Source organism: Nitrospirota bacterium, from assembly GCA_016212185.1.
Classification (GTDB): Bacteria; Nitrospirota; Thermodesulfovibrionia; order UBA6902; family DSMQ01; genus JACRGX01.
The window spans coordinates 1-49,437 of the sequence record JACRGX010000039.1; the positions used below are offsets into that span (position 1 = coordinate 1).

The following is a 49,437-nucleotide window of genomic DNA, read 5'->3' on the forward strand; positions in this document are numbered from 1 at the left end:
CTCGCCTCCGCTGGCATCAGTGCAGGCAGCATGGGTATGAATTTCATTAACAAACACGCCTGCAATATGCGTCCATATATTGTCAGCAACCGCAGCTCCGGTGTTTACCAAACCGGCGGCTGTGCCCCCATCCGCGGTTAGACAGTCTGGGGCACTATTAGTATCATTGCTAATCTGAAAACTTGGGACATCACCTATTAAACCTAAAGTAATACCGGCGCCGGTCTGACAACCAAAGCGCGTAAAGATACTGCCTGACAGAGATATAGGGGCTCCTGTTGATGGGTCAATCATTGGAATCTTCTTCACCCATGCTTCTATTGTAAATTCTCTGTTAACCATACTGGATACACTGTTAGCAAGGCTTATATAATATCGTTTAGCATAATCAAGAGACCCATCAGCGCCCGGATCATGATCTGTTCCAGCGTCTGCACCATCAGGCCCAAAATCATCCTGCAGCACCGGGCTGAAATTAATGGCATAAGCACCTGCATTCGGCAGGGTCACCTTAGTCTGCGGGCCTGCGCCGCAGCTTATCAGCAAAAACCCTGCAATTGCCAAAGTAAAAATACCTGCAGTAAGAAGTAATAATTTTGTCCTATAATTAAACAACCTCTTCATAATTATACCTTCCCCCTTGATTAGTTATATAAAACTCAAAAAGTATAAGACATTGCCTTTTGAGATGTCAAGCATTAAAAATTTATGCTTTTATGGCTCTCTAATGAGCGGCTGAATCACCTCTGAAGATTGACCGCCTCACACATTTTATTAGGTTTCCGTCTATATCTATGATGATTATTTATTCCTCTGGTGCTTAGTCTTTTTGAGGAGTTTTTTATGTTTATGTTTGCTCATCTTTTTCTTCCGCCACTTTACAACGCTGCCCATTACATCGCCTCCTTTTTTAATGAACCTCCCCGCCGCAGAGACGGCGGGGTATCCTAAAGTCTCCCCTCTCTTGACGGGAGGGGATGAAGGGGAGGGTGAAAAAAGCATCTTAATCACCCCCACCCTCACCCTCCCCCGTCAAGGGGGAGGGAAGTATAAGGATACCCCAAAGCAAAGACTATGGGGTATTGAAAATTTAATACAGAATGATACATAATACAAAATTCGGGATGCAAGATGCAAGACAAAGGCATAGATACCTGAAAAACTCTATTTGCAACTCCAGTAGTGTCAGGGGATGACAACCAATCAAATATTTAATCATTATTCAAGATTCAGAATTTATCTTGCTGTATTCCTTTGTCTGATGCATGAACGCCTCAAGCTGAATTGCGGTAGTTATTGATTCTGTCCCGTCGTAAGGTACACTTATGGACGGAATATTATAATCTTTACTAATTGCTCTTAGAAGAGCGGTCACAATTGTCCCCGGCATGCAGCCGAAAGGCATCGCATTTACGATTCCCGATGCTCCCTTCTCAATCAAGTCAATAGCCTTGCCTATGCTTAAAATCGTTTCTCCTTCAAATGAATCATGAATGTACGGGTTGGCTTTTTTTAGAATCTGCCTTGTTGAAGGCTCGCGATTAGTCTTCAGACAATCTTTGAATATGCCGCCGTATCTGTGCTCTGTTTTATTTTGGAAACGATTCTTTAAAAATAATCTTACAATTGACGGGAAATCATTTTTTATCACTGCGTGTTTTAACCCGATATAATTGACGTAATAGATCCATTCTTCCGGCGGAGATAGCCATACTTCTCCGCCAAGGGCCTCTATTTTGTCAATTAGACTTTCATTAGTGAACTTATTGGACCTTACGAATATCTCGCCGATTATGCCTATGAGCGGTTTTTTCCCGTGTAATCGCGGAATAGAATCAAAATCTTTCCTCATATCATTAAGCATCACTTCTACATTGCCGTTTCTGGTTCTCAATGCATTGTATAATCTTTTCAGGTTCTTATCATAGATATAATCGCTTATTCCCTTTTCCTTCTCATAGGGTCTTGTCTCATGAAGACATTTCGTAAGCAGTTCTATGCATACGATACCCTCCCATGCCCTTTTGACAAAATCCTCTCCGGTTATTCCAAGGTCCTTGTAAAAAGTCCTGTCCTGAACCGGGGAATAAACCTGCACGTTATCAAGACCGAGACGTTCCAGTACTAACCTTTGGAATATATTGTACTGTCCGAACCTGCAGGGTCCGGTGCCGCCAGGCATGAAAAAACTTAATCTGTCTGAAGTTGAACCACTTGAATATGCCTTTTTCAACATCTCGCCTATGGTCAGCACGCAAGGATAACATTGTTTCCCGGAGATATGCCTCCTTCCAATTTCCGCAGTCTCTCTGTCAGGCGCCGGCAATACTTCGGCAGATATGCCCGAGTGCTCAAATGCGGCGGCCAATCCATAGGCATGATCGGACATCATGGGAATATAGATAGTTCTCGCTCTGCGAAGCGTAACGCTTGATGTATAACGCGCGACATGAGAAGAAATTAACGGCGCACCGAGAGATGTATTCAATGATAAATTACTATTGACTATTGACTGTTTTTTTGACTGACGGCCGCCGATGCTGTCTAAAAACGCCTCACACCTGGTGATCGCGCCTGCATCGGCGCTGTGCTCGTCTATCTCCAAAAAGAGAAACGGTTTTTTGCCAATCTCCTCCTTGAAATATTCAAAAATAAATGAATCGGGCCCGCAGTTGAAATTACTGATATAAATAGGATACAGCATCGGATTGTCTCTCACAATTCTTGCGGACTGGATAATCCGCTTGCCGCTTTTCCAATACATCTGGGGCCATCTATCTGATATATCCATCGAGTCAAGGGGTAGAAAATCCATTGGAATAGCCAGAACATTAAGGGATGCAAGCTTCTGCGGGATCTGCAGGTTTACTCCGCTGTCAAAAGAATTATATGCCCTTCCTATAATAACAATGGTTCTCTCTCTTAAAGACGAGAGTATGCTTCTCCCTTTTTCCTGAATCTCTCTTTGGAATTCACTTTGTTTTTCCTTTGCCTTGTTCAAGGCTTTTTTAACCTTTCCGGAAGACAAGTTAAATTGTTTTAAACCTTTCTTAATCTCACGGACAATAAAATCATCGCCGCGTCTAAAATCAATTATGGGACTCAATATATTTACATCGCTGAATGCGGCTTTCGCTAAATATGGGATTGTCTGCGTGTACGGACACGGAGACTCTTTATCAAAATATCTGTTATTGTCTTTCAGGCTCACGAAAGACGGCAAGAGAATATTTACGACATCATTTTCCATAAGATACTTTATATGACCATGAGCCACTTTGACTGGAAAGCAGGTCTCTGAAAGAACCGTTTCTGCGCCGAGGTTTACAATCTGCCTGTTTGTCTTCGGGGAAATAGTAATATCAAAACCAAGTTCATAAAGAAGCGCCGTCCAGAAAGGCAGGTAGTCCTGAAAAAAAAATATATAAGGGATTCCGATTTTTTTAGTATTTTCAGAATTTGATTCCGATTTCTTTGTATATTCCTTCCAGAGCAATTCTTCCCTGAATGCAAAAAGATCTTCTATGCTTGCCTTCCCTTTCTTTCTTATATCATATTTCTCACATCTGCCGCCGTAAAATAAAAGCCCTTTTTCACTTTCCACACTGACTTTATTTATATCACAAACATTTGAACAGCCCTTACATTTAAATGATGACGTAGAATAAGAACGGTTTGACAGCCCAAATCCTTTAAAAGATGTTTTATAAGATGTCTTTGAATTGATGTCATCTCTTACAATAAGCGCCATACCTATTGCGCCGGTGACGTCATGATTCGGCGGAACAGTAATCCTTTGCCCGGTAAATTTTTCAAATGCTGCAACCACCGATTTATTGAACGCCGTACCTCCCTGAAAAAATATGTTTTTGCCTATTTTTTTGCCGGAGACCACCCTGTTTATATAGTTTTCTACAATTGAATATGCCAAGCCTGCAAGCAAGTCGTCTTTCTTAACACCCTGCTGAAGATTCGCCAGAAGGGAATTTTCCATAAAGACGGTACATCTTTCACCGAGGTTGCACGGATGTTGTGATGAAAATGCACTGTTCGTAAATTCCTCTTTAATGGATATATTAAGCTTTTCCGCCTGCTCTTCAAGAAATGAACCTGTGCCGGCGGCACATGCCTTATTCATTTCAAAGTCAACCACAACGCCGTTTTCTATAGAAATATATTTGGAATCCTGCCCCCCGATTTCAAAAACAGTATCCACGTCCTTGTCAATAAAAATGGCTGCTCGTGCCTGTGCAGTAATTTCGTTCTTTACAACATCCGCACCGACAAAATCTGCAATCATATATCTCCCCGAGCCTGTCGTGCCAACTCCCAGAATTTCCACTTTATCTCCAATTTCTTCCCCGACCTCTCTCAATCCCTGCATAACTGCATCAATCGGCCTTCCGGCGGTCATAAGGTATCTTTTAGAAAGAAGTCCTCCCTGTTCATTTATAACAGCTAAATTCGTGCTGATTGAACCGATGTCTATGCCGAGATATGCATTAATGGTTTCGGATTTTAAATTTTGGATTCCAGATTTAATTCCGTAATCAGCATTTTGTAAATGTCTCCTAAAAAAATCATCTCCTTTAATAATCAAGGGAGCCCTGCCGTTACCCGATATCCTTATTGAATTTATTTGATCTTCAAGATTCTTTATGTCAAAAGCATTTCTTGTGTTGCTTTTGATGTCTTTTAATGCCGCTCCGATTGCGCCCATAAAAGCGAAATATTGGGGAATGATAATCTCATCAATATTAAATATTTCCCTAAATGCTCTGACTATCCCTGAATTAGCAGCCACACCGCCTTGAAACGATACCTGAGGGAAGACCTTTCTTCCTTTGACTATAGAACCCTTGAAATTCCGCACTACAGCAAAACACAGACCTGCAACAATGTCCTCCACCGGTGTGGCAATCTGCTGGAGATGTATCATGTCAGACTTTGCAAAGACGCTGCACCTGCCGGCTATTCTCGGCGGAGATTTTGATTTTGCTGCAAGATCGCTAAATTCCTCGAGGCTCAATCTTAATCTCTCGGCCTGTTGCTCAAGAAAAGAACCCGTCCCTGCGGCGCAGACTGAATTTATTGAAAAATCTTCTATCCCCATGTCGTTCAGTATTATAAGTTTGGAGTCCTCGCCCCCCATTTCAAATATTGTCTTTACTGAAGGAAGAAATTGCTTGACAGATAATGACTGAGCAACTATTTCATTAATATGTTTAACGCCGAGGATATCAGCTAGGAGTTTACCTGCTGAACCGGTTATGGATATTGAAGGAGATGAAGCATTTCCGTTGTTGCCTAAAAAATTTTTTAATACTTGGAGAGCAACTGTGAGGGGATGACCTTTATGACGTTCATAAACGGTGTGGAATATTTTAGCTTCGGCATCCAGAACAACTAATTTTACGCTTACTGAGCCGGCATCAAGACCGGCAAAAAAAATACCATCCTTGCTCATTGCTGCAACTCCGCTTTAAATGCAATGAAATTATTAATAAAAATCTCCCGGATTATTTCTTTAATGTTTTCCCCAGTCTCCGCTCATTCGTCAACTATTTTTAATACCTTTGCAAGCCGACCGCCTATACTGCTGCCTGAGCCTACCGGCACTATGCTGAATTCAACAAGCATAACCCCGCCTCCTTTTTAAAAAGCCTGTTTAACACAAAACAGACTTTAAAAGAAAGTCATTAGTCCGCAGTTTGCCGTTATTACTCACAGACACCTACACTAATCACTGACACCTACTTCGCGTGCTTTTCCTTTTCCTTTTCGTAAGCCTCCTTGCCTGCTTCGATAGCAGTGGCAATCAAGGACTTCTTTTCCTCAACAAATCCTTTGCCGTGTTCAACGGCAGATGAAACCTTCTCTTTTATATGAGTTGCATAATCCGCTGCTTTTTCTTTGGCGTCTGAGGCCAGGTCTTTAATCTTCTGCCGCGTTTCCCTGCCTGATTGCGGAGCCATAAGCAGTGCAACGCCTGCTCCGACAACACCTCCAAGCACAAAGGCTAAAAGCACATTGCCTGTCGTACAGCTTCTCTCTTCACTCATTTCCCCTGCCTCCTTTTCTTAAGTAAATGTGTAATCAGGCGACCGGCCTGTTACGCATTACCCGTTACGGTTTTATGCATCACGTTTTTTAATAAGCCCTTTGGCTAAAACACCGAGGGCGGTTTTTATGCCTATGCCAAGACTTGCGGTTTTAACGGTAACGGATAAGCCGGTGCGCTTGATTAAATTATTTACCTCGTCAACCATTGCGCCCGTCTCTCCTACTGCTGACGTAAGACGCTGCACATTTTTTACAGATTCCTCAATTCTCTCTACAGTCTTGTTTATATGTTCTGCGCCCTCTCTAATCTCTGAAAGAAGAGGATTCAGATTTTCCTGCGTGGTCTTAAGAAAATCCTCAACCGCCTTTGCCGTCTTCCTGATTTGCAGAATTGCAGGTATCCAGAACACTATCATAATAACCGATATCAGCGCCAATGCTATTGTTGAAATTATCTCTGTCAAATTATTCCCCCTTATTCTTTTTTGGTCTCCGCCCTTTCGGCAATAATCTTCTGCGTAAGGTGGGACGGGACTTCTTCATAATGGGAAAACTCTACCGTGTACAGGCCGCGGCCGCTGGTCAGGGAATTAAGCTGGTTTGCATATGTCAGCATCTCCGCCATCGGGACCAGCGCTGAAATTCTTTGGTTGCCGCCTGCCTGAGGCTCAACGCCCTGAACCTTTCCACGCCTGCCGTTAAGATCCCCTATTACACCGCCGAGTCCTTCGTCAGGAGTAATAATCTCAGCCTTAAGAATAGGCTCCAGAAGAACCGGCCTTGCGCTCTGGGCGGCTTTTTTTATTGCCATTGAACCGGCAATTTTAAATGCCATTTCAGAGGAATCAACAGTGTGATATGAGCCGTCATAGACTGTGGCCCTGAGGTCCACTACCTGAAATCCCGCCAGTATGCCTTCGTGCATGGCTTCAATAATGCCCTTTTCAACAGCCGGAATATACTGCCTTGGAATTACACCCCCGACTATTTTATCCACAAATTCAAACCCCGAACCCTTAGGCAAAGGCTCTATCCCAATCCAGCAGTCTCCGTACTGCCCCCTTCCACCGGACTGCTTTTTATATCTCCCCTGCGCCTTTGCAGATACTTTGATAGTTTCCTTGTAGGGAATTTTGGGAGTTTTCATCAAAACTTCAACGCCGAATTTCCTCTTTAATCTTTCAAGGGTAATCTCAAGATGCATCTGCCCCATGCCTGAAAGGATCATTTCCTTTGTTTCAGGGTCGCGGAAAAATTTAAGCGTCGGGTCTTCCTCAAGCATCCTGTGGAGTCCTGTGCCGACTTTATCTTCGTCACCCCTGCTTTTGGGGGCAATTGCATAGGAAATCATCGGGTCTGAAAACTTTATCGGCTCAAACAGCACCGGCTTATCAGGATCGCTCAGGGTATCGCCGGTCAAAGTGTCCTTGAGTTTGGCAACTGCGGCAATTTCTCCGGGTCCGACTTTCTGTGCAGGCACCTGTTTTTTGCCTGACAGGTAAAATAAGTGCCCTACCCTTTCCTTGCTTTCGCGCGTTGAATTATAAACAGTTGAGTCTGCCTTAAGCACCCCTGAGAAAACCCTGAACAAAGTAAGTTTGCCGGCAAAAGGGTCTGCAATGGTCTTAAAAACCTGCGCTGAAAACGGCTCAGTATCCAGAGGCTTTCTCATAACCCCATCGCTGTTTTTAGCGTTTTTGCCTTTTATCGGGGTAATATTTGCCTTTTCCGCAGGCGAAGGAAGGCAGAGCGGAATCATATCAAGGAGTTTATGCACGCCGATATTTTTTGTTGCGGAGCCGCAGACCACAGGGATGAACTGCCTTGTTATGGAGCTTTCCCGTATTCCTTTAATTATCTCATCTGTTGACAACACTGCGCCTTCAAGATATTTTTCAAGCATGGCATCGTTGGACTCAACGATTTTTTCCACAAGCTTTTTACGGTACTCCTCTGCCTCGTCTTTTAATTCAGCCGGGATGTCAGAAACTGAAGATTGTCCGTTTTGAAACCTGACAGCCTTCATTTCAATCAGGTCAATAACCCCTTCAAACCCTTCTGCTGAACCGATCGGGATATTCAGAGGAATCGGCGCAGAGCCGAAGGATTTTTCAAGCTCGCCTAATGCCATGCTGAAATTAGCGTTTTCCCGGTCCATTTTATTGATAAATACCAGCCGCGGCACCTCATATTTACAGGCGTACTGCCAAATTTTTTCGGTCTCAGCCTTAACGCCGGACAACGCGCTTACAATAACCACGGCGCCGTCAACAGCGCTGAGGCACGACTTTGTGTCTTCCAGAAAATTTATATAACCAGGCGTATCAATCATATTAATCCTGTGACCCTTCCAGTCGCAGAATGCGGTGGCTGATGAAATTGTGATTTTCCTGTGAATTTCCTCCGGCTCATAATCAGTAATTGTTGTGCCGTCCTCAATAGTTCCTATCCTGTCAGTTGCCTTTGCATCAAAAAGCGCCGCCTCCACTAAAGATGTTTTGCCTGCACCTGCGTGAGCAATGACTGCAACATTCCTGATTTTCTCAATGTCAAAATTTACCATTAACTCCCTCCGTATGTTTATTAGTACTTAATATTGGGCGATTCTTTTTTTGTCATTCCGGCTTGCCCGGAATCTTTCCCTGCAGTAAGAAGGATTCCCGACAAGCGGGAATGACACTTGTTAGGTGATTACATTTTATTAAAATGCTCTATGTCTTCATTAAAAAAATCGCTCAATTTAGGTTTTATTTTACTGTTCACTGATCACTGCCGTTATCTCCGGCTTATACTCCGGTTTTGTTTCTGTCCTGACGCTCCAGAATCTTATAATTATAAAAGTTATGAGCAAAGAAATAAAACCAAAAATTGCAGCCGAGGCGTCAGAATTTATTACATTAAGATATGCTTCGCCTATGTTTTTCCCTAAAATAGCGCCTGCGATAAAGGCAGCTAAAGGTATTCCATAAACAATTATTGACCCCCTGAGATATGCCTGCGGTTTCATTGAAATCTTAACTGTCTGACCGGCAGCTGCATGCACAGGATTCAGCGCCTCTATTTCCATGCCTGACTCAGACGGCTCGCATACACCGCGCACAGCACAACCCTCGCAGGTCCCTTTTTTCTGAATGCTGACCTTAGCCATCATGCCGTCTGTATAAATGACAATGCCGGTTTCTTCAATCATGAAATTAATGTAGTGTCATTCCTGCGAAAGCAGGAATCCAGATATTGTCCACAGAGGCTCTGGATTCCGCATCAAGTGCGGAATGACATAAATAAAAAATACCAACTATTTATGTTTGTCATCCTCTCAGAAGTTTATATTCAATGCTGTCCACAAGCGCCTGATAAGAGGCTTCAATGATATTTTCCGATACGCCGACTGTGCCCCATTTGTGCTTGTCATCACCGGACTCAATAAGAACCCTGACTTTTGCCGTTGTGCCGGCGCCTGCTGTTAAGACCCTGACCTTGTAATCAATAAGCCTGACCTGCTTAAGCTGCGGATAAAATTTCTCAAGCGCCTTTCTGAGCGCATTATCAAGCGCATTGACAGGTCCGTTGCCGGTGGCTGCAGTATGCTCTAATTTCCCTCCCGCCTTCAGCATTATAGTAGCTTCACTCAAGGGATCTTCGCCCTCTTTTCTTTTCTCCACAATAAGCCTGAAGCCGGCAAGGACAAAAAATTTCCTGTGAAGTCCGAATGTCTTTTTTATTAAAAGCTCAAGCGAAGCCTCGGCCCCTTCAAACTGAAAACCCTGGCTTTCAAGCTCTTTCATTTCCTTGACTATCTGTGCCACTTTGGGGGAATCAGGGTCAACCTTTAGATTGAATTCCTTGATTTTTTTAATTATATTGCTCCTGCCGCCGAGGTCTGAAACAAGGACCCTTTCATAATTACCGACAAGTTCAGGCCGTACATGTTCATATGTCTCAGGGTGCCGAAGAACAGCGCTGACATGAACCCCGCCCTTGTGGGCAAAGGCGCTGTCCCCGACAAACGGCTGACGCTTGAAATGCCTGATATTTGCTATCTCTGTTACAAAACGTGAAACTTCCTTTAATTTCTTTAATTGGCTGTTGGTTATGACATCATACTTAAGTTTTAACTTTAAGTTTGGGATAACAGATACAAGGTTTGCATTTCCACACCTTTCACCCAAACCATTAATCGTTCCCTGAACCTGAGAAGCCCCAAGCTCAACAGCGGCAATTGAATTGGCAACCGCACAGTCGGCATCGTTATGGGCATGAATGCCAAACTTAAGATTTGTCCCGAATAAATCGGGATGAGATTTAAGATTTGAGATAATTCTTTCAACTTCATGGGTGAGTGCGCCGCCGTTTGTATCACAGAGCACAAGGCAGTCTGCCCCTGCATCCCGAGCAGCTCTTAGAACCTTAATGGCATATTCAGGATTTGCCTTGTAGCCGTCAAAAAAATGCTCTGCGTCAAAAAATACCTTCGGTATTCTTTTTTTGAGATATGCGACTGAATTGTGGATTAAGTCAAGATTCTGGGACAGGGAAATCCTCAAAGCCTCTTTAACATGAAAGTCCCATGTCTTGCCGAATATGGTAACAATCGGAGTCCCGGCATTCAGCAGTGATTTTATATTCTGGTCCTTCTGCACCCTGTTCGCTGCATGATGCGTGGAGCCGAAGGCGACGAGCTTTGACGCCCTGAGCTTTAATTTATGAACCTTGCTGAAAAATTCCGCATCCCTCGGATTGGCGCCGGGAAAACCGCCCTCAATATAATGAACCCCGAGTTCATCAAGCTTTCCAGCAATCCTTAATTTATCCTCAACAGAGAACGAGATGTCCTCGGACTGCGCCCCGTCCCTCAAAGTCGTGTCATATATTTCAATATGTTTCATAATCCGGTATTTAATTTAGCACATTGCTTATTGAAAATCCCTCTTTATTTCTTCCCCAGCCCGAAGGCCTCATGCAGAACCCTTACCGCAAGCTCGGTGTATTTTAAGTCAATCAGGCATGAGACCTTTATCTCAGAGGTGCTGATAGCCATTATATTGACGCCGTGTTTTGCAAGGGTCTCAAACATCTCTGCCGCAACACCAGAATGAGTCCTCATGCCGACGCCGACAACAGATATTTTTGCAATGTCATCCCTCAGGCTCACGCCCTTTGCGTCAAGTTCCTTTGCTATATCTTTAGTTAGTTTAAATGCCTTTTTGCTGTCAGTCTTAGGCACTGTAAATGATATGTCGGTAGCCTTTCCATCGCTGCTTATGTTCTGGACAATCATGTCAACAACTATGCTGTTATCCGCTATTCCCTTAAAAAGCCTTGCGGCAATGCCGGGCCTGTCAGGCACGCTCATGATGGTGATTTTATCCTGATTTTTATCATAAGCAATTCCTGTTACAACTACCTTCTCCATATCTTTATCCTCCTTGGTAACGAGTGTTCCGGGATTATCGTTAAAGCTGGACCTCACAACCACAGGCACTTCATATTTCATGGCAAATTCCACAGACCTTGTCTGAAGCACTTTAGCGCCTAAACTTGCAAGTTCAAGCATTTCTTCAAAGGAAATTTTATCAAGTTTTTTTGCGTCAGGAACAATATTCGGGTCTGTTGTATAGACTCCGTCAACATCGGTATAAATTTCACACAGGTCGGCATTCAGCGCAGAGGCAATTGCAACTGCCGAAAGGTCCGAGCCTCCCCTTCCGAACGTGGTTACATCATCATTTTCAGTTATGCCCTGAAACCCCGCAACAACAACGATATAGCCTTCATCAAGCGCCTTTTTGGCTTTTTCCGCTGTAATTTTTTCTATCTTAGCCTTTGTGTGAACCGTGTCGGTTACAATTCCCATCTGCCTGCCGGTCAGCGCAATAGCTTTGTGTCCGAGTTCCTCAATTGCCATTGCAGTAAGGGCGCTGGTGATTCTTTCGCCGGAAGACAGGAGCAGGTCCATTTCCCTTTCGCTGGGGCTTGATGCCGTCTGATGCGCAAGGTTTATCAGTTTGTCGGTTTCGCCTGCCATTGCCGAGACGACCACTGCCACTTTGTGGCCTTCTTTTGCAGTCTTTACAACACGCCCTGCGACTGCCTTAATCCTGTCAATATTCGCAACCGATGTGCCTCCGTATTTCTGAACAATAAGCATAAGTATTACAATCCCCTCTCTGAACAGACACTCATACTACTTTTTATCTTCACTTTCTTCTCTTATCTTTTTCAAGATATAGTTTAACCGCATTTTAATAATTATCGTATAAAAATTTTGTTTCCTCGGGGTCTCTTATTCTTTTAGATATTATAGAGATTGCAGCTTAACAGGTCAACAAAACTATTTTACAAAACTATTTTATAAAATCTAATGAGGCCTAAATAAGTTAAAACAAAAAAAGCATTGGGATGAAACTTATCTTTTACCACCTTAACTTCTCATATACCTCTTCAAATTGAGATGCTGTTTCCTTGAATGCCTTAAGTACCTGCGGGTCAAAATGGTGGGGCATTGTCCTTTCATCACCTTCTGTAATTATTCTATATGTTGTTTCATGGTTAAAAGCAAGTTTATATATCCGCTGATTTCTCAGGGCATCATACTGGTCTGCGATGCTTGCTATTCTGCCTTCAACAGGTATCTGTTCACCCCTTATGCCATAAGGATAACCGCCTCCAAACCATCTCTCATGATGAGAAAGTGCTATATTTTTCGCCATGGTAAGTCTCACATGGTCTCCGAGTATCTTTGCACCGTAAATTGTATGGTCCGTCATCTTAAGAAATTCTTCAGGCATAAGTTTGCCCGGCTTTCTCAAAATCTCCGGCGGGATATGAATCTTGCCTACGTCATGCATTTGTGCCTGGAGTTTTATTATATTCACAAATTTTTCAGACATGCCGAAGTGTTTTGCAAGCAGGGCACAATACTCGCCAATCCTAACGATGTGATTACCGGTATCCTCATCATTTACTTCTGCTGCCCTGGCAAGTGTCTGGACAGTATATGCAAAGGCGTCATCTGTTTCTTTGACCTGAGTGGATAAAGACTTTAGAAACAAACTCTGCATAACAAGGCTGTTTAAAACCGATGCGTCATATTCGGTAACATTTCTGCCATAATTAAGGGCAAAAATACAAAACTCATTACTCATATAACTAACGATATTTGAAACTGATATGTTAATGGATTTAAGCTTTTCAATAAAAGAATTAAATTCTGAATTAACAAGTTTGGTTTCATTATGAAAAACTATTTTTGAACTGCTCCTTTCAGGCAGACATTGACCACAGTCAAAATCAAATTCAAGCAAGGTCCTGTTTAATTTTTGAGAGAGGGACTCATACTTATACCAGTGACAACTTTTATTGGAAATATAGACTATAACTACCTGCGGCTTTTCTATCATTTCATCTGCATGTCGTATAATCCGATGAATAATACTGTCAATGCAGGATATAAAATCAAAGTCTAATGGGTTAAAAGACTTTATAATTTCCTCACCCAAACATGTCAGGTAGTTAACATTGGCATATGCAAAATTAAGCCTGTCATTGAGGTCTTTTATTTTGAGAAGCATCTTTATTCTGGCAAGAACCTCTGCCTGGTCAAACGGTTTTGATATAAAATCCTCTACACCTACCGCAATCCCTTTAACTCTGTCTTCTTTGGACCTCAAGGCTGTAATCATAATAATAGGGATATTCCTGAACCTTTCATTCTCTTTTATCATTTTACACACCTCAAAACCATCAATCTCCGGCATCATTACATCTAAAAGCACCATGGCTATATTCTTTTCTTTAATTTTCTCTATTGCCTCCCTGCCGTTCTCCACCATAATAACGTCATAACCTCTCGGTACAAGAATAGCCTCAAGAAGTTTTAAGTTTGCAGGCTCATCGTCAACACATAAGATTCTTGGTCTTTGTATAAACATAAAACCTTCCTTATTCCAACAGTTTTTTTACTTTCTTCGGCAATTCCCTTGTGTCCAAAGGCTTTGATATATAATCATCGGCGCCTCCCTGCATAATCTTTTCTTTATCGCCTGCCATAGCAAAGGATGTTACTGCAATAATCTTTATGTTCTTTGTCTCAGGGTCTTTTTTAAGTATACTCATTGCAGTAAATCCATCCATAACAGGCATCTGCATATCCATCAATATCAAATCAGGTTTATGCGCCTTTGCCATTTTTATTCCGTCCTCACCATACTTAGCCTCTATTATTTCATAGTCGTAATATCTCAAAATATCACTCAGCAACCTGCGATTTTTTTCGTTATCTTCCACTATAAGAATCTTTTTTGCCATAGTGTCTCCCTAATAGTTAATACTGATTCTGTTTAACTTTTTAATCCCTCTAACAATACCTTAATATCATCTCCGTCTTCTGGATAAATCGCAATCTTTATAATAGGGGTATATTCTGTCTCTTTTAATCCTGCTGCTATCCTTAATACAGCATTATCAACCGCCTGCCTCTCAGTATCAAAAACAACAAGGTAATAACAGCGTCTATCCTTACTTGGTAATAGAATCTCATGTTTTCGCAGTATATTCTTCAGTACTCCAACGAAGGATAGCTGTTTTTCCTGCTCATATATATAGGCAGTTTCAATGTACATCAATCCAAACTTCTTGTTACTTCTTTTATGAAATGATATGACCTTCTCAATGTGTGTCAGGAAGTGTTCCCATGTAAGCAGTTTTGTAGCAGGGTCAATAATCTGTTCAGAAGACTCTTTCTCTCTGTATTTGAATGGGATTACAAATCTGAAAGCACTTCCCTTACCCCATTCACTTTCAGCCCATATCATACCGCCGTGAAGCTCAACAAGTCTTTTTGTTAATATCAGCCCAATACCCGTGCCTGTGTATTTTTTAGTAAGGGGGGGCTCCAGTTGTGTGAATTCCTTGAAGAGATTAGGCATGTCCTCCGGCTTTATACCGACGCCTGTGTCCCTGAGAGAAATCTCTATGAAATTTCTCTCAGGGGGTTGAGAAGTGAAAAAATTAAGAAGTTGAGGGTTATGCATTTTCCCGTCTTCATAACTGCCTATTTTAGCGGCTTCTATCAGCCGTGCAGCAACGCGCACCAAGCCTCCATTAGGCGTGAACTTCACTGCATTGTCTAAAAGGTTAAACATTATCTGGTTCAATCTTGCTGAATCTGCCTCTATCTCTATGTCAGCATCAGGCTCTATTTCAAGATTTAATTTTATTTTATGCTTTGTTGCCTCTCTGTAAAACATTGTCATAGATGATTTCAAAACATCTTTCAGGAAGAATTTGCTTATTTTAAGCTCTGCGATACCTGATACCACTTTTGATAATTCAAGCACATCGTTGATAACGCTTAGTAAATGCTCACCACTGGTCAGGATGTTGGATATATACTCTTTTTGTTTTTCATTCAGTCTTCCGTACAATTCATCATGGAGGACCTGCGAAAATCCTATGATAGAATTCAAAGGAGTCGTCAACTCATGGCTCATATTTGCAAGAAACTCAGATTTTATTTTGCTTGCAGCCTCTGCCGCCGCAAGGGCCTTTTGAAGTTCAGCCTCAGACTGTTTGCGCTCTGTGATGTCTCTAAAAATACCAAGCATATATGATTTCCTGCCAAACGTCACAGGGACGGCATTGATGTCAGCATAAAAAATAGACCCATCTTTTCTCTTTACAGGAATGTTCAGCGCCAATTTAATTTCTTTTCTTCCCTGTTTATTGAATTGCTCTATGACATATGGCAGGTCTTCTTTGGGATGGATATCTAAAACCCCCATATTCATAAGCTCTTCATGGCTATAACCCAACATCCGGCAGATCATTTGATTGGCAAAATGAAATATTTTCGTTTCCATATCCGCTAACAGTATTCCGTCCGCGGCATTATTAAAAATAACTTTAAATCTCTGTTCGGATTCTCTGAGCATTTCCTCTGTTTGGTTATGTTCTGAGATTTCATCTTGCAGTTTTTTTAATGTTTCTCTCCAATTACCGTTAGCTTCATTAACTGCTTTCGTTAATTCTATTTTTTCAACAGCCCTTTTTAAAGTTACTGTAAGCACATTAAAATCAGGGGGCTTAACTACAAAGTCATAGGCCCCGAGGTTAATAGCCTTCACCGCTGTTTGAACATCACCATATGCTGTCACTATAATAACAGGCACATTAGGAGCTACCTTTTTTATTTCCTTCATCGTCTCAAAACCGTCCATATCAGACATCTTGAGGTCCAGAAGAATCGCATCAGGCACTTCTTTTTTTAAAAGCTCTAAAGCCTCTCTGCCGCTTGAAGCTGTTATAGGACTAAATTGGCGGGAACGGAGAATTTCAGTAAATGAACTCCTTACTGATTCATCATCATCTATAATTAATATTCTGTTCATTTGCCGCTTGCTCCTTGCCCCTGCCATCTCGGTATTACAAAACTAAATTTACTTCCCTTTCCATACTCGCTCTCAACCCATATTTTCCCGCTGTGAAGCTCAACTAATTTTTTTGTCAGTGCAAGTCCAAGCCCGGTGCCTTCATGCTCTTTTGTATAAGCCGATTCAAGCTGTGAAAATTCCTTGAAAAGTTTAGGCATGTCTTCTGGCTTTATACCTATACCGGTGTCAGCGACTGAGATTTCAATGAAATCAGCGTCTGGGATTGGGGATTGGTTCATCTTTGCTAACCCCTGACCCCTAACCCCTCTCCGTGCATGCACATGCACAGAGCCTCCATCCTGCGTGAACTTCACTGCATTGCTCAGGAAATTGAACATTATCTGCTTGAATTTCCTCTCATCTGCCTCTATTCCAAGGTCTGCATCAGTCTCTATCTCAAGGCTTAAATTTATGCCATGTTTCATCGCCTTTTCCTTAAACATCATCAGCGATGTGTTAAGGACATCCCTCACGGGAAAGCTACTCAATTCAAGCTCCATCTTCCCTGTTTCAACCTTAGATAAATCCAGTATGTCATTAATGAGGTTCAAAAGATGTTTGCCACTGACAAGAATGTCATCTATATATTCCTTCTGCTTTTTATTCAGCTCTCCGTACAACTCATCCTGCAGAACCTCTGAAAAACCTATTACAGAATTAAGAGGCGTCCTGAGTTCATGGCTCATATTTGCAAGAAAATCAGACTTTGCTTTATTTGCTTCCTCTGCCTCACGTTTTGCATACCCCAGTTCTTTTGTTCTCTTTCTGACAAGCTCTTCAAGGTATTCCTTGTAACTTCTTAATTCTTCTTCTGCCAGTTTGTGCTGTGTTTTTATACGGAGTGTGACGACACCATAAGTGAGGTCATCTGCTAATTCTCTCCACAGCTTCACTTCCTCTGAATCAAAAGTATCTTTTCCTGATGCATAAATGGTCAGTGCACCGAGTGTAGTTGAATTAGCAATAAGAGGCAGTCCAATAGCTGAAACATACCCCTGTCTGATTGCATCGTCCCGCCAAGGAGCAAAGTCTGGATTAGTTATAATGTCTTTGAAAATTGAAGGGTTGCCTGTGCGGATGGCTGTACCGGCTGGACCACGCCCCCTTTCTGTATTGTCCCATGTGATATTTGCTGTCGTCAGATACCCTGCCTCATATCCTGCCTGTGCAACAGGTTTTACAGTCTTTGCTTCATCATGCTCCGTATAACCTACCCAGCAAAAACGGAGTCCCCCCACTTCTACAATAATACGACATATATCATTAAGGAGTTTTGGCTCATCGGTAGCACGGATCACTAACTGATTACATTCACTGATGGCTCTAAGCGCCCTGTTGACTCTGCGCAGTTCCTTTGCTCTCTCTTTGAAAATAGTAAATATATACGAAAAGATAACGCTATATGCGGCTATACGCAGAAAGTGCCAGAGCCACCAATTCTTACTCCACGGTTCTGATAATTGGAATAACAAACCCGCCCAGGCATTAAGGAAGCAGAAATTTATAAATAAAAAATCTTCAAGACGTTTATCAACCCGATACCGGATAATAAGATGGATTGCTGCTGTCATAAAAAAGACTCCTGCCACAAAATTTAAAGCTTTTGCAGAAGGGGTAAATTTACCTTCAATGAGCATATGAGGGAATGCCTCTCTGAAGGCAATTGATACTGCTCCAAAAATTACTGCAATAATCCCCACCATCCAGAGTATCCAATTATGCCTCTGGAATCTGACTGTAAGGTTCGGTAGCCAAACAAACACAAACAATAAACCACCAAACAGCAGAGCAGTGGTGTGCAGCCACACAAAGCCGTGTCCCGGTAATGCTGCGGCGTGGAACCCATCCAGTATGCCCATGCCAATTAACGAGGCGGCAATCCATGTATAATAATCCCCGACTTTTCTGTCTTTTTGCAGTGAGAAAAGTAAAAATGCCATAGATAATGCAATGAAGCTTCCTATTGCCTCCACAATTGAATGTAGCGGCATATAAGTCCATGGTGTATGCGGGACAAAAAAATGAAGAATTAAAGTTGCCACAGCAGGAAAAATACCGCTGAGGAAAAGGGTTAAAATCAAGCCGGACTTAAATCGTGTGTTATCCATCTCTTTTTTAATACAAGCGCATTAAATGTTTTAACATGGTCATTGCAAGCGACACGCCATATTGATACACTAAAACTATATAAAATATCTCATATTTTATATTGACTGTCAACAGGAAACGAGGATAATCAGATGCGGGTTAAAGATTGTAATTAAATTTTACATTTCACGAAATAATCCATCAATGTATAACCTTTATCAAATGTCATAATATTCTTTTTCTTTAAAATGGATTCATTAAAAGCAACGCCTTTATTTTTTTTCTTAATCCGGCTGTCATATATGACAAACGGCACGGGTTCATCCGTATGTGTCCTGATTTTGACAGGCGTTGCATGGTCAGGCAAAAGCAGGATGCGGTAATCTTTAAATTTTTTCAATCCTTTCAAAACCGTTCCCACAACCTTAGAATCAAAGTCCTCTATAGCCTGAATCTTGGATTTCATGTCGCCGTTATGTCCTGCCTCATCAGGCGCCTCTACATGGAGATAAACAATATCCACTTTCTTAAGCGCATTGATAGCAGCCCTTGCCTTGCCGAGATAATTGGTATCAAGGTAACCTGTTGCGCCTTTTACTTTAATAATTTCAAAACCGGCAGAAATGCCAAGCCCCTTTGTTAAGTCCACGGCAGAGATAAGAGCGCCTTTTAATCCGTATTTGTTTCTAAATTCAGGCATTGCCGGCTTTCTGCCCTGTCCCCACAGCCAGATGCTGTTTGCAGGCTTAAGTCCCGCCTTTATCCTTTTTTTATTTACCGGATGTGACAGAAGGACATCTTTTGATTTTTGCATCAGCTCCCTGAGAACATTGCTTCCGTTTCCGCGCGAAAGATGATTTGTAATTTTTCTGCCCGTAATATCATGGGGCGGCGTGCACTGCGCTTTATCTCTTCCGCCTTTCCAGACCATGAGATGACGGTAGCTTATTCCGGGGTAGAAAATAAATTTACTGCTGCCGATTTTGGAATTTATTTTTTTGATAAGGAGCGCCGCTTCTTTGGTGGAAATATGTCCGGCGCTGTAATCATCCATCACTGTGGCGTCAGCATTCTTTAAATTTAAAAATTTCAATGTGACGAAATTGCATCTGTAGGCCACATCTTCCCGTCCGAGCTTCAGTCCCATAGAAGCCGCTTCAAGAGGCGCTCTGCCGCTGTAATATTTTAAGGGGTTGTAGCCGAATATTGAGAGGTTTGCCACATCAGAGCCGGGCGGAAAGCCGGGCGGGATTGTCCTTACCTTGCCGGCAATGCCTTCAGAAGCTATTTTATCCATGTTAGGCGTCCGCGCCGCCTGCAGACAGGTCCTGCCGCCTAATTCCTTTAACGGTCGGTCTGCCATCCCATCGCCGACAAGAATAATATATTTCATATACAGCAGCCTTTTAAGGCATCTTCCAATGCCGAAAGCTCTGCCTTTATCTTCACTGTCTGTCCTGAGACCTTCAGGGCATTATCCGGGTCCTTCAACCCGTTGCCGGTCAGAGTGCAGACAACAGTATCACCGTCTTTAAAATATCCTTTTTTTGATAACTTTATCACGCCTGCAAGTGATGCAGCGGACGCAGGCTCGCAGAATATCCCTTCTCTTAATGGAATGATTTTATAGGCCTCACGGATTTCATCGTCGGTTACAGCGTCTATTATCCCGCCGGATTCATCCCTTGCAGCCACTGCGGCTTTCCAGCTTGCGGGATTGCCGATTCTGATAGCTGTTGCAAATGTCTCAGGCTTTTCAACAGGATGCCCAAGCACGATCGGCGCTGCGCCCGCAGCCTGAAATCCAAGCATCTTAGGAAGGCTGTTGATTTTTTTGGCGGCCCGATATTCTTTATAGCCTTTCCAGTAGGCCGTTATGTTGCCGGCGTTTCCAACAGGAAGGGCATGATAAACAGGCGCCCTGCCGAGCTGGTCGCACACCTCAAATGCCGCAGTCTTCTGTCCTTCAATCCTGTAAGGATTAAGAGAATTAACAAGCGTAATCGGATGTTTTTCAACAAGCTGTTTAACCATTCTCAATGCATCATCAAAATTGCCGTCAATCTGAAGCACCATTGCGCCGTGTATTATTGCCTGTGCAAGCTTACCCATTGCTATTTTGCCTTCAGGTATAAGGACTACCGAGGAGAGCTGCGCCTGAGCCGCATATGCGGATGCAGAGGCCGAGGTATTCCCGGTTGATGCGCAGATGACTATTTTAGAACCGGCCTCAACCGCCTTTGAAATAGCCAGCGTCATTCCTCTGTCCTTAAAAGAGCCTGTTGGATTGGCGCCTTCGTATTTAAAATACAGATTAAGCTTTCTCCCTATTATATCATCCAGATTTAACGCTTTCAGCAACGGCGTGTTTCCCTCATTAAGCGTGACAGTGGGCGTACCGGCCGTTACAGGCAGGAATTCCCTGTAGCAATTAATTAATCCTTTCCAGCAGTGCATAGTTATTCCAGTATGTCTCCTTCCACGAGTTCTACTTCAACGCCCTGCTGTTGAAGGGAGTCTATTCCCTTCTGCAGATTCTCCTCAAGCCCCTCAATCTCAAGCACCATTTCACCGATTGTTTCAGTGACTTTAGCCCTCCTGATATTAGGCATAAGGTCAAACTGCTTGGCCATAGTGAATATAACAGGCCTTCTTATAAGCTGCGGCGGAAAAGTCAGCTTTATCCGCTTTTTCATTTCTCCTCCTTATTCTGCGTAAACATATTAACCACAGGGAAAATACTCATTGTAAATTTATTCCCGACCTGTCGGGACAAATTTAGCATTTAAAATTTGCATTTTGAAATGCTAATTGATAATTTTGCAATTAAAAACGCTGTTTCTTCTCCGCGCCCCCTGCAATTGCCGGGACTATGGAAATCTCATCGCCGTCTTTTACCTGCGTTTCTTCGGCTTTTAAAAATCTTATGTCCTCTTCATTGACATAGACATTAACGAACCTTCTTATTTTTCCCGCCTCGGAGATTCTTTCGCCAATGCCGAGGTACTGAGACTCCAAATCGTTGATAACACCTATAACTGTCATGACTACCGGGCTACTCGTTACTTCCTCTTTCCCCTGAGTTAATCTTTGAAGCGGAACGGGGATTCTTACTTTTACAGGCATTTCTTATAATCACCTCCTATTATTATTATAAAGATAGTTCAAGATGGTTTAATATTGTTCAAAATGGCTCAAATTTGAACTATTTAAACTATTTGAACAATATTTATATTGAACTATGTTTTTATCTTTTTCAGCGCTTCTTCAAAAGACGCCATGTTAGGCTTAATATAAGAAGGCTCTTTTGTATGACCCATAAGCGCCTCCTGAGTCTTAAGCCCGTTGCCGGTAATGCAAATGACAGTCAGGCTGTCCTTAGATATATAACCCGCCTTTATAAGCTTGATTGCTGATGCAAGCGTCACGCCGCCTGCCGTCTCTGTAAAAATTCCTTCAGTCCTTGCCAGCAGTTTAATGGCGTCTATGATTTCCTGGTCAGACACATCCTCCCCGAATCCTCCGCTCTCTTTTACAGCCTGCAGCGCATAAAATCCGTCTGCAGGATTGCCGATTGCAAGGGATTTGGCAATTGTATCAGGCTTGACGGGTTTAATAACATCAACCTTCTGTTTTAACGCGGTAACAATAGGGCAGCAGCCGCTGGCCTGCGCTGCAAAGGCCTTTGTCTTCATTTCACCTATCAGCCCTATCTCCTTCATTTCCTTAAAACTTTTCCAGATTTTTGTGAGAAGGGAGCCGCTTGCGCACGGCACTATCACATTGTCTGGAGCGCGCCATCCGAGCTGTTCAGCAATCTCATAGCCATGCGTCTTTGAGCCTTCAGCATAAAACGGTCTGATGTTTATGTTGACAAATGCCCACCGGTACCTGTTTGCAACCTCGCTGCAAAGCCTGTTAACCTCATCATAATTGCCTTCCACTGCAATCAGGTTCGGCTCATAGACAAGGGATGCGACTATCTTGCTTTTCTCAAGGCTTGCCGGTATAAAAATAAATCTCTTAAATCCTGCCTTGGCTCCCTGAGCAGACACCGCATGAGCCAGGTTGCCTGTAGAGGCGCATGCAACTGTGTCAAAACCGAATTCCTTGGCCTTCGTAAGAGCAACTGCAACCACCCGGTCCTTAAACGATAATGTCGGGTGTGCAACCGTATCGTCTTTTATATACAACTCTTTAAGTCCGAGAACTCCGGCAAGGTTGTCTGCCCTGATAAGCGGGGTAAACCCCGATTGCAGTCCTGAGTACGGCTCTCCATCTATAGGCAAAAGCTCCTTGTAACGCCAGAGGTTTTGCGGTCTTGATTGAATCTTTTCCCTGGTCAGCGTCTTTCTGATGCCTTCATAATCATAGATTACTTCAAGCGGACCAAAGCAAAACTCGCATACATATATAGGGTCAACGGGATATTCCCGGCCGCATTCCCTGCATTTAAGTCCTCTTACAAAACTCAAGTTTTACCTCCTCTCTCTTGGCAACTATTAATAACTATAATATTAATGTCTTATTATACATTGTCATTCCTGCGAAAGCAGGAATCCAGAGAAACAGACTGGATTCCGTGTCAAGCACGGAATGACAGCTAATGAAATACCCCTGCAAAGGCATGTGTGTCTGAAAAACTTTAAGGGCAACACATTAAAAGTCATGCTGCTTTTTATAAACATACAGAAGCAATTACTTAAAACTTTTTGCAGCATGACAGATAATAATCATGGTTGCGTTTTTAAAGTTTTAAGGACATATATGCCTTTGCAAAATGATTCCGGACAAGCCGGAATGACAAATAAAGGAATATTCACCTTAATTTACAGCGTGCAGTACTCCTGAGAATAATCTGCCAGCTCCGTGATAGTAGGATTAGCGCCGCATATGGCGCAGTCAGGATTTTTCGGCACCCTCACTTTTCTGAAACTCGTTGCAAGCGCATTATAGATAAGCAGTTCACCTTTTAATGGTTTGCCTTTGCCGAGTATGAGTTTTAAAACCTCTGTGGCCTGAAGCGCGCCGACGACTCCCGGCAAAACCCCGAGCACGCCTGCCTCCTGACATGATGGAACAAGACCGGGCGGAGGCGGAGACTCAAAAAGACAGCGGTAGCATGGTCCGTCTCCGGGAAGTATTGTCGTAATCTGTCCCTCAAATCTTAAAATAGCGCCGCTTACAAGGGGCTTTTTAAGCATAACGCATGCATCATTAATAAGATATCTCGTTGGAAAATTGTCAGTCCCGTCAACCACTATGTCGTAGTCTTTCATCAAGTCAAGTATATTGGTATTTGTAAGCCTTTCTTTGACAGGTATCACGTTTACGTCGGGGTTCAATGCCTCAAAGGTCTTCTTTGCCGAATCCGCCTTATTGACCCCAAGCGTTTTAACGCTGTGAGCAATCTGCCTTTGCAGATTGCTGAGCTCAACATTATCGTTGTCCACAAGCGCAAGAGTGCCGACGCCCGCAGCCGCGAGGTAATACCCGACAGGACAGCCAAGCCCGCCGGCGCCGATTACGAGAACCTTTGCTTCGGATATTTTTTTCTGCCCTTTGCCTCCGACCTCCGGCAGTATAATATGACGGCTGTATCTTTGAAGCTGTTCTTCCGTAAGTTCCATTAGTCTGCCACCTCTTTTCTCACATGGATTATCCAATCAGTGGGATTTATTTTTTCCACCTTAAGAACGGCATGACCGTAATTGAGCATCGCCTTGGGAATGCTTTCAGCCGCCTCCGGATAGTCCAGCAATATTTCAAGGACCTGCCCCACGTCTATACCCTCTATGGCAAGTTTGGATTTCACCAGAGTATACGGACAAACCACGCCCTTGATATTTAATGTCTTATCTATTTTTATTTCCGACATTAATTATTTCCCCTTCCCTCAATTCTTATTAAAGCGGTCCTGTCCGATACAACCGGCAATTTATCAATTTCCGTGAGTGCGCGGACCACATCCATTTCTTTTGCCTCGTGGGTCATCATTACAAGAGGAACGGCTTTCTCCTTTTTTCTGCCCTTCTGTATCACGGACTCAATGCTTATATTGCATGCGCCGAGTATGCCGGCAATCCTGGACAAAACCCCAGGCTTGTCAATCGCAGAAAATCTGAAGTAATACCGACTCAGCACATTCTCCATGTTTTTTATCTTTAAGCCGGATATTTCAGGCATGCCGAGCCCCTGTATCCTGCCTATGGAGCCGGATTTTATATTTCTTGCCGTATCAACGATATCGCTTACGACAGCGCTTGCCGTCGGCATCTCTCCGGCTCCCCTGCCGTAGTAAAGCTGAGAGCCGATTGCATCACCTTCAACATATATCGCATTAAATACGCCGTCTATGCTGGATATGAGCTGTTCTTTCGGGAGCATCGTTGGATGCACCCGAAGTTCCACCTCACCCCCGCTCTGCTTTGCTATGGCCAGGAGTTTAATCTTATAACCGAGGGCGGACGCAAAATTAATGTCCAGCGGCGTTATTCTCGTTATGCCTTCCGTATATATTTTTTTAAATGAAACCGGTATTCCGAAAGACAGCGAGGCAAGAATTGCAAGCTTATGCGCTGTATCAATCCCCTCAACATCAAAGGTCGGGTCTGTCTCAGCGTATCCAAGCGCCTGCGCCTCCTTCAAGGCATCTGAAAATTCAACTTTTTCCTCCGTCATTTTTGTAAGGATGTAGTTTGACGTTCCGTTTATTATTCCGTACACCGCCTGAATGTTATTGGCAATTAACGCCTCCCGCACAATCTTTATAATCGGGATACTGCCGGCAACCGCCGCTTCAAAACCAAGCTCAACCTTTTTTTTCTTCATAAAATTAAAAACATCGGGGCCCTCGGTTGCAAGAAGCGCCTTGTTGGCGGTTACCACATGTTTCCCCTTTTTTAGCGCCTCAAGGATAAATTCTTTCGCAGGATGAATACCTCCGATAAGCTCAACCACTATATCAATGCCAGGGTCGTTCAGCAGCGCTTTTGCATCATTGATAAGTAGGCCGGCCGGCAGTTTAATCCCCCGGTCTCTTTTGACATCAAGGTCCGCAATTCCGGCTAAGACAACAGGAAAACCGAGTCTCCGCTTTAATTCATCCCTCTTCTCAAGTAGTATCCTTGCGACTCCGGCGCCGACTGTGCCAAAGCCGATAATACCTATTTTGACCGCTGATTTTTTCAATTTTCTCCTTTTTTTTGTAAATGTCACTACATCCTGCACCCTAAAGGCATATATGTCCGAAAAACTTTAAGGGCAACACCTTAGAAGTCATGCTGCCTTTTACAGATAGTTCACAGCAAAGACCTTAAACTTTTTGCAGCATGACATAATAATCATTGTTGCTTTCTTAAAGTTTCAAGGGCATGTATGCCTTTGTAAAACGATTCCGGACAAGCCGGAATGACAGATTAAGAAAAGCACAACCTGCCTCCTCATTTTCAGAGGATAACTTCCAGTAATTTAATATTATGCTTTAACCAGTGAGATTTATTCAAGTATTTGTTATAATTCCTCATGCCGTTTATAGGGCTTACCGGTAATTTCGGAATGGGGAAGACCACTGTTCTGAAAATGTTTAAAAACCTGGGCGCATATACAATTAATGCCGACAGGCTCGTTTCCGGCCTTTTAAGGAAACCTGCAATAATAAATAAATTAGTCAAAATCTTCGGCAGAGAAATTCTGACAAAAAGGGCGGGCAAAACATCATTAAATAAAAAACATATTGCAGGCATAATTTTCAATAACCCCAAAAAAAGAATTCTGATTGAAAAAACAATTCACCCCGAAGTCATAAAGACTGCAAAGGGCATAAAGAATGAAATAACAGCCGCTAAGCCCTCATCAACAGTTATCTTTGAAATCCCGCTGCTTTTTGAATCACACTGTGAAAATATCTTTGACGGAATTATTGTTGTTTATTGCAGCAAAAAAACAGCGGTCAGGCGCCTGCTCAAAAAAGGCTTTTCAAAAGATGAAATCGTAAAAAGATTCTGTGCGCAAATTCCCGTTTCCAGAAAAAAAACATCGGCGGATTTCCTGATAAATAATAATTCCACCCATAATGATTTACGGCTGAGGGTTCACGCCGTTTCTAAAAAGCTCAAAATAAAATAACCGCCCGCATGCAGTTTATTTTTTCTGTTCCTGAAGCTTTTTCTTTTCCATATCTTCTTTTACCACTTTCATTCTTTCTTTCTCGGCATTAATAAACCGGAATAAATTAGGCAGTCTGTCGGGCGCAGCATCATTAGGCTCTTTGGGAATTGCCTTAAAGCGTTCCTCTTCAGAAGCTGTTTTTGACAGGCCGATAACCATGAACCCGCCGGTTTTCATCGCATCCTCAATCTCATATTTATAACCCTGAATAACAACAGGGACTGCCTCCGCCTTTTTAGGACAGCCCAATGGAACATCAAATTTCCTCAGCCTTTCTTTTGCATTGTCCATTTTATAAAAAACCGACTGGAACTTATAATCTGTTTTCTCAATTAATCTCTCAAATGCAGGCGCACACATTGTACCGGAGTAAACCAACCCCTCTGGAAAGTCCATTGTGCCTTTTTGTGTACCGCCTATGGTCTCTCCCTTTACAATCTTTGTATAAAACTCCTGATACTCAACCACTGCAGGTTTTGTCGCAAAGATTGTAAATGCCGGTTTCATCGGAAAATAATTATATCCCGGTTTATAAATAATAATTTCAGGGTCTCTGATAACAGGCCCTATGATAAAAAAATCCGGTGTCTCAATCCCCTGCAGCTGAGGTTTCGGCCAGCTTTTTTTATTTTCGCCTGTTTCAGTATAAGCAGATATTTCAAAATAACCATCCTTGCCGGTCAGAACCTCTTTAGCCTCATGCAAGCTGCTCATTACCGTAAATCTGGTGTCATAATCCCTGTACCATACAAACGATACTACAGCGCCCTCTACCGGCAGTTTTGTATCTGCATCAATCACCTTTCCGCTCCAGGGGCCGGCTTGATAAAGAGGTTTTTGCTCTTCTGCAAAAGCAATGCAATACATAAAAGCCGTTAACACAATCAAAAAAAGATAGGTAAAAATTCTCAGCTTCATCTTTTGCTCTCCTTAACTATATTATCTCATATAGACAGGGGATCTTTCACCCCTGCCTCAAAAAAACCCTTTGCCCGTAAAACACAACTGTCGCATCTGCCGCATGGAACAAAACCGTGATGCGTGATGCCTGCCTGTCCGGTAGGCAGGCGTGATGCGTGATGCGAATTCTTTTTTAACCCATTACGCTTTACGGATAACGCTTTACGGTTTTTCTGGGGGTCATAACAGCTCCATGTTAAAGCATAATCAATGCCAAGCTCAACTCCCTTTTTTATTATTTCAGCTTTTGTAAGATTAATCAATGGGGCATGTATCCTGAATCTCAGATTTCCTTCAACCGATGCCTTTGTAGCAAGATTTGCCATAGTCTCAAAGCTCTTGATGAATTCAGGCCTGCAATCGGGGTATCCGCTGTAATCAACGGCATTAGCCCCTATAAATATGTCCTCTGCGCCGATGGTTTCCGCCCAGGCAAGCGCAAAGGAGAGAAAAATCGTATTGCGCGCAGGAACGTAGGTAATTGGGATTGGGGATTGGGGATTGGGGATTGGTTTTTCTTTACTAATCCCTAACCCCTGACCCCTAACCCCTGTTTTCGGCACTTCAATATCCGCTGTAAGCGCAGAGCATCCTATCTCACTGAGGTCTGTTTTTATGATGAGATGTTTACGGACTTTAAGGCTTTGGGCGCACCGTCTTGCCGAATCAATTTCTATTTTATGCCTTTGTCCGTAATCAAACGTCATGGCATACAGTTCAAAACCGTCCGCACCGGCCATTGCACCCGTAGTTGTTGAATCAACACCTCCGCTTAAAAGAACAACTGCACGCTTCATATTTGTCTTTCTCCATATAAATACTCCTTAACCACAAAGAACACTGAAAAAACATTCATTGTAAATTTATTCCCGACCTATCGGGACAAAGTTAGCATTTAAAATTTGCATTTTGAAATGATAATTGATAATTTTGCAATTAAAAACTCTGTGCCCTCTGTGGTTATATTTTATCGGCCTATTTTTGATTCTGTGCCATTAAGCAGTCTCCTAACGTTAGACGCATGCCTCCATATTATTAAAAGAGCAATCAACAAAAAAAAGATTGTTTTGCCTTTAGATGCATCAAGCAGGACGGCGATTACAGGCAAAGCCGTATAAGCTGTCAGGGCGGCAAGAGAAGAATATCTTGTAAAAACTGCAATGGCAAGCCAGATAATAAGGATAATAACGGCATTAACCGGGCTGTAAGCCGCTAAAACGCCAAAACCCGTAGCAACCCCTTTACCACCCCTAAAAGACAAAAAAACAGGGAAAACATGACCGAGAATGGCCGATACCCCTGCGGCGCCCTCCCACAGATCTCCTCCTCCGCTAAAAAATCTGCAAAGTAAAACTGCAGCAGTTCCCTTTAAAAAGTCTCCGAGCAGAGTAATAAGGGCAGGCAGTTTTCCGGTAGTCCTCAAAACATTAGTAGCGCCGATATTCCCGCTTCCAACACTTCTTAAGTCAACGCCCTTTATCTTTGCAGTGAGAACGCCAAATGGTATAGAGCCGATTATATAAGCAGCAGCGATAGAAATAATTTCAGAAGACATTAAACCCTCTACTCCATTTTTTTGAACTGTACAAAATACCGGACGCCGGAGACAATACCGATAGCCATTGACGTCCACAGCAAAAACACGCCCGGGCTGTACATATCAATATCCCAATAAGAGCGGCTCAGCAAAAGCATAAGTATTGACGCAATCTGCATTGCTGTTTTTATTTTTCCTCCGGTCTCGGCAGGAATCACAATATCTTTTGATAATGCCACAATCCTCAGCCCTGTAACAAGAAACTCCCTGACAATAATTACTATAGCTATCCAGGCCGGTATCAGTTCCATATCCACAAGCATAATAAGAGCGGATATTATTAAAAGTTTATCTGCAATAGGGTCCAGTATCACGCCAAGTTTTGTTACCTGCTTTGATTTTCTCGCTATATAGCCGTCAACTGCGTCTGTTATGCAGGCTATTGCAAATATAACTGTCCCTAAGAACGGCCTGGTGGTTATTACAAAAACAAAGAAAGGAATCAGCAGTATCCTGCTGAATGTTATTATGGTAGGAACATTAAACAAGAAACTCCCCTGACACTTTTTTCCATAGCCCCGACGCCTTTAAAATCAGGTCGGTTAATTCCCTCACAGCCCCCCTGCCGCCGCTTTTTTTCATTACGACGTCGGCATACTTTTTGGCTTCTTCATCAGCGTCGGCAGGCACGGCGGAAAGCCCGGCCCTCTTAAGCAGTTCAACATCAACAATATCGTCTCCCATAAAAGCAACATTTTCATCCTTGCAGTTGTATTTTCCAAGCAGCTCTTCATAAACTGCCGATTTCTTGAAAATCCTCTGGAAGACATCGGTGATGCCGAGCTCTTTGGCCCTGATATCCACAACCTTTGAGCGCCTTCCGGTTATAATCGCAACTTTAATGCCGGACTTCTGAATCATCTTTATTCCATGTCCGTCTCTTACGTTAAACCGCTTAAACTCATTCCCTTTGTTGTCAAGAATAATGCTGCCGTCGGTCATAACTCCGTCAACATCAAGGATAAGCAGTTTTATTTTTTTTGCCTTGTCCTTTAACTTGAACCCTTGAACCCTTGAACCCTTGAACCCTTTCTTCATACTATCCCCTGTTTCAATATATCATGCAGGTGTATTATGCCCTTTGCGCGTCCATTTTCATCCGGCACCACAAGTGAAGTAATGGAGAGATTTTCCATAATGGATAATGCCTTTGCCGCAAGTTCATTTTCACCGATGCTCTTTGGATTTTTGGTCATTACCTCGCCTGCCTTCATGTCAAAAAACGCCTTGCCCCATTTTTCTATTCCCCTTCTCAGGTCGCCGTCAGTGACAATGCCGAGAATCCTGCCGTTATTTTCGGCAACGATTGTAACGCCGAGCCTTCCTGAGGATATTGCCAGAACCGCATTTGCCATCGGCGCATCCGGGGATACAACAGGCAGGCCTTCGCCGGAATGCATAAGGTCGCCGACTTTAATCAGGAGCTTTTTTCCGAGACTTCCCTCAGGATGGAACAATGCAAAATCCTCTTCGCTGAAACCTCTTTTGTTTAAAAGAGCCACTGCCAGCGCATCGCCCATTGCCAAAGCCGCAGTAGTAGAAGCAGTAGGAACAAGCCCCATGGAGCAAGCCTCTTCCTTAACGGAAACGTCAAAGACAACATCCGAGGCCTTTGCAAGCGTAGAATCAGGACTGCCGGTTAATGAAATGATTTTGATATCAAGCCGTTTTAATATCGGCAGTATTTTTATGATTTCGTCAGTCTCGCCGCTGTTTGAAAGAGCCAGAACAACATCCCCCTTTGTGACCATGCCTATGTCGCCGTGGACACCTTCCGCAGGATGAAGAAATAATGCGGGAGTCCCTGTAGAGGCAAACGTGGCGGCTATTTTCTTGCCGATAAGCCCGGATTTCCCCATGCCTGTGACAACTACCCTGCCCCTGCATGAATAAATTATGTCAATTGCCGTTAAAAGATTGTCACCCACTCTCTCGACAAGCGACTTTATCGCCTCAGCCTCCACCATTAAAACCTTTTTAGCCAGTTCAATTAACATATAATTTACCTCTTGCCTTTGTTTTATAACACACCCCTTAATCCCCTCTTTTTAGAGAGGAATTTAAAACGATTCCGGACAAGCCGGAATGACAACTAATGGAACACACATCCAAAAGGCATATGTGCCCATAAAATTTTAAGGGCAACACCTTAGCGTCATGCTGCCTTTTACAAATAGTTTAAAGCAATAACTTAAAACTTTTTGCAGCATGACAGATAATAATCATCGTTGCTTTCTTAAAGTTTTACGGGCATATACGCCTTTGCAGAGTGCATTTGTTATTTTCTTACAATACAATTTATTTCCATCAGCTCCCTGATTAACGGAGAAAGCTCATTAACATTTAACATATTCGGACCGTCGCAAAGGGCTTTATCCGGACATTCATGTACCTCCATGAATACTGCATCACAGCCGGCGGAAACTGCCGCCCTTGCAAGAGGCGCAATAAACTCTCTCTGCCCGCCCGAACTGGCTCCCAGTCCCCCTGGAAGCTGAACGCTGTGAGTGGCATCATAAACAACCGGAAAACCAAAACCCCGCATAACAGGTATGGCGCGCATATCCACCACAAGATTGTTATACCCGAATGACACGCCTCTTTCAGTAATAAGAATTTTATCACTGCCTGCCGACTGTATTTTATGAATGATATTTTTAACATCCCACGGCGCAAGAAACTGCCCCTTTTTAATGTTTACGGGCTTGCCTGTTTTTGCTGCGGCAAGGATTAAATCCGTCTGCCTGCACAAAAAAGCAGGTATCTGAACGGCGTCAAGAACCTCTCCTGCATAAGATATTTCGCCTGCGGAGTGAACATCTGAAATAACGGGCAGGCCCGTTATTTTCCTTACCTTCTCAAGAATCCTCAGCCCTTTTTTAAGTCCGGGTCCCCTGTAAGATTTAATAGAGGTCCTGTTGGCCTTGTCATAGGAACTTTTAAAGACAACAGACAGGTTCAGATTATCTGATAATTTTTTAAGTTTCTCAGCGATCTTTAATGTTACTTTTTCAGACTCAATAACGCAGGGGCCGGCAATAAAGGCAAGTGATTTACCGCCGCCGATAACAACATTCCCTATTTTTACTTTCTTCGGATTCATTATTCAGATTAGTTTTACCTCTTTTTCCAAATACCGTTCATATTCAAAGGCTTCCATTAACCTATTAAGCTCTGCGCTGTTTTTAAGCTTAATCACCGCAATCCACCCCTCGCCGTACGGGTCATCATTTATCATCTCAGGCGTCTCGGCCAATTCTTCATTAACCTCTATCACTGTTCCGCTTACAGGGCTTGTGACAACCATGGAAGTCCTTGCTGATTCAATTTCGGCAAACTCAGCATTTGCCTCAACATCTGTTTCAACATCAGGCAAATCAATATATAAAACATTTCCAAGTGACATCTGGCCATAATGTGTTATTCCAATTACAGCCTTTTTCCCGCTAACCCTGACCCACATATGTTCCCTATGATACTTAAGATCATCCGGACACATCTGCCGCTCCATTCACAAAAAATATCATTAAACTTGTCCCAGAAAATATAAGTTTATACCATATCATGCAACATTTGGCAATTATGACAAAGTTTTCCTGAAATTATTCATCCGTTATTTCAATAAGTTATCAATCATTTTTCTTGAATCCTTATTCAGCCAGTCTCTCCCTCCCATAAATTTTTGTCTGATGGTCCCGTCGCGGCCGATAAAAAAAGATGTCGGCAGCGCGTAAACGCCGTAACTCTCCGCTGTCTTCCCGTCATCCATCAGGATTACAAAATCCATAGGTGTTTTTTTAAGGTAATCTTTCACCCTATTTGCAGATTTGTCCGTAGCGACAGCCGCAATGATAAGCCCTTTGCCTTTATATTCTTTATTAAGCGCGATTAGGGCAGGCCTTTCCTCCCTGCAGTACGGACACCACGTCGCCCAGAAATTAAGCAGTACGGGCTTGCCCTTAAAAGAAGAAAGCGGCACATCTTTTCCCGCCAGGTCTTTGAGCGTAAAGTCAGGGGCTTTTTTGCCTGAAAGCTTGTCTATCGCATAAGGCGTAATTTGTTCTGCATGCGCAAAACTGATTGATGACATGGCAAATGCAAGTGTTAGAATCAACATCCAGAGTTTTTTCATTTTCTGCTTCTCCTTTAACTTTTAGCGCAGGCTAAAGCCTGCGGCTACCTAACTTTTAACCTGCCCAAAAACCGGCAGGCAAGCTCTTATCTGTTCACTGTTAACGGTCAACTGTTAACTGCCTTTAAAGTGCCGGCGGTGGGAGTTGAACCCACACGGGCTTGCGCCCACCGGATTTTGAGTCCGGCGCGTCTGCCAATTTCACCACGCCGGCAAACACAGACAATAATACCCCCGCAGTCCCAATGTTTCGGGACGGGGTATCTAAAATCTCCCCTCCCCTGGCGGGAGGGGATGAAGGGGAGGGGGAAAGAATTTTTATAACCACCCCCACCCTAACCCTCCCCCGTCAAGGGGGAGGGAAGTAAGTTGATAATTTTGCAATGATAAATTTAAAATTTCCTCTCTGCGTCTTCTGTGGTCTAAAATTTATCCTTTATGCATTTTTATAAAGCTGCCTATGGAACGGTCGTATGTCTTTTCCGCATCTTTGCTGAAAAAACACGCCGGAAGCTCGCCGCTGCCCCTGTGATAGTGCAGGCATTCACAGCACTTTAATTTCCTGATGCAGGAGATGTAAGTACAGTTGCAAAAGGCTTTATTTTTTTCCATTCGGCATTCCATCTTTATTTCTCCGGGATAATAATTTAAAATGGTGTATTTCATAGAATAATAGACAGCCGATTAATAATCAAGTGTGTAATAATTTAACTCATGAAAATTAATCTAAAACAACTGCAGGAAAAAGAAATGCATGCATTTATTGAACGCCTCGGGCAAAGTCCTTTCAGGGCAAGACAGGTTATCAACTGGATATATAAAAAGTCTGCGGCATCTTTTGACGAAATGACCGACCTGCCTGTGACTCTGCGTGAGGAGCTGAAAAAAACAGCATATATCAGCAATGTTAATCTGCTGAAAAAACAGGTCTCCAAAGACGGCACGCAAAAGTTTCTCTTTGAGCTGGAAGACGGTAAAACAATTGAAAGCGTTCTTATTCCGGATAAAAACCGGCATACATTATGCATTTCATCTCAGGTGGGCTGTGCAATGGAATGCAAATTTTGCATGACAGGCAGGCTGGGGCTTAAAAGGAACCTCATGGCTTATGAAATGGTTGATCAGGTAATAGCTGTAAGCAGAATCATAGCTGGGGGGACTTTGAAAACTACAAGAATCACCAACATAGTTTTTATGGGTATGGGCGAGCCTTTAAATAATTTTGATGAAGTTATAGACGCTCTCCGGAGGCTGACCGGCATCATGGATTTCTCCGGACAAAAGATTACCATTTCAACGGCAGGCATAGTTCCAAAGATCTCCGCCCTGGCCCAAAAAGGTCCAGGCGTAAATCTCGCTGTCTCCTTAAACGCCTCAACCGATGAGATAAGGAGCAAAATCATGCCTGTCAATAAGCGCTATCCGATTAAAGAGCTTATAACCGCCTGCAAACGTTTTCCGCTGGCTCCGAGGAAGCGGATAACATTTGAATATGTCCTCTTAAAAGGCATAAATGATTCAAAGGAAGACGCTGTAAGGCTTATAAAACTGCTTAGGGGAATAAAATCAAAGGTGAATTTAATACCGTACAATTCGGCGCCTTCCATCATGCCGCTTCAGGACAAAAAACCTGTTGAGGGGCAGGTTTTGTTCTTTCAGAAAATATTAACTGATGCAGGGATAACAGCGATAATCAGAAAAAGCAAAGGACAGGATATCCTTGCCGCCTGCGGTCAGTTGCAGGGATCTAACATCTGAGAATTTATTTTAAATTTAACATTGCAAATTTGCATTTTGAAATGATAATTGATAATTTTGCAATGAAAAATAACCGTCACTGCAGGAGGTTATTAATCGTCTTTATAAGTTCCTGCGTCTGGATGGGTTTTGTGATATAGGCATTGGCTCCGATAGCCATGGCCCTTTTTCTGTCTTCTTCAGCGCCTTCGGTTGTAATGATAATAATAGGCGTATTCTTGTACTTCTGGTCGCCCCTGAGAATACTCACCAGCTTCAGCCCATCCATCAAAGGCATATTAATATCCACAAGGATTAAATCAAACGTGTCGGTTGACAGTTTCTTTAGGGCGTCCAGACCATCTGTTGCCTCTATGACATTAGAGTCTGTCAGCCTTTTCAGGACAAACGAAATTAACTGCCTCGTTGTAGGCGAATCATCAACAACCATGATGTTATTTATTATCTTTACCATTTACCCAGTTAGTAAGCCCCGTCCCTTCCAACGCGGCTTACCCTGCCTGCTATTCCTGTCCTTTGAATCTCTTTAAAATTTCCGCGGGTATTTGCTGAAGCGACGCAATCATATCAGCGGCTCCGGCCGATATAACCTCATGGGGCATCCCGAATATGACGGCGCTTTCCTCTGACTCGGCTATTGTAAAGCCTCCCCTTCTTTTGATTTCTTTCATCCCGGCCTTCCCGTCGCTGCCCATTCCTGTAAGGACTACGCCGATTGTCTTTGGCCCAAAAATTTCTGCCGCGCTCTTCATCATCAGATCAATTGACGGGATATATATATCATCCTCAGTGGAATCCTTAATGGTCACAACAGTTTCACCTTTTGTCCTGTTAAGCATTATATGATGACCGCCCGGACAGATGAGCGCCTTGCCGGCTTCAACAGCCTCGCCGTGCTCCGCCTCTTTAACAGTAAGGGCGCTTACCTTATTCATCCTGCTGGCAAATTGCCTCGTAAACCCATACGGCATATGCTGGCTGATGAGTATGGGCGATGGAAAATTCCCCGGAAGCATGGAGAGCACTACCTGAAGCGCGGCCGGACCTCCAGTTGAAGCGCCCATAGTAACTATCTTTATATCTTTGTCTTCAAACCTCTCGTAACTTTTCGGCATAACCGCATCTTTATACCCGACCCATGAGATATTTTTCCTGAGTTTATCCATATTCAAAGAGGTAATGCTCAGGACCTTTCTTAACAGGTCTCCCTCTATTGCTTCAAGCTCTTTTGAAGCGCTTTTGGTCGGCTTAACGATAAAATCCACTGCGCCTAATTCCAATGCTTTAAAGACAGTAGATTTTTCTCCGTGGGAACTGACAATGATGACAGGCATGGGATTTTCTTCCATCAGCCATCTGAGGAGCGTAAAACCATCAACCCTCGGCATTTCAAGATCAAGCGTGATGACATCAGGTTTTAATTTCATGACTTTTTTCATCCCGTCATAACCGTCAACCGCAACGCCCGCTACTTCTATGGCCGGCGACTTCTCAAGCATCCTCTTTATTGTCTGCCGGTTAAACGCCGAGTCGTCAATAATCAAAACTCTGATTGGTTTTTGTCCTGTTCCGGTCATAATTTATAATCCCTGCCTCTCAGGTTTTTGATACACCATATCGTTACTAAAATGCTTTAAAGAAAAAGCTGTAGAAAGCTTTATAAGCGACTCTGTATGTCCCAGCACCATATAACCTCCGTATACAAGGCTGTTATAGAAATTTTCTATAACCTTCTTTCTTGCCGCGTCATCAAAATATATTAAAACATTACGGCAAAAAATTAAATCCATTTTCCCGACCAGACGCACCTTGAAAGGGTCAAACAGGTTCACATAGTTAAAGACAACGAGTTTTCTGACGCTGTCGGATATGCTGTAAGTATCATCAGCTTCGTTATGAAAATATTTTTTTATAAAATAATATTCCGTGCTCCTGAATGAATTCTTTTTGTAAATTCCGCGCCGCGCAACCTGAAGCGCCCTCTGGCTTATATCACTGCCCACTATCCTGATATCCCACCCGTCAAAGCCTCCTTTCTCAAGCAGCAGCATGGCAAAAGTATAAGGCTCCTCTCCGGTAGCGCAGCCGGCAGACCATATACTTATCTTTTTTTTGTCCTTATTTTTCTCCTTAAGTTCAGGGATTATTTCATCTATGAACGCCTTTAACTGGGACTCTCCCCTGAAAAAATAAGTCTCGTTTACCGTTAAAATGTCCATAATGTTTTGAATCTCATCGTCCCGTTTCTGGTCATACATAAGGAAACGGTAATATTCCCTGAAGTCTTCCAGACGAAGGACCTTTAAACGCCTGTTCAGCCTCCGCTCTACCAGAAAGAGCGATTTTTCATTAAAAAAAATACCGCAGTATTCCCTGATAAAATCACTTATCAGGCGGAAGACATCCAGATGCAGAGGTATAATTTCTTCTTCAAATTGCAAGATATCTCTCCGCAGTTTCCCTTACCTGATAATCTTCGTCAAGTTCAGCGGTATCTTTTAAATATTTTTCGCTCTCGGATTTAAAAAATTTGCCGAGGACGTCAACGGCCTTCTTTCTCACCGACCATGCGTTATCCTTTAAAAGCGGGATGAGGTCGCGGAAAATTCCGTCAAATATGGACAATGACTCAATAGCCGTGGCCCTTATCTCGGCGTCCTTGTCTTTTAAAAGTCTGCGCAGTACCTCCTTAACCTTTTTCTCCTTAAAATTACCCAGTTCCTTAATTGCAGCGGCCTTCACAAACCCTGATGTGTCCGACAGGAGATTTATCAGCGGCTCTACGGCTTTCTTGTTTCTGGTACTGCCCAGTCCCTTGGCTGCAGCGACCCTGACAAATACATTCGTATCATTAAGAAGAAATATAAGAGGCTCTACAACTTCTTCGGAATCAATCATGCTGATAGCCATGGCGGCAGACTTGCGGACCTCCGGAGATTCATCCGACAAGGCCGGCATCAGATACTTTATTGACTCCGGTGTATCTATCCGGCTGAGCGCATCAACAACCGCCGTCCGGACCCTGACATCACTGTCTCTAAGCGCGGCGCCGAGCGTCTCTATTGCCTTTTTAGCGCCGATGAGGCCGAGAAGCACTGCAGAACTTTTTCTTACCACAGGGTTTTTATCGGAAAGAGATGCTGTTATTTCATCTGTGTCCAGCCACTTCTCTAATCTTAAAAGGGCTTTAAGCGCTGCCTCCTGCACATCTTCATAGCGGTCAAACATCAGCGGTTTTATGTGCTTAACCGTCTCCGGATTATCCAGCGTTGAAAGCGCAATAGCCGCACTACTCCTTACATGCCCGTCTTCATCTTTAAGCAGGCTGATGAGGTGGTCCTGAAACGCCGCGGAAGCAGCCTTCGCCGCTATGCCGCATATGACCCTTCGCTGGTACAGGTCTTTTGAATTGAAAAAAGGGATAAGAAAGTCCGGTGAAGCCTTGCTTATGGACACAAGCGTCTTTATGATTATTTCACTTGGTTCCTCTTCAATAGCCATTTCAAGAAGCGCCGGAAGGACCGATTTATCCCTGAGAAGTCCAAGCAGTACGGTTGAGGCAATCATTACATCGGTCTTTTCGCTTTTGGCATGATGCGCCAGTAAACTAACGGCTTCGCTTCCATGTATTTTGTTAATAGTCTTAATTATGATGTCTTCGGAAATTCCTCTTTCATAAAATTGTTTGATTGCTATGATAGTCTCTTCCTGAACAGTTTTTAACCCATCTTTTAAAAACGGGGCTATCTTTGTCAGCGATTCAGGGTCGGCAATCTGCCCCAAGGCCTTGATGACAGGTTTTCTCAGGTCTTTTCTGTGCAAGGCCGAAACAAGCGCATCAACCGCCCTTGCATCGCCGATCTTGCCCAGTCCGTCAACGGCATGATATGCGAGCCATGTATTGACGCCCTTCATGATGGGAATAAGGCTGGTTACGGCGGATTTATCGCGAAAATCACAGAGATACTCTATGGCTGATGAACGGACGTTATCATCTTTATCTTCAATCGCCTTTAATAAAACCGGAAGCGCCTTTGGGTCTTTTGTGCGTCCGACAATATCAATAACAAATTTTCTGACATCGGGGTTGGGGGTGTTATAGGCCTTTTTTAGATGACCGGTGACAGTGTGCCCTAATGAAATCAGCGCTTCAAGCGCAGAATTTCTTGCATTGGCATTGTTTTCACGCTTAAGCGTGGATATGAGTCCTTTTATTACCGCATTGCTTTTGATCGCAAGCAGCAGCTCAACAGCAGTTTTTCTTATTCGCCAGTTGTCGTCTTCAAGGCTTTTTATAAGAAGGGCGATTGCCAAGGTCCTGTTTTTAAGCTTAATCAATTGCCTGACGGCGTCAAGCCTGACTTCAACGTCATCGCTCTTCATCAGGGAATTAAATTTACTCTGGAATACGGCCGCCGCCTTTTTTTCATCAGCCAATTTAATTGCCCCCTTTTTTGTCTTTAACAGGATTCCCTGACAAACTGCCTAAAAGCATTATTTCTTCGGGAGTAAGCAGATTGTCAATATTCAAAATAATTATCAGTCTGTCGCCTGACTTCCCGATGCCGCTGAGATATTCAGGTTTCAGCCCTTTAAAAATAGCCGGCGGGGATGATATCTCTTTTTTGTCAATATGGAGAATCTGCCTGACTGCATCAACCAGCAGTCCGATTTTTTCCCCGCGTATCATTACGATTAAGATCCTTTCCTCCTGAGGCGAGGGTTCAACATTAAGGCGTTTTCTCATATCCAGCAAGGGGATTACAGCGCCTCTCAGGTTGATAACGCCGGTGATAAAACTCGGGGTATTGGGAAGCGGGGTTGTCTTCAGCGGCCTTGCAATCTCAAATACCTTGTCAAGATCAACGCCGAATTCTTCTCCCGCTATGGCAAAAATAGCGTACTTACTCAAATTTAAGCCCTTCTATGGTTTTCCTGAAGGCCTGAGCCTCATGCTCCATCTTCTTAAAAGAAGCGCTCATATGCTGAATAGCGGTAGCAGTATTGTAGCAAATTGTTTTAATCATATCTACTTTCTGAATAAGGTCCAGGCTGACTTTGCCATGCTCGGATAAAGTGCTGACTATGCCTTTGACGCTGTCGTTTGCGGCATCAAAGCTCTTGGTCAGCATACGCGCCCCAAAAGATTGATCCTGAAGGTTTCTCTTTATAAATTCAGACAGGTCTTTAAGCTTCTCCGCAACAGTGGTAATCTGGTCTGATTCCTGCACCTGCATGTGAGCGGCTCTTAAGATATATCCTATTGTCACCTGCATTAATTCAATATAAGTGGTTATCTGAGTTATTGCGCCGACCTGTTCGCCTGTAGCCTTCTGAATTACATGCGCCATCTCATCAGAATGCTTTGCAGTATCAATCACTCCCCTGAAGGCCTCGCCTGTTTTTACGATAAGTGCAATACCCTTTTCAACTACCTGTGCGCTTTTTTCCGAAACAGTAATGGTTGAGGCTATTTCATCCCTGAACATATTAATGATATCCGTAATTTCTTTTGTAGAGGCGACCGTCCTGTCAGAGAGCGTTTTTATTTCTTCGGCAATAACTGAAAATCCCTTGCCATACTCTCCGGCCTGCTCGGCCAGAATCGCCGCATTTAAACTTAACAGGTTTGTTTGTTTTGTTACATTCGCAATAACTGAGAGAACTTTCTCTATATTTTTGGACTTTACGCCGAGTCTTGTTGCAAACTCAAAGTTTTTTGCAACTGCATTTGCTATCTCCTCCATACCCTCCATGGCATTAACAACGCTTAACATGCCCTCATCAGAGGCTATTCCCCTCACCTTACTCGTCAGATTGACAGATTGCCTGGAACTCTTTTCTATCGCCTTAAGATTCTCCGATATCTCCATAACCGATACTATTGCCTCATCAGTAGAGGTAGAAAGGCTTTCACCCCTTTTAAATGTTTCTTTTGCAGCAACCGTAATGCTGCTCATTAGAGAATAAATTTCATTCAGCGATTTGGAAAATTGATCAAGATTCTCCTCAACTTCCTCAATAGTAGAACTAATCTGAGCAAAGACAGTCATATTCCCTTCAAGAAACTTTGTGAAATCATTTGTGTTGTTAAGAATTTTTACTTGCAGTTTCTCGCAGTTTCTTAATGATACCGCCACCTCCTCTGTTGAAGCAAACTGGTTGTTCGTGTCTTCTGTGATTTTATCCGTGTGCGGCTTTATTTTTTCAATTGTAACCGCAATGTCATTTGACGAGGCATATAACTTACGGATAATGCTTCTGAAATAAATTATCAGGGTATTAAAATTTTTTACCAAGGTCCCGATCACGGGCGACACGGGAGGCTTTATGTCAATCATCAGGTTTCCTGCGGCAGCCTTGCTTATCGCTGTATTAAAGTCCGATACCGGCATGCTCAAAAACCTGACAAAAAACAGCAGTGAGCCGGCAAAGGTCAGGATTAAGCATATTACTTCACTCCCAATAAAATAAAACAATAATTTGTTAAATTCCGGGCCGGCAATGGTATCTTTCATCAGTAAAACGGAAAAAGCGGCGCCGGCGCTCTGGCATATAAGGATAACAATCAGCAGCGTTATCATGAATCTTACCGTCAATATTTTCATCTCAGCCTCTCTCTGTAGTTATTCATACAAAATCCTGCAATTAAAATTCACTAAAGCAATTTAAACTTCCGCATCAAATTCCTGATTTCTTCATAATCATTGTCAGCGGCCTCCGTAAAACCTGTATAGTTCGGGTCAATGGACCTCAGTATCTGCATGTCTGAGGCCTTCCTGTCATCCAGTTCAAGCAGAGCCTGTTTTATCTGGAGTTTTTCTTTCTCAGACATATTACTGTTGACGCAAAAATTAAATTCAGGTATTTCAGAGGAATATTTCAGAAGGTTCAAACCCTTGTCCCTGAGCCTCAATGCCGTAGACTCCATAACTCCGCCGGCATCAAACTCCCCGCTTAAAACAGCCGCTGCAACGCCGTCATGATGCCCCAGATGGTCATAATAGCTCAGGTCCTTGAGGTCAATGCCGGCTTCAAGGAGCATAGCCCTCGGGACGATATAGCTTGATGTTGAACGGCTGTCGCCAAAGGCGAAGGAAGCGCCCTTAATGTCATCAATGCTTTTGATTTTCCCGCCCGCCTTTGCAATTATTACAGCGTGATGATAATATCTCCCGCCCCTCAGCGCTTTTACCAGCGCCTCAATGCCGTATTTTTCCTTAGCCTCAATGTAGGTAGAGGGGGTCATATAACAGATATTTGTAACCCCCTCTCCAAAATCTCCAATCGTTCCGGCAAAATCAACGGCAAGCCTGAGATCCACCGTTTTATTTAATTTTTTTGCGAGATACTCGGCAAGCGGGGTAAAACGCCTGTACATCTCCGCAGGCGAGTCAAGCGGCACAACCCCCATTTTGATTGTGTCTGCCTCAGCCTCGCTGCTAAGCTTAAACTTATGCAGTTCAGCCATAAGTATCTCAGCATCTTTAAGGAGGCTCCTTAGGTTTTTATTAATCTGAAACGACCTGCTTCTGTTCCCCTCCGGAAGAGTCATTATCCTTTCCATTGAGATAAATATGTTATTTGTGTTTAATTTCTGTTTGTTGATTGAGCCTGATATCTCATGCAATAACACTGAGATATTCTCCGCCGCATCATGCAGTTGTCTTTCTCCCTTAGACTGCTCCAGAGTGGCGTTTTTAACATGTTTTGAAATTTCCCTGATTTTTTCTGTCTCCGACATTATCAGGTTTACTTCCTTTGACTGCTCAATTGTAGCTTCGGCAATCTGCGCGCTCATGCTTTTTATTTTCCCCATTGAATCCGTGACAACGCCGATTCCCTTTGTCTGCTCATAAGTTGCATTCTCAATCTGCGCCACCATTTCGGCAGAGTGTTTTGAACTTTCAATAATCTGGGCAAATGATTCTTTTGCCTCTTTGGTAAGCAAGGCGCCTTCGTCCACAGTCATAGTTCCCTCTTCCATGTCTGAAACCGCCTCACTGATTTCAGCCTGAACGGATTGTATAAGGGAAGATATTTCCTGAGTAGAATACGAGGTTCTCTCCGCAAGGTCCTTTATCTCATCGGCAACTACTGCAAAACCTTTCCCGTATTCTCCGGCCTGTGCCGCAAGTATTGCAGCATTAAGGGCCAGCAGGGTCGTCTGATCTGTTATCTCGTCAATTACATTCAGGATCTTCCCGATTTCATCCGAGCGGTTGCTGAGTTTTTCAATTGAGCCGGCCGTCTTCCGGACTGTGGATTTTATCCTTTCCATACCCTCTGCTGTTTTTTCAATAGCCGCCAGGCCCACAGAAGTGGCGTCAGACGTAACTTTTACTGAAAGCCTTGCTGATTCCTTTGTATTTGATTCTATTCCCTTAATCGTAGAGTTTATTTCCTCAACGGCAGAAAGCGTCTCCTCCACAGAGCGGGATAATTCACCGGCATTGCCGGCTATTTCATTTATATTCCTTGACATTTCCTCCATGGATGATGACGCTGAATCAACCGCAATAGACAGGTCAATAGCGTTCTTGGCAATTTCCTCTGTTGTCGTTGCCATCTCGTTTGATGAGACAGCCGTCTGCTCGGTTGAAGCGATGAGTCCTGAGACGCTTTCAGCGATCTCACCTATAGACTTATTCAGCTCTTCTATGGATTCCGAGGTCCTGCTTATCGCCTCTGTTTCAATCAGCGAGCCTTCCACAACCTTCTTGGATTCCCTCTCAACATCTACAGTAACATTGACAACCCTCTTGGATACTGAAACTACCCTTTGAATGTTTTTTCCGATATCCAGGGCAGCCTTCGTCATGCTGAGACCAAGCCGGCCCATTTCATCATTGAAACGAATCGGCACCTTGATTGACAGATCACCCTGTGACAAAAGTTTTGCGCTGTTTTCAAATATCTTGACGGGGTTTATTATCGCCATTCTGAAAGCCATCCACAGCAATGCGCTTAAAAGCAGCGTGCCTATAAATAAATATATGACAACAATTTTTATCCTGTAATCCACTCTGTCATAAGCATCTTTCGCAGACATTGAGACCTTTACGGTTCCGATAACACTGCCGGCTGTTTTATCACTGTGGCACTCAGCGCATTTTGCGGAATTTACAAGAGGGTAATAGAAAACTATTTCTTTTCGCAACTTTCGGATAAACCTGGATTTGTTTGCCGCAACCGAATTAACTGCTGCGCGGTCCTCGCTCAGGATATTATTAAAAAGAATGTCCCTGCCTTCAGAGTTAAGCACTGTAACAGCATTAATTTCATTCAAAATGTTTTTTTGCTCGCCGGCGAAGGTCCGGACATCATTAAGATTGCCGCCTGCCAGCACATCGTTCATCTGTTTGGAAACTATAAACGCCGTGTTATTTGAATACGTCATTGCGGTATTGAGCACATCCGACCTGATAAATAAGATGCTGAAAAACCCTATGAACAACCCTCCGATAATCAGCGACAAGACTACAAAGCCGACTATTTTAAGTTCAAGTGATATATCTTTTATTTTCTGAATTAATTTCATATCTTTCCTGAAAATCTTAACTCATTTTAGCTATTTCTTCTACATTTAAAACTGATATGAACCTGTCTTTCATCCTTACAACTCCTTTTACAAAATTCTTTTCCTCGTCATTCAGCGTAGAAGGAGGCTGTAAAAGCGAAGATGAGGGAAACCTCAGCACATCCAAAACCAGCCCGACAAGTATGCCGATAGGCTCTTTTGAAGTCCTGAGTATAATAATTTTGCGCCTGGCGCCGGCCTCCTCTTTAAGTCCTATCCTCTCCCTTATATCAACTACCGGGAGAATCTTCCCGCGGATTGATGTTACCCCCTTAAAATACCTCGCAGATCTCGGCACGGGCGTAATATCCTGAAACCTTAATATTTCGTATATTTCTTTGGTCATTACGGCATATTCCTCATTAGCGACATTAAATGCAAGAATTTCCATCTGCTCATCCACCGGCTCCTCCGCTGCCCCGGGACTGACTGGAAGTTCAGTAACTGCAGGAACTTCCTGCTGAACGGCTTCATGCAGTGTTTTCGCGCTTTCCTTAATGACCGGAGTCTCACTGCTTTCAGTTTTTTGAACATCTGCAGGCGCTTCTTCCTGAACATTCTCAGGCGGCTTCTGCCCGGCTGTTTCTTTTATTTTTTTTCTAATCTTCGCTACATCCATTATTTACCCCGTTTAAACCTAATTCATGAACCACATCATACACCACATCTTTGGGTATCATCTGCAATTCCATGCCAAACCCCTCAAGCAGGGAATTTGAAGCAATATTGTTAATATTCCTCGGAATCCCGCATGAAAATTTACATATAGCGGTTATGGCCTCTTCGCTGAAAAGAGGCTCTGTCTTGCCTGCAACCTTAAGCCTGTAAATTATATATTCCTTTACCTCCTCATCACTAAGCGGGTTAATATGATACCTTAAACCGATCCTCTGCCTCAAAGGGAGGTATGCCTTCCTGTCAAGCCTCACCCTTAAATCAGGCTGTCCGATAAGGACCAGGCTTAACAGATTCCCCTCATCAAGCTGGAAATTGGTCAGCAGCCGTATCTCTTCAAAGGTGGTCCTGTCGGGAATAAGCTGCGCCTCGTCTATAATTATAACAGGCGTGACGCCTTTTGCATGGTCCTCATAAACTTTTTCATAAATTGCCTCAAGCAGGTCGTCTTTATAATGGTTGCTGTCTATTCCAAAACTTTTGGCGATAATCCGCAAAAACTGGGAAGGCGTAAGGCGGGGATTTAAAATTGATATGACCCTGTATTTCTCATCAAGGGAATCCATCAATGCGCGGGACAGCGTAGTCTTGCCGCAGCCGACTTCTCCTGTCAGAAGTATTATCTCCTTTTCTTCAACACCGTGCTGAAGCCTTGCAAGAGCCTCTTCATGCATCTTGCTGTAAAAAAGGAATCTGGGATCCGGAGTCTTGCTGAAAGGCCTGTGTTTTAATCCGAAATAGAATTCATACATAACTTATTCCCTCTTCTCTGACAGCCTCTTAACGGAAAAGGCTTCTTCCATCAAGGCCTCAACATCAAGCACAAGGATAACCTGATGTTTGCCTATTTCAGCCGCGCCTGCCAGCCCGGAAATGTTTTTAAAGTATCCGCCGAGAGATTTCACCACAATTTCCGCCTGCCCCAGCACATTATCAATCAGCAGCCCGAGTCTCCTGTCGCCTATACCGACAATCACCCCGAAATATTCTTCCTTCGGCTCTTCCTTAAGCATGAATATCCTGTCAATCCTGAGCAGCGGAAGCATTTTGCCCCTTGTTTCTATGACCTCCCTGCCCTCAATCGTCTGGATTTTATTGGTGTCAACGATAAAAGTTTCAGAAACAGAGGTCAGCGGAATCGCAAATTTCTCATTTGCCACTTCAATTAAAATCGCCTTGATTATGGCAAGCGTTATAGGCAAAGTAATGGTGAAAGTCGTGCCTGAACCGGCCACGGTTTCAATATCAATAAAACCGCCCAGAGACGCAATTTTTTCCTTTACTATATTCATGCCTATTCCGCGTCCTGAAACCTCGCTGACGCTTTCTTTTGTGCTCAATCCCGGAAGGAAAATAAGGTTTGTAATCTCATTGGAGTCAAACTGCTGGGTTTCAGTCACCAATTTCTTCTCACGGGCTTTCTTGAGAATTTTATCCAGATTAAGTCCGGTGCCGTCGTCGCGGATTGTGATTATTACGTTATTGCCTTTCGGAAAGGACTTGAGGGTCACCGTGCCGCGCTCTTTCTTACCGGAGGCAATTCTTTCATCTTTTGACTCTATTCCGTGGTCTATGGAATTCCTGATAATATGAATCAGCGGGTCTATGATTTCCTCGGCAATGACCTTGTCAATTTCCGTATCTTCGCCGAAAATTTCAAGGTCTATCTCTTTAGCCGCTTCCCTCATATACCTTTTTACAACCTGTGAAAGCCGTGCAAATATCTGGCTGAACGGGACCATCCTCAGCTCCAGGATATTATCCTGCAGTTCTGCAAGCCTTCTTTCAAAGGTCTGCGATATCCTGAGAATATCAAGGGTAAGAGGCGTGTACCCGTAAGTTGCTGCAATCTCATGCCCGATTCTCAGAACAGCGCCTTTTGCAAGCACAAGCTCGCTGACGGTATCAAGAATTTTGTCTAATTTCTCTATGTCTACCCTTACAGTATTAGTTGCGCTCTTTAAAACCACATCCTTTGGTTTTGCCGAAGCAGGCGCAGCAGGCAGGACTGCATGGGGCGGCACAATCATTTCCAGCTCCGAAGCCTGTGCCTTTTCTTTTAAAGAATCTATGTCTGCAGAACTGCCCATGAGGATTGTGAAACCAATTGAGCCATCAGGCACGCCGTGAGAACTTGGAAGGGTGGCAATTATTTCACCTGCACTTCTAAGCTGTAAATTCAGCGCCTCTATTCCCTTATCAAACGTGGTCAGGTCAAAAACCGCTTTGACGAGATATAATGCCTTGCCGTCTTTAACATTGGTTTTCAGCCTGTGCTCTTCATACTCTGACAGCACCCTCAAGATAGACTGGCTTATGCCAAGTTCCTCAAGGTTGACGTCTTTGGACTTGGATTTAAAAGTTTCCCTGAAGGCTTCTATGTCATTGACCTGATGGCTTACATCATCAACATCCTGGTCCTGCGATACCTGCGCTACAAGCGCTTTCAGCGCATCAATATTGCCGAAAATAAAAATTACCGCATTATCGGTAAACTCAATCTTGCCGAGCCTCAAATCATCAAGCAGTGATTCAAGGGTATGGCAGAGGTCGCTGATGCCTTTCACGCCGAAAAGTCCGGACAGCCCTTTCATGGTATGAATAGCGCGGAAAAGGGCGTTTAATGCATCGGGATCAAAAGTGCTTTGAAGTTCCAGCAGGGCATTAGCGGCGTTTGCTAAAATATCTTCTGCCTCTGCGATGAAATCATGTTTTGAGGTCTTCATAAATTCAGTGCTTTTTTAACAGTGCGCTGAAGATCCTCAGATTTAAACGGTTTGGTTAAATACGCGACAGCGCCCAAAGACAGGCCTTTCTTCTTATCTTCCTCACTGCCCTCTGTGGAGATAATAATTACCGGGATTTTTTTATACTGGTCGTTGCCTTTCACAAAACTGATCAGCTCAAGACCGTTTATGTCCGGCATGTTGATGTCAACGGTGATTACGTCAAAAGACTGCAGCGGCAAAAACTTTAAAGCCTCAAAGCCCGTAGAGGCTTCAGATACCCTGACGTCGCCGATATCTTCAATTAAGGATTTTATAAACGCCCTCGTAGCATCCGAATCATCCACAACAAGAGCTGATTTCACAAAATCCCCCTCTTTTGTTTCACAAATTAAAGTATATCAAAAGTAATTCATATGCGTCAATGAGTTAATATGTCCAAAATCCGGAGATAATTCGTTAGAAATAACACTCTTCATATTTCAACCAATTTTTTCCCTGCATCATACGCATCCTCAAGCGCGGTTTTATGCCTGAGGATGTCGCCCTTTTTGTCAATGCCGAGATAGCTTAATACCTTATGTTCGGGAAAACTGACGGTCCTGAAGAAGGCCCTTGCGCAGGACTCCGAACACCGCACGCCTGTATTGGCCATCATGCCTCCGACAAGCAATAAAAGACCCTTCCTTCCGTCCATGCTTTCAGCGAGAGGTCTCCTGAGGAGATATTTTTCACACCAAAAACACTGGCACCTGTCTATCATGGCTTTTGTCTGGGCGCTTAGGGCAAAGAAATAAATTGGGGACGCAAGAATAATTCTGTCTGACGTCCTTATTGCATCATATATCCGGTCCATATCGTCGCGGTTAATGCATACGCCTGTTTCATTACAGCCGCCGCAATTCTGGCAGGGACGGATATTCATGGAATTCAGTTCAAAGACCTGAACCCTGAAACCTCCACCTTCAATGCCCCTTACGGCCTCCCTCAGAAGCAGTCCGGTATTGCCGTCTTTTCTCGGACTGCCCATAAACGCGCATATCTTCATAGATATGATTTCAACCTAAAATCAATCTTTTGTCAAGAGAAAGTTTGTTCTGAAAATTGAATTTTTGAAATAATGCTGTTATTCTTTTGCAGTGAGCTCAATCATTAAAATAAAACCCGATTTGGAAACAGCCTGTCCCTGGGTTGGATTCTTTTATAAGCCAATATTTCATCTTCTGTTAATTGTCATAGTTGGTTTGATTGCCTACTCC

At 43.3% G+C, this 49,437-nt stretch carries 45 protein-coding genes and 1 tRNA gene; 2 read left to right on the top strand and 44 right to left on the bottom strand.

What is annotated here, in order from left to right; genetic code table 11:
- The 21 genes from HZA10_04400 to HZA10_04500 form a co-directional block, all read right to left on the bottom strand.
- A partial coding sequence (locus HZA10_04400; GenBank protein ID MBI5195543.1) for a hypothetical protein occupies positions 1-624 on the bottom strand: 624 nt, incomplete at its 3' end.
- Positions 625-801: 177 nt separating this feature from the next.
- Positions 802-894, bottom strand: a complete 93-nt coding sequence (locus tag HZA10_04405) for an AURKAIP1/COX24 domain-containing protein (GenBank protein ID MBI5195544.1) — start codon at positions 892-894, stop codon at positions 802-804.
- A 328-nt stretch (positions 895-1,222) separates the two neighbouring features.
- Complete coding sequence (locus HZA10_04410; GenBank protein MBI5195545.1) at positions 1,223-5,467, bottom strand: CoA protein activase; 4,245 nt, start codon at positions 5,465-5,467, stop codon at positions 1,223-1,225.
- A 286-nt stretch (positions 5,468-5,753) separates the two neighbouring features.
- Positions 5,754-6,062, bottom strand: coding sequence for a YtxH domain-containing protein (locus HZA10_04415; GenBank protein MBI5195546.1), 309 nt, complete (start codon positions 6,060-6,062; stop codon positions 5,754-5,756).
- Positions 6,063-6,134: 72 nt separating this feature from the next.
- The gene (locus tag HZA10_04420) at positions 6,135-6,527 is read right to left on the bottom strand and encodes a DUF948 domain-containing protein (protein ID MBI5195547.1); all 393 of its coding nucleotides are present in this window, start codon (positions 6,525-6,527) and stop codon (positions 6,135-6,137) included.
- A gap of 11 nt (positions 6,528-6,538) precedes the next feature.
- Entirely contained in the window at positions 6,539-8,626 is a 2,088-nt protein-coding gene (gene fusA, locus HZA10_04425; protein MBI5195548.1) for an elongation factor G, read from the bottom strand.
- A 189-nt stretch (positions 8,627-8,815) separates the two neighbouring features.
- Positions 8,816-9,253, bottom strand: coding sequence for a SoxR reducing system RseC family protein (locus tag HZA10_04430; GenBank protein ID MBI5195549.1), 438 nt, complete (start codon positions 9,251-9,253; stop codon positions 8,816-8,818).
- Between the two features lie 118 nt (positions 9,254-9,371).
- Complete coding sequence (locus tag HZA10_04435; GenBank protein ID MBI5195550.1) at positions 9,372-10,949, bottom strand: citramalate synthase; 1,578 nt, start codon at positions 10,947-10,949, stop codon at positions 9,372-9,374.
- A gap of 44 nt (positions 10,950-10,993) precedes the next feature.
- On the bottom strand, positions 10,994-12,211 hold the full coding sequence (locus tag HZA10_04440) for an aspartate kinase (protein MBI5195551.1): 1,218 nt from the start codon (positions 12,209-12,211) through the stop codon (positions 10,994-10,996).
- A gap of 265 nt (positions 12,212-12,476) precedes the next feature.
- A complete protein-coding gene (locus HZA10_04445; protein MBI5195552.1) occupies positions 12,477-13,994 on the bottom strand; it encodes a response regulator in 1,518 nt (505 codons plus the stop codon).
- A 10-nt stretch (positions 13,995-14,004) separates the two neighbouring features.
- Positions 14,005-14,370 carry a response regulator gene (locus tag HZA10_04450; GenBank protein ID MBI5195553.1) on the bottom strand — a complete coding sequence of 122 codons (366 nt, stop codon included), beginning with the start codon at positions 14,368-14,370 and terminating at the stop codon, positions 14,005-14,007.
- Positions 14,371-14,402: 32 nt separating this feature from the next.
- Positions 14,403-16,451, bottom strand: coding sequence for a response regulator (locus tag HZA10_04455; GenBank protein ID MBI5195554.1), 2,049 nt, complete (start codon positions 16,449-16,451; stop codon positions 14,403-14,405).
- Positions 16,448-18,484: a GAF domain-containing protein gene (locus tag HZA10_04460; protein ID MBI5195555.1), complete on the bottom strand. Its 2,037-nt coding sequence runs from the start codon at positions 18,482-18,484 to the stop codon at positions 16,448-16,450. Before HZA10_04460 ends, HZA10_04455 begins: the two co-directional genes overlap by 4 nt.
- A gap of 269 nt (positions 18,485-18,753) precedes the next feature.
- On the bottom strand, positions 18,754-19,974 hold the full coding sequence (locus HZA10_04465; protein MBI5195556.1) for a cofactor-independent phosphoglycerate mutase: 1,221 nt from the start codon (positions 19,972-19,974) through the stop codon (positions 18,754-18,756).
- The gene (locus HZA10_04470; GenBank protein ID MBI5195557.1) at positions 19,971-21,038 is read right to left on the bottom strand and encodes a threonine synthase; all 1,068 of its coding nucleotides are present in this window, start codon (positions 21,036-21,038) and stop codon (positions 19,971-19,973) included. Before HZA10_04470 ends, HZA10_04465 begins: the two co-directional genes overlap by 4 nt.
- 2 nt (positions 21,039-21,040) lie before the next feature.
- Positions 21,041-21,277 (bottom strand): NIL domain-containing protein, encoded by a 237-nt coding sequence (locus HZA10_04475; protein ID MBI5195558.1) that lies wholly within the window; start codon positions 21,275-21,277, stop codon positions 21,041-21,043.
- A gap of 130 nt (positions 21,278-21,407) precedes the next feature.
- Positions 21,408-21,707, bottom strand: a complete 300-nt coding sequence (locus HZA10_04480) for a MoaD/ThiS family protein (protein MBI5195559.1) — start codon at positions 21,705-21,707, stop codon at positions 21,408-21,410.
- A 113-nt stretch (positions 21,708-21,820) separates the two neighbouring features.
- Positions 21,821-23,056 (bottom strand): threonine synthase, encoded by a 1,236-nt coding sequence (locus HZA10_04485; GenBank protein ID MBI5195560.1) that lies wholly within the window; start codon positions 23,054-23,056, stop codon positions 21,821-21,823.
- A gap of 354 nt (positions 23,057-23,410) precedes the next feature.
- Complete coding sequence (gene moeB, locus HZA10_04490) at positions 23,411-24,211, bottom strand: molybdopterin-synthase adenylyltransferase MoeB (GenBank protein MBI5195561.1); 801 nt, start codon at positions 24,209-24,211, stop codon at positions 23,411-23,413.
- On the bottom strand, positions 24,211-24,459 hold the full coding sequence (locus HZA10_04495; protein MBI5195562.1) for a sulfurtransferase TusA family protein: 249 nt from the start codon (positions 24,457-24,459) through the stop codon (positions 24,211-24,213). The genes moeB and HZA10_04495 overlap by 1 nt, the downstream gene beginning before the upstream one ends.
- The gene (locus HZA10_04500; protein ID MBI5195563.1) at positions 24,459-25,772 is read right to left on the bottom strand and encodes a homoserine dehydrogenase; all 1,314 of its coding nucleotides are present in this window, start codon (positions 25,770-25,772) and stop codon (positions 24,459-24,461) included. Before HZA10_04500 ends, HZA10_04495 begins: the two co-directional genes overlap by 1 nt.
- Positions 25,773-26,105: 333 nt before the next feature.
- On the opposite strand from HZA10_04500, the gene HZA10_04505 reads away from it, so the two are divergent.
- Complete coding sequence (locus HZA10_04505; protein ID MBI5195564.1) at positions 26,106-26,708, top strand: dephospho-CoA kinase; 603 nt, start codon at positions 26,106-26,108, stop codon at positions 26,706-26,708.
- Positions 26,709-26,723: 15 nt separating this feature from the next.
- Here the strand turns inward: HZA10_04505 and HZA10_04510 are convergent, their stop codons facing one another.
- From HZA10_04510 to HZA10_04560, 11 genes are all read right to left on the bottom strand, one after another.
- A complete protein-coding gene (locus HZA10_04510; GenBank protein ID MBI5195565.1) occupies positions 26,724-27,668 on the bottom strand; it encodes a hypothetical protein in 945 nt (314 codons plus the stop codon).
- 26 nt (positions 27,669-27,694) lie between these two features.
- Positions 27,695-28,507 carry a 7-cyano-7-deazaguanine synthase QueC gene (gene queC, locus HZA10_04515; protein ID MBI5195566.1) on the bottom strand — a complete coding sequence of 271 codons (813 nt, stop codon included), beginning with the start codon at positions 28,505-28,507 and terminating at the stop codon, positions 27,695-27,697.
- Between the two features lie 170 nt (positions 28,508-28,677).
- Entirely contained in the window at positions 28,678-29,265 is a 588-nt protein-coding gene (plsY, locus tag HZA10_04520; protein ID MBI5195567.1) for a glycerol-3-phosphate 1-O-acyltransferase PlsY, read from the bottom strand.
- 8 nt (positions 29,266-29,273) lie between these two features.
- Positions 29,274-29,795 (bottom strand): CDP-diacylglycerol--glycerol-3-phosphate 3-phosphatidyltransferase, encoded by a 522-nt coding sequence (gene pgsA / locus HZA10_04525; protein ID MBI5195568.1) that lies wholly within the window; start codon positions 29,793-29,795, stop codon positions 29,274-29,276.
- Complete coding sequence (locus HZA10_04530; GenBank protein ID MBI5195569.1) at positions 29,788-30,345, bottom strand: HAD-IIIA family hydrolase; 558 nt, start codon at positions 30,343-30,345, stop codon at positions 29,788-29,790. The genes pgsA and HZA10_04530 overlap by 8 nt, the downstream gene beginning before the upstream one ends.
- Positions 30,342-31,304, bottom strand: coding sequence for a KpsF/GutQ family sugar-phosphate isomerase (locus HZA10_04535; protein ID MBI5195570.1), 963 nt, complete (start codon positions 31,302-31,304; stop codon positions 30,342-30,344). The genes HZA10_04530 and HZA10_04535 overlap by 4 nt, the downstream gene beginning before the upstream one ends.
- Positions 31,305-31,585: 281 nt before the next feature.
- Complete coding sequence (kdsA, locus tag HZA10_04540; GenBank protein ID MBI5195571.1) at positions 31,586-32,410, bottom strand: 3-deoxy-8-phosphooctulonate synthase; 825 nt, start codon at positions 32,408-32,410, stop codon at positions 31,586-31,588.
- A 3-nt stretch (positions 32,411-32,413) separates the two neighbouring features.
- Entirely contained in the window at positions 32,414-32,806 is a 393-nt protein-coding gene (gene gcvH / locus HZA10_04545) for a glycine cleavage system protein GcvH (protein ID MBI5195572.1), read from the bottom strand.
- Between the two features lie 114 nt (positions 32,807-32,920).
- A complete protein-coding gene (locus tag HZA10_04550; protein ID MBI5195573.1) occupies positions 32,921-33,439 on the bottom strand; it encodes a TlpA family protein disulfide reductase in 519 nt (172 codons plus the stop codon).
- Positions 33,440-33,569: 130 nt separating this feature from the next.
- Positions 33,570-33,653, bottom strand: a tRNA-Leu gene (locus HZA10_04555).
- Positions 33,654-33,868: 215 nt separating this feature from the next.
- Positions 33,869-34,063, bottom strand: a complete 195-nt coding sequence (locus HZA10_04560) for a hypothetical protein (protein MBI5195574.1) — start codon at positions 34,061-34,063, stop codon at positions 33,869-33,871.
- Positions 34,064-34,153: 90 nt separating this feature from the next.
- On the opposite strand from HZA10_04560, the gene rlmN reads away from it, so the two are divergent.
- Positions 34,154-35,197 carry a 23S rRNA (adenine(2503)-C(2))-methyltransferase RlmN gene (gene rlmN / locus HZA10_04565; protein MBI5195575.1) on the top strand — a complete coding sequence of 348 codons (1,044 nt, stop codon included), beginning with the start codon at positions 34,154-34,156 and terminating at the stop codon, positions 35,195-35,197.
- 76 nt (positions 35,198-35,273) lie between these two features.
- On the opposite strand, the gene HZA10_04570 is transcribed toward rlmN, so the two are convergent.
- The 12 genes from HZA10_04570 to HZA10_04625 all read right to left on the bottom strand — a co-directional run bounded on the left by HZA10_04570 (position 35,274) and on the right by HZA10_04625 (position 49,226).
- The gene (locus tag HZA10_04570; protein ID MBI5195576.1) at positions 35,274-35,651 is read right to left on the bottom strand and encodes a response regulator; all 378 of its coding nucleotides are present in this window, start codon (positions 35,649-35,651) and stop codon (positions 35,274-35,276) included.
- Positions 35,652-35,700: 49 nt separating this feature from the next.
- Positions 35,701-36,774, bottom strand: coding sequence for a chemotaxis response regulator protein-glutamate methylesterase (locus HZA10_04575; GenBank protein ID MBI5195577.1), 1,074 nt, complete (start codon positions 36,772-36,774; stop codon positions 35,701-35,703).
- A gap of 3 nt (positions 36,775-36,777) precedes the next feature.
- Positions 36,778-37,641 (bottom strand): protein-glutamate O-methyltransferase CheR, encoded by an 864-nt coding sequence (locus HZA10_04580; protein ID MBI5195578.1) that lies wholly within the window; start codon positions 37,639-37,641, stop codon positions 36,778-36,780.
- A complete protein-coding gene (locus tag HZA10_04585; GenBank protein ID MBI5195579.1) occupies positions 37,628-39,634 on the bottom strand; it encodes a HEAT repeat domain-containing protein in 2,007 nt (668 codons plus the stop codon). Before HZA10_04585 ends, HZA10_04580 begins: the two co-directional genes overlap by 14 nt.
- 1 nt (position 39,635) lies before the next feature.
- Positions 39,636-40,109 (bottom strand): chemotaxis protein CheW, encoded by a 474-nt coding sequence (locus tag HZA10_04590; protein ID MBI5195580.1) that lies wholly within the window; start codon positions 40,107-40,109, stop codon positions 39,636-39,638.
- Positions 40,102-41,805 carry a hypothetical protein gene (locus HZA10_04595; protein ID MBI5195581.1) on the bottom strand — a complete coding sequence of 568 codons (1,704 nt, stop codon included), beginning with the start codon at positions 41,803-41,805 and terminating at the stop codon, positions 40,102-40,104. The genes HZA10_04590 and HZA10_04595 overlap by 8 nt, the downstream gene beginning before the upstream one ends.
- Positions 41,806-41,855: 50 nt before the next feature.
- Positions 41,856-44,738: a phosphate/phosphite/phosphonate ABC transporter substrate-binding protein gene (gene phnD, locus HZA10_04600; protein ID MBI5195582.1), complete on the bottom strand. Its 2,883-nt coding sequence runs from the start codon at positions 44,736-44,738 to the stop codon at positions 41,856-41,858.
- Between the two features lie 16 nt (positions 44,739-44,754).
- Positions 44,755-45,396, bottom strand: a complete 642-nt coding sequence (locus tag HZA10_04605; protein MBI5195583.1) for a chemotaxis protein CheW — start codon at positions 45,394-45,396, stop codon at positions 44,755-44,757.
- Entirely contained in the window at positions 45,377-46,204 is an 828-nt protein-coding gene (locus HZA10_04610; protein ID MBI5195584.1) for an AAA family ATPase, read from the bottom strand. The genes HZA10_04605 and HZA10_04610 overlap by 20 nt, the downstream gene beginning before the upstream one ends.
- A 3-nt stretch (positions 46,205-46,207) precedes the next feature.
- Complete coding sequence (locus HZA10_04615) at positions 46,208-48,178, bottom strand: chemotaxis protein CheA (GenBank protein ID MBI5195585.1); 1,971 nt, start codon at positions 48,176-48,178, stop codon at positions 46,208-46,210.
- Positions 48,175-48,543, bottom strand: coding sequence for a response regulator (locus tag HZA10_04620; GenBank protein ID MBI5195586.1), 369 nt, complete (start codon positions 48,541-48,543; stop codon positions 48,175-48,177). The genes HZA10_04615 and HZA10_04620 overlap by 4 nt, the downstream gene beginning before the upstream one ends.
- A gap of 110 nt (positions 48,544-48,653) precedes the next feature.
- Entirely contained in the window at positions 48,654-49,226 is a 573-nt protein-coding gene (locus HZA10_04625; GenBank protein MBI5195587.1) for a flavodoxin family protein, read from the bottom strand.
- Positions 49,227-49,437: the final 211 nt, after the last annotated feature.

Excerpts from the sequence above, each read along its gene's own strand:
- HZA10_04405 (MBI5195544.1), bottom strand. The coding sequence starts at position 894 with ATGGGCAGCGTTGTAAAGTGGCGGAAGAAAAAGATGAGCAAACATAAA.
- HZA10_04410 (MBI5195545.1), bottom strand. The coding sequence starts at position 5,467 with ATGAGCAAGGATGGTATTTTTTTTGCCGGTCTTGATGCCGGCTCAGTA.
- HZA10_04415 (MBI5195546.1), bottom strand. The coding sequence starts at position 6,062 with ATGAGTGAAGAGAGAAGCTGTACGACAGGCAATGTGCTTTTAGCCTTT.
- fusA (MBI5195548.1), bottom strand. The coding sequence starts at position 8,626 with ATGGTAAATTTTGACATTGAGAAAATCAGGAATGTTGCAGTCATTGCT.
- HZA10_04430 (MBI5195549.1), bottom strand. The coding sequence starts at position 9,253 with ATGATTGAAGAAACCGGCATTGTCATTTATACAGACGGCATGATGGCT.
- HZA10_04435 (MBI5195550.1), bottom strand. The coding sequence starts at position 10,949 with ATGAAACATATTGAAATATATGACACGACTTTGAGGGACGGGGCGCAG.
- HZA10_04440 (MBI5195551.1), bottom strand. The coding sequence starts at position 12,211 with ATGCTTATTGTTCAGAAATACGGAGGCACATCGGTTGCGAATATTGAC.
- HZA10_04445 (MBI5195552.1), bottom strand. The coding sequence starts at position 13,994 with ATGTTTATACAAAGACCAAGAATCTTATGTGTTGACGATGAGCCTGCA.
- HZA10_04450 (MBI5195553.1), bottom strand. The coding sequence starts at position 14,370 with ATGGCAAAAAAGATTCTTATAGTGGAAGATAACGAAAAAAATCGCAGG.
- HZA10_04455 (MBI5195554.1), bottom strand. The coding sequence starts at position 16,451 with ATGAACAGAATATTAATTATAGATGATGATGAATCAGTAAGGAGTTCA.
- HZA10_04460 (MBI5195555.1), bottom strand. The coding sequence starts at position 18,484 with ATGCCGCTACATTCAATTGTGGAGGCAATAGGAAGCTTCATTGCATTA.
- HZA10_04465 (MBI5195556.1), bottom strand. The coding sequence starts at position 19,974 with ATGAAATATATTATTCTTGTCGGCGATGGGATGGCAGACCGACCGTTA.
- HZA10_04470 (MBI5195557.1), bottom strand. The coding sequence starts at position 21,038 with ATGCACTGCTGGAAAGGATTAATTAATTGCTACAGGGAATTCCTGCCT.
- HZA10_04475 (MBI5195558.1), bottom strand. The coding sequence starts at position 21,277 with ATGAAAAAGCGGATAAAGCTGACTTTTCCGCCGCAGCTTATAAGAAGG.
- HZA10_04480 (MBI5195559.1), bottom strand. The coding sequence starts at position 21,707 with ATGCCTGTAAAAGTAAGAATCCCCGTTCCGCTTCAAAGATTAACTCAG.
- moeB (MBI5195561.1), bottom strand. The coding sequence starts at position 24,211 with ATGGAACTTACGGAAGAACAGCTTCAAAGATACAGCCGTCATATTATA.
- HZA10_04495 (MBI5195562.1), bottom strand. The coding sequence starts at position 24,459 with ATGTCGGAAATAAAAATAGATAAGACATTAAATATCAAGGGCGTGGTT.
- HZA10_04505 (MBI5195564.1), top strand. The coding sequence starts at position 26,106 with ATGCCGTTTATAGGGCTTACCGGTAATTTCGGAATGGGGAAGACCACT.
- HZA10_04510 (MBI5195565.1), bottom strand. The coding sequence starts at position 27,668 with ATGAAGCTGAGAATTTTTACCTATCTTTTTTTGATTGTGTTAACGGCT.
- queC (MBI5195566.1), bottom strand. The coding sequence starts at position 28,507 with ATGAAGCGTGCAGTTGTTCTTTTAAGCGGAGGTGTTGATTCAACAACT.
- plsY (MBI5195567.1), bottom strand. The coding sequence starts at position 29,265 with ATGTCTTCTGAAATTATTTCTATCGCTGCTGCTTATATAATCGGCTCT.
- HZA10_04530 (MBI5195569.1), bottom strand. The coding sequence starts at position 30,345 with ATGAAGAAAGGGTTCAAGGGTTCAAGGGTTCAAGGGTTCAAGTTAAAG.
- HZA10_04535 (MBI5195570.1), bottom strand. The coding sequence starts at position 31,304 with ATGTTAATTGAACTGGCTAAAAAGGTTTTAATGGTGGAGGCTGAGGCG.
- kdsA (MBI5195571.1), bottom strand. The coding sequence starts at position 32,410 with ATGAATCCGAAGAAAGTAAAAATAGGGAATGTTGTTATCGGCGGCGGT.
- gcvH (MBI5195572.1), bottom strand. The coding sequence starts at position 32,806 with ATGTGTCCGGATGATCTTAAGTATCATAGGGAACATATGTGGGTCAGG.
- HZA10_04550 (MBI5195573.1), bottom strand. The coding sequence starts at position 33,439 with ATGAAAAAACTCTGGATGTTGATTCTAACACTTGCATTTGCCATGTCA.
- HZA10_04560 (MBI5195574.1), bottom strand. The coding sequence starts at position 34,063 with ATGGAATGCCGAATGGAAAAAAATAAAGCCTTTTGCAACTGTACTTAC.
- rlmN (MBI5195575.1), top strand. The coding sequence starts at position 34,154 with ATGAAAATTAATCTAAAACAACTGCAGGAAAAAGAAATGCATGCATTT.
- HZA10_04570 (MBI5195576.1), bottom strand. The coding sequence starts at position 35,651 with ATGGTAAAGATAATAAATAACATCATGGTTGTTGATGATTCGCCTACA.
- HZA10_04575 (MBI5195577.1), bottom strand. The coding sequence starts at position 36,774 with ATGACCGGAACAGGACAAAAACCAATCAGAGTTTTGATTATTGACGAC.
- HZA10_04595 (MBI5195581.1), bottom strand. The coding sequence starts at position 41,805 with ATGAAAATATTGACGGTAAGATTCATGATAACGCTGCTGATTGTTATC.
- phnD (MBI5195582.1), bottom strand. The coding sequence starts at position 44,738 with ATGAAATTAATTCAGAAAATAAAAGATATATCACTTGAACTTAAAATA.
- HZA10_04605 (MBI5195583.1), bottom strand. The coding sequence starts at position 45,396 with ATGGATGTAGCGAAGATTAGAAAAAAAATAAAAGAAACAGCCGGGCAG.
- HZA10_04610 (MBI5195584.1), bottom strand. The coding sequence starts at position 46,204 with ATGTATGAATTCTATTTCGGATTAAAACACAGGCCTTTCAGCAAGACT.
- HZA10_04615 (MBI5195585.1), bottom strand. The coding sequence starts at position 48,178 with ATGAAGACCTCAAAACATGATTTCATCGCAGAGGCAGAAGATATTTTA.
- HZA10_04625 (MBI5195587.1), bottom strand. The coding sequence starts at position 49,226 with ATGAAGATATGCGCGTTTATGGGCAGTCCGAGAAAAGACGGCAATACC.